The organism is Mesorhizobium sp. M6A.T.Cr.TU.014.01.1.1 (genome assembly GCF_004022765.1).
In the GTDB taxonomy this organism is placed as follows: Bacteria; Pseudomonadota; Alphaproteobacteria; order Rhizobiales; family Rhizobiaceae; genus Mesorhizobium; species Mesorhizobium mediterraneum.
The window spans coordinates 272,914-329,824 of the sequence record NZ_RZPG01000002.1 but is presented as its reverse complement, the minus strand read 5'-3'; the positions used below and the strand labels follow the sequence as shown (position 1 = coordinate 329,824).

52 protein-coding genes and 1 pseudogene (2 of these 53 running past the window's edge) are annotated in these 56,911 nt (G+C 62.0%); 25 read left to right on the top strand and 28 right to left on the bottom strand.

The genetic code is table 11. The features are described from left to right. On the bottom strand, window positions 1–834 hold the 5' portion of the coding sequence (locus EN885_RS04080) for a methylated-DNA--[protein]-cysteine S-methyltransferase (protein WP_095488413.1). Its footprint begins 45 nt before the window's first position; only the first 834 of its 879 coding nucleotides appear in the window; its start codon is at window positions 832–834; the stop codon falls past the left edge of the window. Window positions 835–946: 112 nt separating this feature from the next. Here EN885_RS04080 and EN885_RS04075 point away from each other — a divergent pair, with 112 nt between their 5' ends. Beyond that, window positions 947–1,084, top strand: a complete 138-nt coding sequence (locus EN885_RS04075; protein WP_245492996.1) for a hypothetical protein — start codon at window positions 947–949, stop codon at window positions 1,082–1,084. On the opposite strand, the gene EN885_RS04070 is transcribed toward EN885_RS04075, so the two are convergent. After that, window positions 1,081–1,575 (bottom strand): DUF2244 domain-containing protein, encoded by a 495-nt coding sequence (locus EN885_RS04070; protein WP_128244240.1) that lies wholly within the window; start codon window positions 1,573–1,575, stop codon window positions 1,081–1,083. The two genes, EN885_RS04075 and EN885_RS04070, sit on opposite strands and share 4 nt — an antisense overlap. Window positions 1,576–1,597: 22 nt before the next feature. Between EN885_RS04070 and nth the strand changes: the two genes are divergently transcribed. Beyond that, window positions 1,598–2,401 (top strand): endonuclease III, encoded by an 804-nt coding sequence (gene nth, locus EN885_RS04065; RefSeq protein WP_128244241.1) that lies wholly within the window; start codon window positions 1,598–1,600, stop codon window positions 2,399–2,401. Here the strand turns inward: nth and EN885_RS04060 are convergent. Continuing rightward, on the bottom strand, window positions 2,395–2,850 hold the full coding sequence (locus EN885_RS04060) for a DUF2214 family protein (RefSeq protein ID WP_095488419.1): 456 nt from the start codon (window positions 2,848–2,850) through the stop codon (window positions 2,395–2,397). The two genes, nth and EN885_RS04060, sit on opposite strands and share 7 nt — an antisense overlap. A 231-nt stretch (window positions 2,851–3,081) precedes the next feature. Between EN885_RS04060 and EN885_RS04055 the strand changes: the two genes are divergently transcribed. Then, on the top strand, window positions 3,082–3,621 hold the full coding sequence (locus EN885_RS04055) for a GNAT family N-acetyltransferase (protein ID WP_128244242.1): 540 nt from the start codon (window positions 3,082–3,084) through the stop codon (window positions 3,619–3,621). Between the two features lie 30 nt (window positions 3,622–3,651). Here the strand turns inward: EN885_RS04055 and EN885_RS04050 are convergent, their stop codons facing one another. After that, window positions 3,652–4,425, bottom strand: a complete 774-nt coding sequence (locus EN885_RS04050) for an IclR family transcriptional regulator (RefSeq protein WP_128244243.1) — start codon at window positions 4,423–4,425, stop codon at window positions 3,652–3,654. A 205-nt stretch (window positions 4,426–4,630) separates the two neighbouring features. Here EN885_RS04050 and EN885_RS04045 point away from each other — a divergent pair, with 205 nt between their 5' ends. The 5 genes from EN885_RS04045 to EN885_RS04025 all read left to right on the top strand — a co-directional run bounded on the left by EN885_RS04045 (window position 4,631) and on the right by EN885_RS04025 (window position 9,867). Next, window positions 4,631–5,608, top strand: a complete 978-nt coding sequence (locus tag EN885_RS04045; protein ID WP_128244244.1) for a tripartite tricarboxylate transporter substrate-binding protein — start codon at window positions 4,631–4,633, stop codon at window positions 5,606–5,608. A gap of 129 nt (window positions 5,609–5,737) precedes the next feature. Further along, complete coding sequence (locus tag EN885_RS04040) at window positions 5,738–6,274, top strand: tripartite tricarboxylate transporter TctB family protein (protein ID WP_126104896.1); 537 nt, start codon at window positions 5,738–5,740, stop codon at window positions 6,272–6,274. Between the two features lie 4 nt (window positions 6,275–6,278). Then, window positions 6,279–7,802: a tripartite tricarboxylate transporter permease gene (locus EN885_RS04035; RefSeq protein WP_126104897.1), complete on the top strand. Its 1,524-nt coding sequence runs from the start codon at window positions 6,279–6,281 to the stop codon at window positions 7,800–7,802. Between the two features lie 15 nt (window positions 7,803–7,817). After that, the gene (locus EN885_RS04030; RefSeq protein WP_128244245.1) at window positions 7,818–9,002 is read left to right on the top strand and encodes a CoA transferase; all 1,185 of its coding nucleotides are present in this window, start codon (window positions 7,818–7,820) and stop codon (window positions 9,000–9,002) included. Between the two features lie 13 nt (window positions 9,003–9,015). Further along, on the top strand, window positions 9,016–9,867 hold the full coding sequence (locus EN885_RS04025) for a citryl-CoA lyase (protein WP_127205771.1): 852 nt from the start codon (window positions 9,016–9,018) through the stop codon (window positions 9,865–9,867). Window positions 9,868–9,876: 9 nt separating this feature from the next. Here EN885_RS04025 and EN885_RS04020 read toward each other — a convergent pair whose 3' ends face one another. After that, window positions 9,877–10,344: an NUDIX hydrolase gene (locus EN885_RS04020; RefSeq protein ID WP_126104900.1), complete on the bottom strand. Its 468-nt coding sequence runs from the start codon at window positions 10,342–10,344 to the stop codon at window positions 9,877–9,879. 133 nt (window positions 10,345–10,477) lie between these two features. Next, window positions 10,478–10,891 (bottom strand): hypothetical protein, encoded by a 414-nt coding sequence (locus tag EN885_RS04015; protein WP_337124228.1) that lies wholly within the window; start codon window positions 10,889–10,891, stop codon window positions 10,478–10,480. 320 nt (window positions 10,892–11,211) lie between these two features. Here EN885_RS04015 and EN885_RS34645 point away from each other — a divergent pair, with 320 nt between their 5' ends. Continuing rightward, entirely contained in the window at window positions 11,212–19,383 is an 8,172-nt protein-coding gene (locus tag EN885_RS34645; protein WP_128335159.1) for an autotransporter outer membrane beta-barrel domain-containing protein, read from the top strand. 31 nt (window positions 19,384–19,414) lie between these two features. After that, window positions 19,415–19,996, top strand: a complete 582-nt coding sequence (locus tag EN885_RS04005) for an invasion associated locus B family protein (RefSeq protein ID WP_128244260.1) — start codon at window positions 19,415–19,417, stop codon at window positions 19,994–19,996. Between the two features lie 22 nt (window positions 19,997–20,018). Here EN885_RS04005 and EN885_RS04000 read toward each other — a convergent pair whose 3' ends face one another. The 13 genes from EN885_RS04000 to EN885_RS03940 all read right to left on the bottom strand — a co-directional run bounded on the left by EN885_RS04000 (window position 20,019) and on the right by EN885_RS03940 (window position 32,735). Next, on the bottom strand, window positions 20,019–20,711 hold the full coding sequence (locus tag EN885_RS04000; RefSeq protein WP_128244259.1) for a response regulator transcription factor: 693 nt from the start codon (window positions 20,709–20,711) through the stop codon (window positions 20,019–20,021). Next, a complete protein-coding gene (locus EN885_RS03995; protein WP_128244258.1) occupies window positions 20,708–23,455 on the bottom strand; it encodes a sensor histidine kinase KdpD in 2,748 nt (915 codons plus the stop codon). Before EN885_RS03995 ends, EN885_RS04000 begins: the two co-directional genes overlap by 4 nt. 52 nt (window positions 23,456–23,507) lie before the next feature. Then, window positions 23,508–24,077: a potassium-transporting ATPase subunit KdpC gene (gene kdpC, locus EN885_RS03990; protein ID WP_127206112.1), complete on the bottom strand. Its 570-nt coding sequence runs from the start codon at window positions 24,075–24,077 to the stop codon at window positions 23,508–23,510. A gap of 12 nt (window positions 24,078–24,089) precedes the next feature. Then, window positions 24,090–26,183 (bottom strand): potassium-transporting ATPase subunit KdpB, encoded by a 2,094-nt coding sequence (kdpB, locus tag EN885_RS03985; protein WP_126104904.1) that lies wholly within the window; start codon window positions 26,181–26,183, stop codon window positions 24,090–24,092. Further along, window positions 26,180–26,395 carry a hypothetical protein gene (locus tag EN885_RS03980; protein WP_128244257.1) on the bottom strand — a complete coding sequence of 72 codons (216 nt, stop codon included), beginning with the start codon at window positions 26,393–26,395 and terminating at the stop codon, window positions 26,180–26,182. The genes kdpB and EN885_RS03980 overlap by 4 nt, the downstream gene beginning before the upstream one ends. Window positions 26,396–26,433: 38 nt before the next feature. Beyond that, window positions 26,434–28,137 carry a potassium-transporting ATPase subunit KdpA gene (kdpA, locus tag EN885_RS03975; protein ID WP_128244256.1) on the bottom strand — a complete coding sequence of 568 codons (1,704 nt, stop codon included), beginning with the start codon at window positions 28,135–28,137 and terminating at the stop codon, window positions 26,434–26,436. Window positions 28,138–28,169: 32 nt separating this feature from the next. Beyond that, window positions 28,170–28,259: a K(+)-transporting ATPase subunit F gene (gene kdpF / locus EN885_RS03970; RefSeq protein WP_032918612.1), complete on the bottom strand. Its 90-nt coding sequence runs from the start codon at window positions 28,257–28,259 to the stop codon at window positions 28,170–28,172. Window positions 28,260–28,628: 369 nt separating this feature from the next. Continuing rightward, entirely contained in the window at window positions 28,629–30,119 is a 1,491-nt protein-coding gene (locus tag EN885_RS03965; RefSeq protein WP_128244255.1) for a hypothetical protein, read from the bottom strand. Window positions 30,120–30,163: 44 nt separating this feature from the next. Next, window positions 30,164–30,865: a class I SAM-dependent methyltransferase gene (locus EN885_RS03960; RefSeq protein ID WP_128244254.1), complete on the bottom strand. Its 702-nt coding sequence runs from the start codon at window positions 30,863–30,865 to the stop codon at window positions 30,164–30,166. Continuing rightward, a complete protein-coding gene (locus tag EN885_RS03955) occupies window positions 30,846–31,895 on the bottom strand; it encodes a glycosyltransferase family 2 protein (RefSeq protein ID WP_128244253.1) in 1,050 nt (349 codons plus the stop codon). Before EN885_RS03955 ends, EN885_RS03960 begins: the two co-directional genes overlap by 20 nt. A 153-nt stretch (window positions 31,896–32,048) precedes the next feature. Further along, complete coding sequence (locus tag EN885_RS03950) at window positions 32,049–32,231, bottom strand: hypothetical protein (RefSeq protein WP_164546994.1); 183 nt, start codon at window positions 32,229–32,231, stop codon at window positions 32,049–32,051. Beyond that, window positions 32,231–32,419, bottom strand: coding sequence for a DUF3606 domain-containing protein (locus EN885_RS03945; protein WP_095488451.1), 189 nt, complete (start codon window positions 32,417–32,419; stop codon window positions 32,231–32,233). Before EN885_RS03945 ends, EN885_RS03950 begins: the two co-directional genes overlap by 1 nt. Before the next feature lie 55 nt (window positions 32,420–32,474). After that, window positions 32,475–32,735: a DUF982 domain-containing protein gene (locus EN885_RS03940; protein WP_245493004.1), complete on the bottom strand. Its 261-nt coding sequence runs from the start codon at window positions 32,733–32,735 to the stop codon at window positions 32,475–32,477. Between the two features lie 166 nt (window positions 32,736–32,901). On the opposite strand from EN885_RS03940, the gene EN885_RS33825 reads away from it, so the two are divergent. Next, entirely contained in the window at window positions 32,902–33,054 is a 153-nt protein-coding gene (locus EN885_RS33825) for a hypothetical protein (protein WP_206437551.1), read from the top strand. A 188-nt stretch (window positions 33,055–33,242) separates the two neighbouring features. On the opposite strand, the gene EN885_RS03930 is transcribed toward EN885_RS33825, so the two are convergent. From EN885_RS03930 to EN885_RS03915, 4 genes are all read right to left on the bottom strand, one after another. Next, complete coding sequence (locus EN885_RS03930) at window positions 33,243–34,004, bottom strand: NYN domain-containing protein (protein WP_126104910.1); 762 nt, start codon at window positions 34,002–34,004, stop codon at window positions 33,243–33,245. A gap of 89 nt (window positions 34,005–34,093) precedes the next feature. Then, on the bottom strand, window positions 34,094–34,387 hold the full coding sequence (locus EN885_RS03925) for an Atu4866 domain-containing protein (RefSeq protein ID WP_245493003.1): 294 nt from the start codon (window positions 34,385–34,387) through the stop codon (window positions 34,094–34,096). 71 nt (window positions 34,388–34,458) lie between these two features. Further along, complete coding sequence (locus EN885_RS03920; protein WP_245493002.1) at window positions 34,459–34,848, bottom strand: carboxymuconolactone decarboxylase family protein; 390 nt, start codon at window positions 34,846–34,848, stop codon at window positions 34,459–34,461. Window positions 34,849–34,945: 97 nt separating this feature from the next. After that, entirely contained in the window at window positions 34,946–35,671 is a 726-nt protein-coding gene (locus EN885_RS03915; protein WP_126104913.1) for an SDR family oxidoreductase, read from the bottom strand. A gap of 121 nt (window positions 35,672–35,792) precedes the next feature. Here EN885_RS03915 and EN885_RS03910 point away from each other — a divergent pair, with 121 nt between their 5' ends. The 6 genes from EN885_RS03910 (at window position 35,793) to EN885_RS03885 (ending at window position 41,666) form a co-directional block, all read left to right on the top strand. Continuing rightward, complete coding sequence (locus EN885_RS03910; RefSeq protein WP_128244249.1) at window positions 35,793–36,683, top strand: LysR family transcriptional regulator; 891 nt, start codon at window positions 35,793–35,795, stop codon at window positions 36,681–36,683. 20 nt (window positions 36,684–36,703) lie between these two features. Further along, window positions 36,704–36,850: a hypothetical protein gene (locus EN885_RS33490; RefSeq protein ID WP_164547108.1), complete on the top strand. Its 147-nt coding sequence runs from the start codon at window positions 36,704–36,706 to the stop codon at window positions 36,848–36,850. 571 nt (window positions 36,851–37,421) lie between these two features. Then, window positions 37,422–37,718 carry a hypothetical protein gene (locus EN885_RS03900; protein WP_126104914.1) on the top strand — a complete coding sequence of 99 codons (297 nt, stop codon included), beginning with the start codon at window positions 37,422–37,424 and terminating at the stop codon, window positions 37,716–37,718. Between the two features lie 179 nt (window positions 37,719–37,897). Continuing rightward, complete coding sequence (locus EN885_RS03895) at window positions 37,898–39,331, top strand: DUF1254 domain-containing protein (RefSeq protein ID WP_095488460.1); 1,434 nt, start codon at window positions 37,898–37,900, stop codon at window positions 39,329–39,331. A 55-nt stretch (window positions 39,332–39,386) separates the two neighbouring features. Beyond that, window positions 39,387–40,907: a DUF1254 domain-containing protein gene (locus EN885_RS03890; RefSeq protein ID WP_127294261.1), complete on the top strand. Its 1,521-nt coding sequence runs from the start codon at window positions 39,387–39,389 to the stop codon at window positions 40,905–40,907. Between the two features lie 258 nt (window positions 40,908–41,165). After that, complete coding sequence (locus EN885_RS03885; protein ID WP_128241008.1) at window positions 41,166–41,666, top strand: ion channel; 501 nt, start codon at window positions 41,166–41,168, stop codon at window positions 41,664–41,666. Window positions 41,667–41,758: 92 nt separating this feature from the next. Here the strand turns inward: EN885_RS03885 and EN885_RS03880 are convergent, their stop codons facing one another. From EN885_RS03880 to EN885_RS03855, 5 genes and pseudogenes are all read right to left on the bottom strand, one after another. Continuing rightward, entirely contained in the window at window positions 41,759–42,685 is a 927-nt protein-coding gene (locus EN885_RS03880) for a lipase family protein (protein WP_164897778.1), read from the bottom strand. Window positions 42,686–42,715: 30 nt separating this feature from the next. Further along, window positions 42,716–43,054: a hypothetical protein gene (locus EN885_RS33820; RefSeq protein ID WP_206437552.1), complete on the bottom strand. Its 339-nt coding sequence runs from the start codon at window positions 43,052–43,054 to the stop codon at window positions 42,716–42,718. Next, the gene (locus EN885_RS33815) at window positions 43,054–43,800 is read right to left on the bottom strand and encodes a hypothetical protein (protein ID WP_206616803.1); all 747 of its coding nucleotides are present in this window, start codon (window positions 43,798–43,800) and stop codon (window positions 43,054–43,056) included. The genes EN885_RS33820 and EN885_RS33815 overlap by 1 nt, the downstream gene beginning before the upstream one ends. A gap of 519 nt (window positions 43,801–44,319) precedes the next feature. Next, window positions 44,320–46,395, bottom strand: a complete 2,076-nt coding sequence (locus EN885_RS03860; RefSeq protein ID WP_128241011.1) for a mechanosensitive ion channel family protein — start codon at window positions 46,393–46,395, stop codon at window positions 44,320–44,322. A gap of 144 nt (window positions 46,396–46,539) precedes the next feature. Further along, window positions 46,540–46,777 (bottom strand): annotated as a pseudogene (locus tag EN885_RS03855) (hypothetical protein); the annotation flags it as partial. Between the two features lie 634 nt (window positions 46,778–47,411). On the opposite strand from EN885_RS03855, the gene EN885_RS03850 reads away from it, so the two are divergent. The 8 genes from EN885_RS03850 to EN885_RS03815 form a co-directional block, all read left to right on the top strand. Further along, a complete protein-coding gene (locus EN885_RS03850; protein WP_128241185.1) occupies window positions 47,412–49,076 on the top strand; it encodes an arylsulfatase in 1,665 nt (554 codons plus the stop codon). Window positions 49,077–49,227: 151 nt separating this feature from the next. Continuing rightward, on the top strand, window positions 49,228–49,770 hold the full coding sequence (locus EN885_RS03845) for a hypothetical protein (protein ID WP_128241186.1): 543 nt from the start codon (window positions 49,228–49,230) through the stop codon (window positions 49,768–49,770). Next, a complete protein-coding gene (locus EN885_RS03840) occupies window positions 49,767–50,768 on the top strand; it encodes an HAD family hydrolase (protein ID WP_128241012.1) in 1,002 nt (333 codons plus the stop codon). Before EN885_RS03845 ends, EN885_RS03840 begins: the two co-directional genes overlap by 4 nt. 16 nt (window positions 50,769–50,784) lie before the next feature. Beyond that, window positions 50,785–51,753, top strand: coding sequence for a formylglycine-generating enzyme family protein (locus EN885_RS03835; RefSeq protein WP_128241013.1), 969 nt, complete (start codon window positions 50,785–50,787; stop codon window positions 51,751–51,753). A gap of 57 nt (window positions 51,754–51,810) precedes the next feature. Then, window positions 51,811–53,151: a DUF3300 domain-containing protein gene (locus EN885_RS03830; RefSeq protein ID WP_128241014.1), complete on the top strand. Its 1,341-nt coding sequence runs from the start codon at window positions 51,811–51,813 to the stop codon at window positions 53,149–53,151. A 20-nt stretch (window positions 53,152–53,171) separates the two neighbouring features. Continuing rightward, window positions 53,172–54,158, top strand: a complete 987-nt coding sequence (locus tag EN885_RS03825; RefSeq protein ID WP_245492993.1) for a DUF2950 domain-containing protein — start codon at window positions 53,172–53,174, stop codon at window positions 54,156–54,158. A gap of 254 nt (window positions 54,159–54,412) precedes the next feature. Continuing rightward, on the top strand, window positions 54,413–56,785 hold the full coding sequence (locus EN885_RS03820) for an arylsulfatase (protein WP_128241015.1): 2,373 nt from the start codon (window positions 54,413–54,415) through the stop codon (window positions 56,783–56,785). Between the two features lie 86 nt (window positions 56,786–56,871). After that, window positions 56,872–56,911: the start of a hypothetical protein gene (locus tag EN885_RS03815; RefSeq protein ID WP_128241016.1), read on the top strand. The gene runs 371 nt beyond the window's last position; only the first 40 of its 411 coding nucleotides appear in the window; it begins with the start codon at window positions 56,872–56,874; its stop codon lies off the right edge, out of view.

Genomic DNA, 56,911 nt, shown 5'->3' with positions numbered 1-56,911 from the left:
GCGGGTCAGGCCCCAGTGGTAGCCGGTGAGCGCGCCGGACTTGCCGAGAGCCCGGTGGCACGGCACCACGAACGACATCGGATTGGCACCGACCGCGGCACCCACCGCCCGGCTGGCGCTCGGTGCGCCGATGCGGGCGGCGATCGAGGAATAGGTGCAGGCCTTGCCCATCGGGATGCGCAGCAGGGCTTCCCAGACGCGAACCTGGAAGTCGGTGCCGATCATGACGACGCGCAGCGGCTGGTCGGCGCGCCACAGCGCCGGATCGAAGACGCGCGCGGCATAGGGCGCCGTCGCAGCCATGTCCTCGACATAGTTTGCGTTCGGCCAGCGGCTGGACATGTCGGCGAAGGCCGCACGCTCGCCGCCGGCATCGTTGAAGGCGAGGCCGGCAAGCCCGCGGTCGGTGACCATGATCAGGGCGATGCCGAATGGCGAGATATGATAGCCGTAGCGGATCGTCAGCCCGGCGCCGCGCGTCTTGTAGTCGCCCGGCGACATCGCCTCGTGGGTGACGAAAAGGTCGTGCAACCGTCCGGGACCTGACATGCCGACCTCGAAAGAAGCTTCGAGCAGCGGCATGCCGGAATCGAGCAGTTTGCGCGCGTGGTCGAGCGTGACGGCCTGCAAGAAGGCCTTGGGCGACAGGCCGGCCCAGCGGGTGAACAGCTTCTGCAGCCCGGTCGGCGTCTCGCCAACCTCCTCGGCCAGTATTTCGAGCGACGGCTGGTCACGGTAGTCAAGGCTGATCTTCTCGATCGCGCGCCGAACAACTTCGTAGTCACCGCCTTCGGGCGTGATGTCTTTCTTCAGAATAGCGGTCTGTGCGTTCATAGGACTGTCTCCTTGACGCGAATATCGTCCTTCGCGGCGCCGATCACCACCCGAAACTTGCCTTCTTTCCGCACATCCCCAGATAGAGTTGGCTTCGGGAAAGGAGCCGATGATGGCTGGCGAAAAGGTGCATCTCACCAAGGAGAAGGAGACGCTGCTGATTACCGTGTATGGCAAGGCGTTGGAGAGCCGGTTGCCTCAATCACTGCTGAAAGATCATTTCGCGGACGAGGCGGTTCGCCGCATCTAGCGCGCCTTGGCGGTCGCCAGGGCGCGCGAAAAGGCTGACGCAAAGCTCTCTCGGTCGTCGGGATTGAGGAAGCCGCCGATCGGCACATTCTGGCCTTGTGCTTCCACCGCCATTCTGGTGATGCCGATCTCGGCGTGCCGGGCGACCGAAAAACGCGCCCAGAACGGATTGAAGCGATGCGCTTCCGATTTACCTGACGGCGCCGTCTTTCGGATGTCGAGTCTGGTGCGCGAGACCGAAACCTCCTCGCAGGCGCGGGCGGCACGATAATTGGCGCGAAAGGCGATGTAGACGGCGATGACGTCGAGACCGAGGAAGCCGAACACCGGCCAGGCGCCGCGCGACAGGAAAAACGCTCCGGTGACCAACGAGCCGAACAGCAGAGCGCCCATCAGGATGGCAAAGCCGGTTTTGCCGAGCGACCGATGCGGTATCAGCAACGCCTGGAAGAATGGCTCGTCGGCCTGAAATGAGGCGTTTGTGTCGCTCATGGCGGGATATTATAGGAAGGGGATGACGAACCCCAAGTCCAAAAATTCCTCCACACCCAAAAACGACCTGCCCCGCGGCCGACGCGACGGCCCAACTGCCAAGCCGCGTGCCCGGCCGGTGCGGTCCCATTCGCTCTACAGCCCGGCCGAGGTGCACGAGATTTTCCGACGTTTTTCCGTTCAGCGGCCCGAGCCGAAGGGCGAGCTCGAACATATCAACGCCTTCACGCTGCTGGTGGCAGTGGTGCTTTCGGCACAGGCGACCGATGTCGGCGTCAACAAGGCGACGCGGGCGCTGTTCAAGGTCGCCGACACGCCGCAAAAGATGCTGGCGCTCGGCGAGGCCAAGGTCGGCGATTATATCCGCACCATTGGGCTTTGGCGCAACAAGGCGAAGAACGTCATTGCGCTGTCGGAAGCGCTGATCCGCGACCATCACGGCGAGGTGCCTGACGACCGCGACCAACTGGTCAAGCTGCCGGGCGTCGGCCGCAAGACCGCCAACGTCGTGCTCAACATGGCCTTCGGCCAGCATACGATGGCGGTGGATACGCATATCCTGCGCATCGGCAACCGGCTCGGGCTGGCGCCCGGCAAGACGCCGGAACAGGTCGAGCAGGGGCTGTTGAGGATCATTCCGGACGAATACATGCGCCACGCGCATCACTGGCTGATCCTGCATGGCCGCTATGTCTGCAAGGCGCGCAAGCCGGATTGTCCGGTCTGTGTCATCGCCGACATCTGCAAGGCCGAGGAAAAGACGACCGATGTGCCGGCGCCGCTGGTCGAGATCGCCCCACTCGAACCGGTAGGCGAAATTCAGTAGCCGTAGCCGCGCGCCATCGCCGCCGCGAAGACCGGGATCAGCAGGAAGATGAACGCTTCGGCGCGGACATAAGTTCGAACGGATGCAAGTTGCGCAGCAGGCACCTGGAAGCCGGGGCTGGCCGAGGCCTGCCTGCTCCAGGAGCCGAAGCGGACCGTCGGGACGATCGACAACAGGCCGACGATGACGAAGGTCGCCATCTTTGCCCAGAACACCCAGTTGTAGACGTAAAACTCCCAACCCTTCAGGCCGTAGATGACGCGGGCGATGCCGACGATGATGATCAGCATGGCGATGATGCCATAGTGGCGATCGATGCCGACAAGCCGCCGGAGCGTCGCTGCGGGCAGATCGCCGCGGATCAGGACAAATTCGGCGCCGATGATGCCCGCCAGTGAAAACACCAGCAGATGATGAAAGATGGCAAGCAGAAGGTCGGTGGTATCCATGCCCTTTTCCCTCCGTCGGATGGCACAGCGGACGCTGAATCGGCTGCTGGTGAAAAGTAGCACCGCTGGGCAGGATTCACATTGGGCTGGAAGATGATCTGCACAGGCTTTGGCTCTTGTTTGGTGCAGGCGATTTGGATCTCTGTCGCATGTCGCTGTCCCCAAAACCGCCGAGCAGTCTTGGGCGACATGCACTAAGCACACAGGCAACCGCAACCGAAGGCATGACACATGGGTAATCTACAGGCGCTCGTCGCTCCCGTCATTGAAACCCCGCGCACCGTGCTGCGGCCGCACCGGCTCGATGATTTCGAGGCCTATGTCGCCATGTGGGCCGATCCGGCCGTCACCCGCTTCATCGGCGGCAAGCCGCGCACGCGGGAGGAAAGCTGGATGCGCTTCCTGCGTCATGCCGGCCTGTGGTCGCTGCTGGGCTACGGCTTCTGGGCGATCGAGGACAAGGCGACCGGCCGCTTCATCGGCGAGGCCGGCTTTCACGATCTGAAGCGCGATATCGTGCCGTCGATCGAAGGCGTTCCGGAGGCCGGCTGGGCGCTGGCTTCGAGCGCACATGGCCAAGGGTTCGCCAGCGAAGTCGTCGGACGGGTTCTCGCCTGGGGCGATGAAGCATTCCGGCGCGCAAGGACCGTCTGCATCATCGATCCGGAAAACACCGGTTCGCTGAACGTCGCCGCAAAATGCGGCTACAGGGAAGTTTTGCGGACCACCTATCACGACAATGCGACGATCCTGCTCGAACGGCGGCCGTGAGGGTTGCTGCCTATCATCCTGTGGTTCTGATCAGGCAGAATCGAGGCTTTCTGAGCCCTCCGCTTCGGCCTTGCGGGCCGCCTGTTCGAGCATCGAGGCGTCTTCGCCGAAAGCGCGGGTGGCGCGCGCGGCCGCCTCGAGCAAAGGTTTTTTCATGCGCTGGAGAAAGGCCGCATCGACGCGCGTGCTCGGGCCGGAAAGCGTCAATGCACCGAGCAAGGTATGCCCTGGCCCGAACACCGGTGCCGAGACGCCCGCCGTCTCGGGGTCGCGATCGCCGACCGACAAACAGTGGTAGGTCTTGCGGATCGTCTCGTAAGGCTCGTCCTGCTGACCGGAAAACGCGGCAAGGACACGGCCGCCCGAACCGGCCAGCAAGGGCAGCACGTCGCCCTCCCGTATGGTGTAGCGGATGGGATGCTTGGACTCGACGCGGTAGAGACAGGTCCGCACGTCGCCCGAGCGGACATAGAAAGCGACGCTTTCCCAGCTTCGCTCAGCCAGATCACGCATGATCGGCAGCAGGATGTCGATCGCCACGACCGAACGCTGGTATAGGGCGCCCAGCCGGAAGGCGGCAGGGCCGACGCGGTAGCGGCCGTCGTCGAGACGCTCCAACAACTGCCCGCGCAGCAACGATTTCGCCAACCTCAGGATGGTGCTCTTATAGAGGCCTGTCCGCGCCGCGATTTCGGCTAGGCTGAGCGACCGGTCGGCGGTGGCGAAAGCATCGAGGATGGCAATCGCACGATCGAGCGCGGCAACGCCAGCGGTCGAGGCAGGCTTGGATTGTGTTACGGTCATCTGCTTGACCACGTCGTTCCGTTCCCGTTGGACAGAAGGGGCCGATCGGAGCAACTGTGCCGCACGCAATCAGTTCTGTCTAGTAGAACGTCGTTCCTGTTGACAGAACTAGGCAAAGACTGCATGAATTTTTGTCGAGCGGGTCTGAATTCAGGCTACGTTGCTGGCAGGCACCGGAGGAGGTGTCGTGATTGGAGGAATCCCCATGCTGAACAGACGCAGATTTTTAATGAGCACCGCAGCTGCCGGCGCCGCCGGTTTCGCGGCGTTGCATCTCTCGCCCGTTTTCGCGCAGGATGCACCGCAGATCCAGATATTTGTGCCGGCAGCGCCCGGCGGCGGCTGGGATCAGACGGCGCGCACGATGGACCAGGTGCTGCGCAGTGAGAAGCTGATCTCCGGTTCGCAGATCACCAATGTCGGCGGCGCCGGCGGCACGGTCGGCCTTCCGCAGTTCATCAGCCAGTGGAACGGCAAGGGCAATTCGCTGATGGTTGCCGGCATGGTCATGGTTGGCGCCATCATCGCCAACAAATCGGCCAACAATCTCACCGAAGTCACGCCGATCGCCCGCCTCACCGGCGAGTTCGAGGCGCTTGTGGTGCCGGCGGCCTCGCCGTTCAAGACAGCAGCGGATTTCGTCGCCGCCCTCAAAGCCGATCCGACCAAGGTCCCGGTGGCTGGCGGTTCGGCCGGCGGCTCGGACCACATATTGTTCGGCCTTATCGCGAAGACGGCCGGTGTTCCGGCAGCCAACCTCTCCTATGTGCCGTTCGCCGGCGGCGGCGAGGCGCTGTCGGCGCTTCTCGGCAACCAGGTCGCGGCCGGTATCTCCGGCTATGGTGAGTTCTCCGAACAGGTCAAGGCAGGCGCGCTTCGGCTGCTCGCCATTTCCGCGGACAAGCCACAGGAAGGCATCGACGCACCGACGCTGAAGGAAGCCGGCATCGATGTCGAACTGTTCAACTGGCGCGGCGTCTTCGCACCGCCGGGCGTTTCCGACGCCGACAAGGCGGCGATGATCACGCTGGTCGAGACCATGGCCAAAAGCGATGCCTGGGCCACCGAATGCAAGAACCGCAACTGGACGCAAATCCTGCTCACCGGCGACGACTATGCGAAATTTCTCGCCGAAGACACGACCAGGATCGCGGCCATCCTCAAGGACCTCGGCCTTGCCTGATACCCTCGGAAGGGGGTGGCCTGCGTCGCCCCTTTCCGATGTTCGCCAGCCGCATGGACATACGATCCAGCGCGGGTGAAACTGCGGTGAGGTCGGCTGTGGGAGACCGGCTATCCAGGGAGGACGATCATGAGCACCAGCGACCAGCAGGCGGCGCGGCCGCGCCTTGCCGCGCCCGAATTGCTGATCGGCATCGGGCTTCTCGCTTGCGCCGGCGCGGTAGCCTGGCAGACGCTATCGATTCCTGTGTCGCCGCTCTACTCCAAGGTCGGCCCGACCGTCTTTCCCTACATCACCATGGTTGGCATGACGATCCTCTCCCTCTTGCTGATCGTCGCCGCCCTGCGGGGCGGCTGGCAACCGGACGAAGAAAAGGAAACGCCGACCGACTGGAAGGCGATGGGCATCGTCGCCGTCGGGCTGGTCGCGAACCTTGTGCTGATCCAGCCGCTTGGCTTTACCGCGGCCTCGGTGATCATGTTCGTTCTCATCTGCCATGGGTTCGGCAGCAGACATCCGCTGCGTGATGTGATGCTCGGCCTTATCCTGGCGCTTGCCGCCTATTTCGGCTTCGCCAGGGCTCTCGGCGTCAATATCGGCGCCGGCTTCATCGAGAACCAGCTGAACACGGTTCTCGATTCGGCTATCCGTTTGTTGAGGGCGTGACGCCATGGAAACGCTTGGCCATCTCGCGCATGGATTTTCGGTCGCTTTTACGCCGGTCAATCTCATGTGGTGCCTGCTCGGCACGACGCTGGGGACCGCGATCGGCGTGCTGCCCGGCCTCGGACCGGCGCTGACCATCGCCCTGCTTTTGCCGATCACCTATCAGGTGGCGCCGGAAGCGTCCTTCATCCTGTTTGCCGGCATCTATTACGGCGCCATGTATGGCGGTTCGACGACATCGATCCTGCTCAACACGCCGGGCGAAAGTGCTACCATCGTCACCGCGCTGGAAGGCAACAGGATGGCCCGTTCCGGCCGCGGCGGCGCGGCGCTTGCCACCTCGGCGATCGGCTCCTTCGTCGCCGGCACGCTCGGCACGCTGGGCGTCGCCTTCCTGGCCCCGGTCGTGGTCAAATTCGCGCTGTCTTTCGGCCCGGCCGAATATTTTTCGCTGATGGTGCTGGCGTTCATCACGGTTTCGGCGGTGCTCGGCTCGTCGTCGGTGCGTGGCCTCACGAGCCTGTTCGTCGGCTTCGTCATCGGCCTAGTCGGCGTCGACCTGCAGACCGGCCAGCCGCGCTTCACCTTCGGCATGAGCCAGTTGCTCGACGGCGTCGACGTGATCGTCGTCGCCGTCGGCCTCTTTGCGGTCGGCGAGACGCTCTACATGGCCTCGCGCCGCTATGCCGGCAAGGACGAGATCGTGCCGCTGAGGGGATCGCTCTACATGACCGCCGCCGAATGGGCACGCTCGTGGAAGGCTTGGCTGCGCGGCACCCTGCTCGGCTTCCCGATCGGCGCCCTGCCGGCCGGCGGCGCCGAGATCCCGACGTTCCTGTCCTATGCGATCGAGAAGAAGCTCTCCAAACACAAGGAGGAGTTCGGCACGGTCGGCGCCATCGAAGGCGTTGCCGGACCGGAAGCCGCCAACAACGCATCGGCTGCCGGCGTGCTGGTGCCGATGCTGACGCTCGGCCTGCCGACCTCGGCGACGGCCGCGATCATGCTGTCGGCCTTCCAGAGCTATGGCATCAATCCCGGGCCGATGCTGTTCATGACGCAGGCCAATCTGGTCTGGGGGCTGATCGCCAGCCTGTTCATCGCCAATGTCATCCTCGTCATCCTCAACCTGCCGCTGATCGGTCTGTGGGTGCGGCTGCTGAAAATCCCGGCGCCGCAGCTCTATGCCGGCATCCTGGTGTTCGCCACGGTTGGCACCTACGGCATTTCTCAGTCGCCGACCGACCTCGTCATCCTCTATCTGCTCGGCGGGGCCGGATTCCTGATGCGGCGCTTCGATTTCCCGACGGCGCCGGTCATCATCGGCATGATCCTCTGGCCGCTCGCCGAAGCGCAGTTCCGCCGGGCGATGACCATCTCGAATGGCGACTGGTCGGTGTTCTACAAGCATCCGCTGTCGCTGACACTGCTGACGCTGGCGTTCATCGGGCTGATTGGGCCGCATATCTGGGCCTACGTCGAGCGCAGGCGCACGCGTGGGCCGGAGCATGTGCCGGGCGATGCCTGACCTGTTTGTGACATCATGACCGATCTGCTGTCCGGTGTCCGCGTCCTCGACCTGACCAATGTTCTGGCAGGTCCTTACTGCGCCTATCAGCTCGCGCTGCTCGGGGCGGACGTGATCAAGGTCGAGGCGCCGCAAGGCGGCGATCTGGCGCGCCAGCTCGGCGGCTCGCCGGAGCTCAACAGTGCCGGAATGGGCGCTTCGTTCCTGGCGCAGAACGCGGGCAAACGATCGGTGGTGCTTGATCTCAAAAAAGAGGCCGATCGCGAACGCTTCCTCGATCTGGTCGCCTCCGCCGACGCTCTGGTCGAGAATTTCCGCCCCGGCGTGATGGACCGGCTGGGGCTTGGCTACAAGAAGCTGAAAGAGGTCCGCCCCAGACTGGTATATTGCGCGATTTCGGGTTTTGGACAGACCGGGCCGATGCGCGACAATCCGGCCTACGACCAGATCATACAGGGACTGTCCGGCATCATGAGTATCACCGGCACGCCGGAGACCGCGCCGCTGCGTGTCGGCTATCCCGTTGCCGACACGTTGGGCGGGCTGGTTGGTGCCTTTGCCATCACTGCTGCACTTGTGAAGCAGAAGACGACAGGCGAAGGCGCTTTTCTCGACGTGTCGATGCTCGAATGCACGCTTTCCGCACTGGGCTGGCCGGTCTCCAACTATCTGACGGCTGATGTCGAGCCGCAGCCGATGGGCAATGAGAACATGACGGCGGCACCTTCTGGAACGTTTCGCACCGGCGATGGCTTGCTCAACATCGCTGCCAACAAGCAGGAGCAATTCGTGGCGCTCTGCCGGCTGATCGGGCTGCCCGATCTGGCGTCGGACCCGCGCTTTGCCGAGCGCGAGACGCGCAAGCGCAACCGCATCGCCTTGAAGGCGCTGATCGAGGATGCCCTGGCGAGCGGCTCGGCCGCGGCCTGGGAGGAGACGCTCAATCGCGAAGGCGTGCCGGCGGGCAGGGTGCTGACGATCCCGCAGGTGCTGGCGGAGCAGCAAGTGATCGGGCGCGACATGACCACCCGTTTCGATGGCATGCCGAACATCGACCGGCCGCTGACCGTCGTGCGCGGCGGGTTCATGGTCGATGGCACAGCACCCTTGCCGACCAAGCCGCCGCCAACGCTGGGCGAGCATACGGACGAGGTGTTTGCCGGCTTGCCGCCCCGGGCAAAAACGAGAGCGCGGGCATGAGCGACGCGAGACCATGAGCAACGTTGGGAAAAAAACCGGCCGCGAGCGCGGCGAGGAATGGTGGCAGACCGAAATCATCGAAATGCGCCCCGGCGTGATTCGGCTGCGCGGCTACGAGATCCAGGATCTGATCGGCCGCGTCAGCTTTCCGGCGATGATCTGGCTGATGCTGCGCGGCGAACTGCCTGGTGAGGAGCAGGCGGCGCTGCTCGGCATCGCGCTCGGTGCTGCCGTCGATCACGGGCCGCAGGCGCCGTCGATCGCCATTGCCCGGATGGCGGCTACCTGCGGCGTCGGCATCAATAGCGCCATGGCCTCAGCCATCAACGTCCTTGGCGACGTGCATGGCGGCGCTGGCGAGCAGGCGCTTGCCTTCTACGGCGACATCGCCGCGGCACTGGACGGAGGCATGACGCTTGCCGACGCTGTCACGGCGCGGCTCGATCGCTTCTTTGCCGAGGAAAAATCCTATGTGCCGGGGCTCGGCCATCGCTTCCATCCGGTCGATCCGCGGGCGCCGCGCCTCATCGAGTTGACCCGAGATTTTGCCGCGCGCGGCATCATCAGCGGACGTTTCGCCGACATCGCCGAGGCTGTTGAGGCCGAGGTCGCGCGGCGCAAGGGCAAGAAAATCCCGCTCAACATCGACGGCGCCACCGCCGTCATCTATGGCGAGCTCGGCTTTCCGCCGCCGCTGACGCGCGGCCTTTTCGTGCTGTCGCGCTCGGTCGGCATTCTGGCGCATGCGTGGGAGCAGTCGCAGCAGAGCGACCGCAACAAGGGGCCGCTGCCGCGCGAATGGTTGTGGGCCTATGCCGGCACGCCGGTCCGGCCTTTCCCTCAGGGAGACGACGATTCCAAATGAGGCCCCGGTTCAAGCGGGCGCAGGTTGGGGAACCTTCAAGTTCTTCAGCAGCGTTGAAAGGTCGGGCTCGTCGATAAGCACTGCTGCGTCTTCCGGCGTCAGCCATGCTCGCTGCCGTCTGTTGGCTTCCTGCCAGTTGGGCAGCTCCTCGGTCACCGCCAGCAGATAGACGGTGACGTCGACGCGAACGAAGCGGTTTGTCAGCCGCTTCCAGTAGGAATAGGTGCCGGCCGGCTGCTTCAGCGTCTTGCCGAGGACGCCGGCTTCCTCCTGCGCTTCGATGGTGGCTGCCTTGCGCCCACTCTTGCCCTTCATCGGCCAGCCCTTGGGCACGATAAAGCGCCTTGTCGATATCGAGGTGACCAGCATCACCTCAACGTCCCCGTGTTCGCTCAGCCGAAAAGGAATAGCCGCGACCTGACGGACCCGCTCCCCCTTCCTTGCCTTGCGTACGGCCTTCTTCTTGGTGGCTGCCATTCCCGACGATCCAATCAGGGCAGTGCCCAAGCACAAAGGCACGTTGCGAAATCAAAACCGCCTTCGATGCTACTTCAAGTAGAGCGGTGTTCAAGGCTATAAGTCGGCTAAATAAATGAAAAGTACCGGCTCATCAGCGGCAGGTGCTGATAAAGCGGCTGCCCGACCGTCGCAACTGGCACGTAGGCTGCATCTGCTGCACATCTGGCCGTTGCGGCGCGACCTCGCGATCCTGGGCACGGAACTGCTGTTGCTGCTGCTGATATTGCTGGCGCCGCAGCCTGTTCTCGAGCACCTGCAATTCGTTTTGCCGGACCAGCGCGTTGCGGTCGGCGGGGTTGAGGACCTGTGCCAAGGCGGCCGGACTTGCGCCCGGCAAGATCGCTGTTGCCAGCAATGCCGACGTGAAAATCGTTGAAAGACGAGACTGCGACATCCGTTCATTCCCGCGCGGAGGAGACACCCTCCTAATATAGGATGTCTGCGTGGCGATGCCATCGCCAAGGCCCCGATCGTAGTGGAATCGATGCGCCTGCCGCCAGGACATTATATTCGTAATCTCTAATATTTCGGCAGGCCGATTGAAGCATTGCCGTCATATGACGACTATGAAACGTCAGACGTTTTGGCCAGTGTCCTTCACGCAACACTTCGATTCCATCAAGCGCAAGTTCAACAATTCGAATTCCATTGGGCAGAAGTTAATGTATTCTAATCAAGCCAGCGCTTCACAACGAATTGGGAGCGCTGGCCTTAATGCGTTGAGTTCTATTACGAATATCCAGCATTTTTTACTGCCTGAGTAGATGTGGCGGCAGCGGCGGATCCAAGTAGGGATTGGGAACGTCGCACTCTAGGGGGTAGTGCATGGCTTTGTTCTCAAGCCTCTCCGTGTCGGATTCCGTGCGGCGGACCGTCATCGGCAATAAGGCCGTTTCGACGGAACGCCCTGTCGTTATCAGATCGAGCAAGAAAGCCGGACCCGCGCCGGAAGCCGCGCGCGGCGAGAACCGGCGCATTTTGCCCGGCCGGGCCATTCTGCCAAATCGCCTGGCGCTGCTGCTCGGCGCCACGGCCTTGGCAGGGCTCCTTCCCGTTTCGACAGATGTCGTTCATGCGCAAGTCCTCATCAATCAAAATGGAGGCACGGGAGGCAACGGCAGCGGCTATGACGGCGACGGCGGCAATGGCGGCGCGGGCGGCAACGCAGTGCATGTCAACAACACCGACCAGAGCGTGCCTGCGCCGGCTCTGCCCCATGTTAGCGCCTATGATGTCACGGCGGACGGCGGTAATGGCGGCAATGGCGGATACGGCTTTCTGTTGCTCGTAGGCAATGGTGGCGAGGGCGGCAATGGCGGCAACGCCGGAAGCGCCAGTGCCACCAACACCGCTAGCCTGTTCACGGAGGGCAATTTTCATCACGGCATGGTTGCGACAGCCACCGGCGGTCAGGGCGGTGATGGCGGCGGAAGCGGCGGTCTCGTTTTCGCGGATGAAGGTGACGCTGGCCATGGCGGCGCCGGCGGCAACGCCAGTGCAACCGCCACAGCCTCGAGCATCATCGAAACGACCGGTGAAAACTCGTTCGGCATCATCGTAGACGCCAGCGGTGGCAATGGCGGCACTGGTGGTAACGCCGTCTCCGCCGGTTATGCAAATGCCGGCGAAGGCGGCAATGGCGGCAGTGCCGGCACCGCGAACGGCAGCAACGCCGGGCAGATCACCACAGGCGGTCGATTTTCATATGGCATGATTGTCCGCTCCGCCGGTGGCCGCGGCGGCGACGGAAATCAATCGTCTTCGATTTTTGTCGGATCCGGCAGCAATGGCGGCTCACCCACCAGCGGCGGCAATGCTTCGGGTGAAAATTCCGGTGAGATAACGACCCATGGCGACTTCGCCTCCGGCCTGGTCGTGCAATCCGTCGGCGGCGCCGGCGGCAGTGGCGGCGGTGCTTTCGGTCTGTTCGGCGGCGGTGGAGCCGGCGCCGATGGCAACAACGGTGGAAACGCCACGGCGACCAATACCAACAGGATCACGACCAACGGCATTGGTGCGATCGGCATGTTGGTGGAATCGATCGGGGGTGGTGGCGGTGACGGCGGTGGCGCGGCCGGCATCGTGTCTGTTGGCGGCATTGGCGCTGGTGGCGGCACTGCGGGAACGGTGACCGCCAATGTCGGCGGCGAGATAATCACCGGCTTCGATGGCAGCGGCGACGGCGCGCATGGCGTGCTCGCCCAGTCTGTCGGCGGTGGCGGCGGCAATGGCGGCTTCGCGCTGTCGGCTGGCCCGATCGCGGCGGTTGCCATCGGCGGCGGCGGCGGCACCGGCGGCAATGGCGGCGTCGTCAACGTCAATCAGGCTGGCGCCGGCGCGATAGTCAGCACGCATGGCAGTTCGGCTATCGGTATCCTCGCTCAATCCATCGGCGGCGGCGGCGGCAATGGCGGCGGCAGCTTCGCCGCCGGGGGCATCGCTTCGGTTTCGATCGGCGGCAGCGGCAGCGCCGCGGGCGACGGCGACGAGGTCAACTACAACATCGGCAATTCGCATGTCACGACAAGCGGCGCCGATTCTATCGGCATCCTGGTGCAATCGGTCGGCGGCGGCGGCGGCAATGGCGGATTTGCCCTAGGTGGCGCGGGCGTCGTTGCGGTCGGCGTGGGTGGCAACGCAGGCGCGGGCGGCATCGGCAAGAAAGTCGATATGACGACCGGCGGCACGGTCGAAACCAGCCAGGCACGTTCGGCCGGTATCATCGCGCAATCGCTTGGCGGCGGTGGCGGCAATGGCGGCTTCGTCGTTGCAGGCAGCCTGGGGGTGAGTGTCGGAGTCGGCGGCAAGGGCAGTGGGGGCGGTGACGGCGGCCAGGTGTTCTTCCGCACTGCTGGCGGCGGCCAATCGATCATCACGCATGGCACCGATTCCGCCGGCCTGATCGTGCAGTCGGTGGGCGGCGGCGGCGGCAATGGCGGATTTGTCGGAACGTTTGGCGCCATCGCCAATCTGGGCATCGGCGGCGGCGCCGGTGCGGCAGGCCGGGGCCTCGCGGTCGACGCGACCTATAATGGGTCCGTGGAAACGTGGGAGCAGCGCTCGGCCGGCATCATCGTGCAGTCGATCGGTGGTGGTGGCGGTAATGGCGGCGGCGTCATCGGCGTCGGCCTCGGCCTCACAGTCGGCATCGGCGGCAATGGCGCCGGCGGTGGCGATGCCAATGCTGCGGAATACAGATCCGCGACAACCACGATCACCACTCATCAGGCCGATTCGGCAGGCCTTGTCGTGCAGTCGATCGGCGGCGGCGGCGGCAATGGCGGCTTTTCCTTCAATCTGTCGGCGGGCGCGGCGGTCGGCGTAGGCGGCCAGGGCGGCGCGGCCGGCGAAGCCGGCACGGTCAGGGTCACTGTCGACAGCGGCTCCATCCACACGATCGAGGACCGTTCGACCGGCATCATCGCCCAGTCGGTCGGCGGTGGCGGCGGCACTGGCGGCGGCAGTGTCGCCGGCAGCTTTGCCCTTAATGTCAGCATAGCCGGCAAGGGCGCGGGCGGCGGCGGCGGCAAGACGGTCGATGTGACCAATGGCGCCAGGATCGCCACCGAGGGCGTGCAGTCGCATGCGATCCTGGCGCAGTCGGTCGGCGGCGGCGGTGGATCGGGTGGCTTCTCGATCGCCATTGGTGGTCCGTCGCTGGCCATCGGCGGTGCCGGCGCTGCCGGCGGCTCGAGCCAGAAGGTCACAGTTCGCAACACGGGAGAACTTTCCACCGCAGACGACCTCTCGGTTGGCTTGCTGGCGCAGTCGATCGGCGGCGGCGGCGGCGACGGCGGTTTTGCCGGGGCAGGCGGCCTGTTCACCGCGATTGGTGTCGGCGGCCATGGCGGCGGCGGCGGTAATGGCGGCGAGGTCGAAGTCATCAGCAACGCCAGGATCACCACCACAGGCGACCTGTCGCACGGCATTCTCGCCCAGTCAGTCGGCGGTGGCGGTGGCAATGGCGGCAGCGCTGGAGCGGTGTCCGTCGGCGCCTTTGTCGGCGTCGGCGTGGCGGTCGGCGGCGACGGCGGCGTTGGCAGGGACGCGATGGCGGTCAACGTCACGCATGCCGGCGACATCACGGTCAGCGGCGCGGAATCCAAGGCTATTTTAGCACAGGCAATCGGCGGCGGCGGCGGCAATGGCGGCAAAGCGTTCTCCGGCGCGTTCAGTGCCGGTCTCTATGCATCCGCCGCCGTAGCGGTCAGCGTCGGCGGCGGCGGTGGCAATGGCGGCTCTGGCGGCGCTGTCACGCTTAAGGCGGACGGCAACCTCATTTCACTTACCGATGCCACGGGTTCGGGCGGCATCGTGGCGCAATCGATCGGCGGCGGCGGTGGCAATGGTGGCCGCACGACCTCGATTGCGGGTGCCGTCAGCAACGGCGTGGCGGTCAATCTCGGCGTCGGCGTGGGCGGCGGCGGTGGCGGCGGTGGCGAGGGCAAGACGGTCCGGGTCGAGACCGGGCTTGCCGGCGGCGGCAGGATCGAAACCCAGGGCTTCCAGGCCGTTGGGATCATGGCTCAGTCGATCGGCGGTGGTGGCGGCAACGCCGGTGATACGTTCGGTGGCGCTGGCGGCTACGGCAACAATGTGACGGTCAGCGCCACCGTCAATATCGGCGGCGGCGGCGGCAATGGCGATTTCGCCGGTGACGTCCATGTGACCAATGCGATGTCGGTAACGACTAGTGGCGATTCCAGCAGCGCGATCGTTGCGCAGTCGATCGGTGGCGGCGGCGGCAATGGCGGCACCAGCACTGGCGGGTCCGCCCAAGTTTGTGCCGGCAGCTACGGCAACACAGTCGACGTCATCAATTCGGGCACGCTGACCACGACCGGCGCCTTCTCGTCGGGCATCATCGCCCAGTCGATCGGCGGCGGCGGCGGCATTGGCGGCTCCAGCACCGCCAAGTCCTACAATATCGGCGGCAGCAGCCAGACCAGCGTCAACGTGAATATGGGCTTGGCTGGACATGGCGGCGGCGCCAGCGAAGCCAGAAAGGTGACCGTCATCAATTCCGGCCTCATCACCACGCAGGGCTTCGGTTCGTCCGGTATCATGGCGATGGCGGTCGGCGGCGGCGGCGGCGCGTCTGGCGCGGCTTCAGCTTCCGACGAGGACGTCGGTGGTGGTGCCGGCGACAACGGCGAGACGACCGTTTCGATCGGCGTGGCCCTGTCTCTCCCGGGTGGCACGGCCGGCGACGGCGGCGAAGTGTCGGTCACCAACAGCAACTGGATCATCACCGACGGCGCGTTCTCCTACGGCATCAGCGCCAGCTCCATCGGCGGCGGCGGCGGCGTCGGCGGCTCTGCGTCGGCCGGTGCCAAAGCCGAATACGCGATCGGCGGCGCGATAGCCGGCTTTGGCGGCAGCGCAGGCGACGGCAAGCGGGTCGAGGTTATCAACCAGGCCAGCGGCCTGATCTGGACCAAGCAGGAAAATTCGATCGGCATTTTCGCGCAGTCGATCGGTGGTGGCGGCGGCGCCGGCGGCGCCGGCAAGAGCACGGGCAGCGACGGCGGCACCGTGGACGTCAAGTTCTCGATGGGCGGTCTTGGCGCCGGCGGCGGCGATGGTGGTGAGGTCCATGTCACCAACAGCGGTATCGTCCTGACGGACAAGGCCAATTCGCACGGCATCATGGCGCAGTCGATCGGCGGCAGTGGCGGTGTCGGCGGCGCGGCCGGTTCGACATCCGCCGACGCCTCTGTTTCCATTTCGGCGGCTCTTGGCGGCCTTGGCGGCAATGGCGGCATCGGCAAGTTCGTCCATGTCATCAACAATACGACCGGAACCATCATCACCCAGGGCGACAATTCCTATGGCGTCTTCGCGCAGTCGATCGGCGGTGGCGGCGGTGCGGCCGGCAGCGGCTCGACCGAAACCGGCGAGGCCGAGTCGGTGGCGGTCAATTTGTCGATCGGCGGCATCGGCGGCGCAGGCAGTCGCGGCGGCGACGTGACGGTCGACAATCATGGCCTGATCCAGACCACCGGCTATCTGTCGCACGGCATCTTCGCCCAGTCGGTCGGCGGCGGCGGCGGCGCGTCGGGCGCCGCGGCCAGCGCCTCGACAGCCGACATGTCGATTGGCGGCGCGGTTTCGCTGCCGAGCGGCGACGGCGCTAATGGCGGCCATGTCATCGTCAACAATGACGGCATCATCGAAACCACTAAGGACGGCGCGATCGGTATCTTCGCGCAGTCGATCGGCGGCGGCGGCGGCTATGGCGGCACCGTGTCCGCAGACACGGCCGGAGACAACTCGATTGCGCTGCAACTTGGCGGCTTCGGCGGCAATGGCGGCAATGGCGGCGAAGTCGACGTCACCATCTCCGGTGCGATCATCACCCATGGTGAGCGCGCGCATGGTGTCGTCGCGCAATCGGTCGGCGGCGGTGGCGGCTATGGCGGCGACGCCAAGGGCAAGAGCTCGAATGCGCTCGCCATTGGCGGGCTCGGCGGCAATGGCGGCGATGGTGGCGACGTCACCGTCATCCGCACCGGCACGATCACGACGACGGGCAAGGATTCGATTGCCATCATCGCGCAATCGGTCGGCGGCGGCGGCGGCTTCGGTGGCGCCGGCTTTGGCCGTTTCGGCGCCGACGACGATGGCGGCGGTCCGAACGCCATCGGCTTCAACACGCCCGGAGGCACCAAAGGCACGGGCGGCAAGGTCACCATCATCCAGGACGGTGAGATCGAAACGGATGGCGACCGCGCCCATGGCATAATCGCGCAAGCGGTCGGCGGCGGTGGCGGCGCCGGCGGCATGGCTTCGCTGGCCATGGGCCAGTCGGCTGCCGGTTCGCAAGGCGGCATCGGCGACGCGGCGGCTGCCGAAGCGACAGCGATGAGCCAGGTCTGGGTAAGGGGCGCGAGTTCCTATGCGCTGTTCGGGCAGAGTGCCACGGGACAGGGCAATTCCGGCGCTGTCGATTTGATCGCAGAGGGCAATTTGTTCGCGCAGGGTGCCGACTCGGTCGCGGCCTATGCCGAAAGCACGGCCAGCGGATTGAAGGGCAACATCAGCTTGGACCTGAAAGGCCAGTATGCCATAGGCGGCGGCGGCACCGGCGTGGCGGCGATGCTGGTCGGCGGTCAGAACAACACGCTGAACAACAACAGCCTGACCTTTGCGATGGGGCTGACGGGATCCTTTTCTTTCCAGAATGAGGCAGACCTGGCCGAATACCTCCAGGAGCTTGCGGCCGGTGGACCCGTTGCCCCGAAGAAGGCGATCCTGAAATCGCTGCTGGACGATTTCAGCCCGTTGTCGATCACCGGCACCTCGGGCAACGATCTGGTCAACAATCAAAGGACAGCCAGCACGCTTGGCCGCGTTATCGGCAATATCGATCTCGGCGGCGGCATAAACGGTTTCCACAACTTCGCCAATTCCTCGATGGTCGGCCTCAAGACCATCGACCTCGGCGGCGGCACCTTCCTCAACGACGGCCTGATGACCAACAAGGGTATCGCGGTCGTGGAGACAGTTGATGTGACCGGCGGCTTCACCCAAATGGCCACCGGCGATTTAGTCACCGACGTCGATCTCAACAATCAGATCACCGACGCCCTTGCCTTGACCGGCGCCGGCGACTTCAACGGCGAGGCGCCGCTCAACTTCCTGTCGATCGACAAGCTGTTTACCGAATATCTGCTGGCAAAGGGCTCCTCGATGGTCGATTCCGGCATCACGCCGACGACCTTGCATCCGGCGGTCGGCTTCAATTTCCTGACCAGGGTGGACGACGGCACCGATCTCGTTCTCTACGCCGACAATCCGACCTTCCTGGAACTGGCGCAGGATCCCAACTCCGGCACCAACGACCCGGGCGTGTTCGAGATGGCGCAGTATCTCGACGATGTCGAGGCGTCGTCGAGCCCGGACAATCCGATGGCGCGGCTGATCAATATGCTGCGGTTCCTGCCGGATGAGGCGTCACTCGGCGCAGCGCTGACGCGACTGACGCCGCATTACGCGGTGCATGCGTTCGAGATGGTCAACCGCTCGGCCGACATCATGCTGGAAACGGCGCGCGAATGCACCGGCGTTCCCGCATACAGCAATCCCGACGGGCGCTGCGTCTGGGGCGTGATCAGCCCGCAGGCCGACTACAGCCGGGACGCCGGGGCGGGAACGACCAGCCGCGACGATGTGTTGAAGACGATGTCGTTCGGCGCCATTGGCGAGGTCAACCAGAACTGGTCGCTGGGCGGCACGATCGGGCGGACAGAGTTCGATTCCGAGATCCATTTCAACCAGGATCTGCTGTCGACCACCCAGGGTGAATCCTGGCAGGCCTACGCGTTGGCGAAATACGAGAACAAGAACTATTTCGTCGACTTCGCCGTTGGCGGCGGCACCGGCATGTTCGACGGCCAACGCGACACGCATGTCGACCAGGTCGGCTATATTCCCGGCGAAACGCTCGAAGGCGTCTATCTGCCGGAACTGCTGCTCGAGGGCATCGGCAACAGCGTCACCTATACGCAAAGGACCGCCCAGTTCGGCGGCTCGGCACGGTTCGGCGTGACCCAGCAGATGGGCGCGTTCTACCTGCAGCCGACCTTGCAATTCGATGCACGCTGGCTTCGCGTCTCCGGCAAGGAAGAGGGTTCGGTTGCCGCCTTCAATTTCGACGGCAGTTCCAACACCTATTATTCCGCGACGCCAGGCCTTGAGCTCGGCACCGACATCGCGCTTAGCGACATCGCCAGCCTTCGCGTCTACGGAAAGGCAGGCGTGGAGTTCTCGAACAAGAAGTGGGAGATCGAGGGCCAATTCGCGGCCGCGGAAGATCTGCCCGGCAATCCGGCGCTGCACTTGACACAGGAGGTCGATTCGCCGCTCTATCGCGTCGGCGCCGGCCTCGAACTCAATGGTGTGAACGGCGTCGGCATGGCCGTCAGGTACAATGGCGCCTTCGGGGAAACAGTAAAACAGAACGCGGTCAGCGCGTCCCTCAAGGTCAGCTTCTAGTTGGCTTGAGGTGAAGGGTAAGAGGGGCTTCATGAGAAAGCGGGCGTATTTCGCTGCTGTGCTGGGCATCGCCTTCATCGCTGGCCTCCCGGCGGCAATGGCGCTGGCGCAGACCAAGACCGACAAAGCCGTGCCGGCCGACGTGGCCAAGCCGCCGCAACTGCCCGGTGGCGCGTCGGCCCTGTCCGAGACGCATGGCGACTGGACGGTCAATTGCCAGATCATTGGCAAAACCAAGGCATGCAGCCTGTCGCATCAGCAGTTCAACAAGCAGAACGGCCAGCGCCTTCTGGCGATAGAATTGGCGACCAAGGCCGCAGAGCAAGCCGACGGCACCTTGGCGCTGCCGTTCGGGCTGGCCCTGGCCAAGGGCATCAATCTCGAAGTTGACGACAAGAAGCTGGAGGGCATCCTGCAGTTCAGCACCTGTCAGGCCATCGGTTGCCTGGTTCCCGTGACATTCGACGCGAAAATCACGCCGCTGCTCAAGGCCGCCACCATTTTGAAGATCAACGCGGTCGCGGTCGATACGGGCCAGCCGATCAGCTTTCCCATCTCGTTGGCCGGCTTCAGCGGCGCGCTTGCCCGAACCGCGGAACTCTCGGCAGACTGAGCGTTGTCCACCCGGATTGTATTCAGTCAACTTCTCGCAAGCGGTATCCGACGCCGGTTTCGGTGGTGATGTAGCGCGGCTGGTCGGGCGTTTTCTCGATCTTCTGCCGGAGCTGCCGCACATAAACCCTGAGATACTGCACGTCGGTCGAATCGCCCCAGACCTGGTTCAGCAGAAACCGGTGGGTAAGAACCCTGCCGGCGTGCTGGACGAGGATGCGGAGGATGTCATATTCCTTCGGCGAGAGCTTTATCTCCCTGCCCTCGACGGTGACGATCCGTTTCACCAGATCGACCGTGAGATCGCCAGTGTGGAAAACAGGCTTCTCGCCCTGCTGCTGTAATTTGTGGCGAAGCGCCACGCGAATGCGCGCGACAAGCTCGTTCATGCCGAACGGCTTGGTGACATAGTCGTCGGCGCCCAGTTCAAGTGCCGAGACGATGCCGGCCTCATCGGTGCGGCTGGAGAGGATGACCACGGGGACGTCAAGGCCATCATCTCGCCATTTGCTCAGCAATTCGTGGCCGCCCGTGCCGGGCAGGCCGAGATCGAGCAGGATCAAGTCCGGTTTTTCCGTCTCCATGAGCTCGATCGCCGCCTTGGCGTTCGGCGCCTCGCTGATCGCATAGCCCTGGCTGCCAAGGCCGACGCGAAGCAGCTTGCGGATCGGCGGTTCGTCATCGACGACCAATATCCTGACGTCCAGATTCGTCATGCCAAATCATCCAGATCGGGGCCGCCCACATTTTGGTCATCGCCGTTGGGGTCGTCCACGGCGGGCAATTCCGTCGGCACCGGCATTCTGATGGTGAAAACCGCACCCGAGCGGTCGGTCCTGCTGGCCGCCGAAATTGTCCCGCCCATCGCTTCGATGAAGCCGCGGCAGATCGACAGCCCGAGCCCGGTGCCTGCACGGACCTGATCGCCCTTGCGCACCCGGTAGAATGTGTCGAAAACGCGTTGCAGATCGGCCGGCGGAATGCCCGGCCCCTCGTCCATGATCTGCAGGATGACGAAGCCATTGTCGAGCCAGCCCTGCAAGCGGATCGTCGAACCAGGCGGCGCATATTTTGCGGCATTGTCGAGGAGGTTGAACAGCACCTGCTCGAACAGGACGGGGTCAAGCCTCAGCATCGGCAGGTCAGCGGGAATGTCTATGTCGGCCTTGTGTTCGCCGATGATTTTCCTGGCTCGGTACAGCGCGGAGCCGACAATATCGCCGACATAGTGGAACGCGTAGTTCGGCTCCATCGCTCCGGATTCGATCTTGGTCATGTCGAGCAGATTGGCGATGAAGCGGTTTAGCCTTTCCGATTCGTCGAGCACGGTCGAAAGCAGGTCCGCACGGTCCTGTTCGGGAAGTGCCGGCGCGAATTCCCTTAGCGTGCCGGCCGCGCCCATGATGGCGGCAAGCGGTGTTTTCAAATCATGGGAAATGGAGGTGAGCAGCGCAGAGCGCAGCCTGTCCGCCTCGGCGGCGAGCTTGGCCCGGTCGACGTCGGCGACAAGCTGGATGCGCTCGATGGCGACCGCCGCCTGGTCGGCGAGCGCATCGAGCAGGCGCTGCTGCTCGGGCGTCAGCAGCGGGCCTTGCTTGTCGTTGTCGAGGCCGACGACACCGACGGCGGTGCGCCCCGTCCGCAGCGGGAGATAGAGGCGTTTTGCCCCTGGCAGCGTGTCGGCGCCGCGTCCCGCGGCGCGGTTGTGTTCCCAGGCCCAACGGGCGGCCGCGATGTCGGCCTCGGCCAGCGTGTCGTCGGGCGGATAGCCGGCCTTGACGGTGATCGAGCCGTTTTCGGGCAGAAGCAGCACGACCCGCAGCTTCAGCATGGAGGCGATCTGGAAGGCAGTCGCCCAAAGCACGTCATCGAGCGTGGCAGTTCCCGCTAACTTCTTTGAGAACAGATAAAGGTCCTCGGTGGTGCGAGCGCGAGACTGTGCCGCCACGGCCTGGCGCTGCACTCGTGCCGTCAAATTGCTGGCGATGATCGCGACGCAGAAGAGGAAGCCGAGCGCGACGACACTTTCCGTGTCGCTGATGTTGAAGGTGTAAAGCGGGTCGAGAAAGAAGAAATTGAAGGCCAAGGTGCTGAGAACAGAAGCGAATATCGCAGGCCACAGACCCGCGGTGACCGCAGATACCAGCACCGCCATGAGGAAGACTAGGGCGATGTTTCGCACGTCGAGCACACGCGACAAGAGCAGCCCGAAAAGTAGCCCCGCGACGACGTAGCCGGTAACGATCAAATAGGGCTTGATGTCGAAACGCGCCGGGTGGGCCGGGGTGATACCGCGCGACGGCTGCGCTTGTGCCTGGACGTCGCCGGAGACGACATGGACACTGATCTTTCCCGCGTCGCGTATCAAATCATAGGTGACGGCGCCGTCAAACAATTGCCGCCAGCGCGGCTTGCGCGGCTTGCCAGTGATGATGTGGGTGACGTTGTTCGCGGCCGCGTAGCGCAGAATGTCGGCGGCGACGTCCTGGCCGGGTATGGTGACGGCAGCGCCGCCCAATTGTTCGGCAAGGCGAAGCGTCGATGCTAGCCTGTCGCGATCCTGCTCGGACAGGCCCGTCGAACGCGGCGTCTCGACGTAGAGCGCGAGCCATGGTGCGCGCAGCCGCTCGGCCTGGCGGCGAGCATAGCGCACAAGGGACGCGCTGCGCGGATCCTCGTCGACCCAGACCAGGACACGTTCGCTGGCCGCCCAGGGCCCCGGTATCGCGTGGGCCTGCATGTGGATCAGCAACTGCTCGTCGACGCGCTGGGCGGTGCGGCGGAGCGCCAGTTCCCGAAGCGCCGTCAGATTGCCCGGCGAGAAATAGTTCTCGATGGCACGCTGGGCGGTGCTGGGGATATAGACCTTGCCTTCCTCGAGCCGCTTGATGAGATCGTCGGGAGTGAGATCGATGATCTCGATGTCGTCGGCTTGGTCGATGATGGAGTCTGGAACCGTCTCGCGCACCCTGACGCGGGTGATCTGCGCCACGACATCGTTCAGGCTTTCGACATGCTGGATATTGAGCGTCGTATAGACGTCGATGCCGTGCGTCAGGATTTCCTGAACGTCGAGATAGCGCTTGGGATGGCGGCTGCCCTGCGCGTTGGTATGGGCAAGCTCATCGACGAGGACCAGCGCTGGACGCCGGGCAAGGATGGCATCGAGGTCCATCTCCTCGAGGATGCGCCCCTTGTAGTCGACCTGACGACGGGGAATCAGCTCATAGCCGTCGACCAGCGCCTGGGTTTCTTTGCGACCGTGCGTTTCGACGACGCCGATCACCACGTCGACCCCGTCGGCCAATCTTGCACGGCCCGACATCAGCATTTCATAGGTCTTGCCGACACCGGGCGCTGCGCCCAGGAATATTCGCAGGCGACCGCGCGCCTCCCGCTCCGCATGATCAAGCAGCGCGTCGGGTGAGGGTCTGGTTTCGTTGCGGCTGTCGTCCGGCATCAGAATCGATCATGAATGGCGCCGGGGATGGTGTCGATCCCCGGCCCACCATTCATTGCTTGGTGGCCTCGTCCAGTGCCAGATTGAGCGCCAGCACATTGACCACCGGCTCTCCCATGAAACCGAGCTCGCGGTTCTCGACATGGCTGTCGACGAGGGATTTGATCCCGGCTTCATCCATCCCCCTGGCCTTGGCTACCCTGGCGACCTGGAAATAGGCGGCTTCTGGGCTGATATGCGGATCGAGGCCGCTGCCTGAAGTCGTGACCAGATCTATCGGTACCGGCTGGTCCGGATTTTCTGCCTTCAGCCTGTCGGCGTCGCCCTTGATGCGGTCGATCAGCTTGGGATTGGTCGGACCGAGATTCGAACCGCTCGAAGCGCTGGCATTGTAGCCGTCGCCGGCGGCCGATAGGCGACCGTGGAAATAGCGGTCGCTGGCAAAAGCCTGGCCGATCAGTTCGGAACCGATGACCTTGCCGTCTTTCTCGATCAGACTGCCATTGGCCTGGCGCGGGAACACAGCTTGAGCAATGCCGGTCATGCCGATCGGATAGATCAGGCCGGTTAGCACGGTGAAGAAAACGATCATGACGATCGCGGGTCTGATTTGCTTGAGCATGGACGTAATTCCTTATGCGAGGCCAAGCGCGGTGATGGCCATGTCGATCGCCTTGATGCCGACGAAGGGGACAATGATACCGCCGAGGCCATAGACAAGAAGGTTGCGGCTGAGCAGCGCGCCGGCGCCGATGGCGCGATACTTGACGCCTCTCAGCGACAGCGGGATCAGCGCGATGATGATCAGCGCGTTGAAGATGATGGCCGAGAGAATGGCGCTCTGCGGCGTTGCCAGATGCATGATGTTGAGCGCCTGCAGCGGGCCTGACGTCTGCCCCGGCGCGATGTAGAAGACGGCGAAGATGGCCGGGATGATGGCGAAGTATTTGGCCACGTCGTTGGCGATCGAGAAGGTCGTCAGCGAGCCGCGCGTCATCAGCAGCGCCTTGCCGATTTCGACGATCTCGATCAGCTTGGTCGGATCGCTATCGAGGTCGACCATGTTGCCGGCTTCGCGCGCGGCGACCGTGCCGGTGTTCATGGCAACGCCGACATCGGCCTGGGCAAGGGCGGGCGCATCATTGGTGCCGTCGCCGCACATGGCGACGAGCTTGCCCTTGGCCTGTTCGTCGCGGATCAGCTTCAGCTTATCCTCGGGCGTCGCCTGGGCAAGGAAGTCGTCGACGCCGGCTTCTGCCGCGATCGCCGCCGCCGTCATCGGATTGTCGCCGGTGATCATCACCGTTCGGATGCCCATCTTGCGCAGTTCGGCGAACCGTTCCCTGATGCCGCCCTTGACGATGTCCTTGAGATGGACGACGCCGAGCAGGCGTCCGTCGCGCTCGACCGCCAGCGGCGTGCCACCGGATTTGGCGATGTCGTCGGCGATTGCCTGCAGGTCGCGGACGGTGTCGCTGCTGGGGCGCGTGGCATGGGTGGCGACGGTCGACTGATTGACATGGGCGAGCACGGAATCGACCGCGCCCTTGCGAACCGATGAGCCATCGATGTCGACGCCGCTCATGCGGGTTTGTGCGGTGAAGGGCACGAAGGTGGCATGCAGTGTTGCCATGTCGCGGGCGCGGATGGCGTATTTCTCCTTGGCCAGCACGACGATGGAGCGGCCTTCCGGCGTCTCGTCAGCGAGCGAAGCGAGCTGCGCCGCGTCGGCCAATTCCTGCTCGGTGACGCCTTTGACCGGACGAAATTCCGTCGCCTGGCGATTGCCGAGTGTGATCGTGCCGGTCTTGTCGAGCAGCAGTGTGTCGACATCGCCCGCCGCCTCGACGGCGCGGCCCGACATGGCCAATACATTGAACCGCACCAGGCGATCCATTCCGGCGATGCCGATCGCCGAAAGCAGCGCGCCGATCGTCGTCGGGATCAAGGTCACGAACAGGGCGACGAGCACGGTCACCGAGATGTAGCCGCCCGAATAGGAGGCGAAACTCGGGATCGTCGCCGTCGCCAGCACGAAGATCAGCGTCATGCCGACGAGCAGGATGTTGAGCGCGATCTCGTTGGGCGTCTTCTGGCGCTCGGCGCCTTCGACGAGCGAGATCATGCGATCAAGGAACGTATGGCCGGAGGCCGCGGTGATGCGCACGCGGATCCAGTCGGACAACACCTGAGTGCCGCCGGTCACCGCGGAACGGTCGCCGCCGGATTCTCGAATGACCGGGGCGGATTCGCCGGTGATCGCAGCCTCGTTGACCGAAGCGACGCCTTCGATCACCTCGCCGTCCGACGGAATGATGTCTCCGGCCTCGACGAGCACCGCGTCGCCGACCTTCAGGCTGGTGCCGGGCACCAGCTTGAATTTGGTGCGGTCGTCGCCGGTCAACAGCTTGGCCTGAGTCTCGGTGCGCGCCTTGCGCAGCGAATCGGCCTGCGCCTTGCCTCGGCCTTCGGCGACCGCTTCGGCGAAGTTGGCGAAAAGCACGGTGAACCACAGCCAGATGATGATCTGCAGGGAGAAGCCGAGATCACCGCCGCCGGTGACGAGATCCTTGACGAACAGGACTGACGTGAGCGCCGAGACGACAGCGACGACGAACATCACCGGGTTCCGCATCAAGGTGCGCGGGTTCAGCTTCCTGAAGGCGCCGCCGATAGCGGGCAGCAGGATGCGGGCATCCATGATAACAGCGGATTTGGACTGGCTCATTTGGTGGCTCCAGTGTCGATGTTGTTGGATGGCGCCGACCGATCGGATGCCGAAAGCAGATGCGGAAGCCCGTAAGCCAGCAACCAGATCACGATCATGACTGCCGCGATGCCAAGGAAGGTGGACATGGTCGGGAAAGGAGGAGGGGTTGCCTCCCCCTTCCGATCGGCGCGATGCCGGATCTTGCGACGAATAGTTTCGAACCAGGACATGACATTGATCCAAGGTGGGGATCCAAGGTGGGGCGGTTTCAGAATGTCTGCCCGTGGATGCCAGCCAGGTGCTCGACGATCGGTCCGACCGCCAGCGCCGGGAAAAACGTGAGGCCGCCGACGATCAGGATGACGCCGACCAGCAGCCCGACGAATAGCGGCCCGTCGGTCGGGAAGGTGCCGGCTGAGGCAGGGGCCGTCTTCTTGGCGACCAGCGAACCGGCGATTGCCAGAGCCGGGACGATGACCAGGAAGCGGCCCATCAGCATGCCGATGCCGAGCGTGATGTTGTACCAAGGCGTGTTGCCGGTCAGGCCGCCAAAGGCCGAGCCGTTGTTGGCGGCAGCCGAGGTGTAGGCATAGAGGACCTCGGAGAAACCGTGCGGGCCGGCATTGGCGATGGAAGCGACGCCTGTCGGCAGCACCACCGCAATGGCGGTGAAGATCAGCATCGCCAGCGGCAGGCAGAGAATGGCCAGCATTGCCATCTTGATCTCCTTGGCCTCGATTTTCTTGCCGAGATATTCGGGCGTGCGTCCGACCATCAGCCCGGCAACGAAGACAGCGATCACGATGTACATCAGGATGCCGTAGAGACCGGCGCCGACGCCGCCGACAATGACCTCGCCGAGTTGCATGTTGATGATCGGGATCATGCCGCCAAGCGCGGTGAAGCTGTCAAGCATGGCGTTGACGGCGCCGCAGGACGCGGCCGTGGTGATGACCGCAAACAGCGCCGATAAAGCGATGCCGAAACGTGTTTCCTTGCCTTCCATGTTGCCGCCGTCGATACCGAGCGCATGCACCAGCGGATTGCCTGCGGCTTCCGCCCAGTAGCAGACGGCGACGCCAGCGATGAACAGGACGCCCATCGCGGTCAAGATCGCCCAACCCTGGCGCTGGTTGCCGACCATGCGGCCGAAGACGTTGGTCAGCGCCGCGCCGATGGCGAAGATCGTCACCATCTGGATCAGGTTCGAGATCGCATCGGGATTTTCGAAGGGATGCGCGGCATTGGCGTTGAAGAAGCCGCCGCCATTGGTGCCGAGCATCTTGATGGCGATCTGTGAGGCGACAGGCCCGACTGCGATCGTTTGCTGCGCGCCTTCCAGCGTCGTTGCGTTGACATAGGTGCCGAGCGTCTGCGGCATGCCGAGATAGACATAGATCAGCGACAGCACGATGCAGAGCGGCAACAGCAGGTAAAGGGTGGACCGGGTCATATCGACCCAGAAATTGCCGATCGATTTGCCGGAAGCCTTGGCGAAGCCGCGGATCAGCGCGATCGCGATGGCGATACCGGTCGCCGCTGACAGGAAATTCTGCACGGTGAGGCCGGCCATCTGCACGAGATAGGACATCGTGCTTTCGCCGCCGTAGTTCTGCCAGTTGGTATTGGTTATGAAGCTGGCGGCGGTGTTGAAGGCGAGCCCGGGTTCGACGGCGGTCATGCCAGCCGGGTTATAGGGCAGGCTGCCCTGCAGCCGTTGCAGGAAGTAAAGCACCAGGAAGCCGGCCAGGTTGAAGAACAGCAGGGCCGCCGCATAGGAGGTCCAGTGCTGCTCCTCGCGCTCGCTGGTTCCCGAGATGCGATAAAGGCTCCGTTCGAGAGGCCCCAAAATCGGCGACAGGAATGTGCGTTCGCCGCTGAAAACGCGATACATGTAGCCGCCGAGCGGCTTCACGAGCAAAATGACGATCCCGCAATAAACGAGGATCTGTATCCAGCCGTTGAGAGTCATTGAAATAGCTTTCCGTGCCTGGCCAGTTGCTGTCAGAAGCGTTCTGGCCGAACGAGGGCGTAGGTGAGATAGGCGAGCAGGAACAAAGTCACGCCGCCACCGAGGATGTAGTCGAGAAGCATGTTGCGATCCTCCCGCTTAAAGACTGTCGCAGGCTTTGATGTAGGCAAAAGAAAGGGCGAAGAACAAAACCCCTATCCCGAGAACGACGATGTCCATCGTGCATGTTCCTTATTTTCGTTTGTTTTCGCGTCTCCTGCAGGCGGCAGGCCGAAATCATGCGGAAACGTCCCGCCACAACGGCAGAATGACCGAGATGTGTATTTCCGGTAGAATATGGCTCGAAACACCATAAAGGTTCGAGACGTGGCGAGCGGGAAAGAAATAAAAATCCTATAGGGATTTTGCTGTCGCGATCTCAACAGAGGCACGGCGTTTGAAAACAAGATGGCCCGGACAGGCCGTGCGCCGGCGCGAGACGCTGCTGAAAATCAATGATCGCGCATGTAGATCACAGCATAGTCGTCCGTATATGCCCGCTTCCAGCCCAGCTCGTCGAAGAACGGAATGCGTCTGTCGTCCGCCGTCAGCAAGGCCCAGTCTATCGCATACTTATCGAGCTGGGCTTGGAGGACAGGCTTTCCGCCGCTGCGCCCCATTTGCTCATCTGCTTTCGCGAAGCCATTCAGAAAGAGCTGGTCTGTGCGGCCATCGATGAACGTCTTGATGCCATGGAAAATCAACGTGCCGCCGAAATCGTAGGAATTCAGCAGATTGCCCGATAAATTGTGGGTTTGGGCGAATGCGAGCGCATTCTTGGCCGAGGTCTTCTGGCTCGGCGCGACCGGATAGGTGGCAATGAAGGCCGCCGATGCCAAAACCAGCAAGACGGCAATTCCACCCCAGACTTGGCGGAACCGCCGCACGAAAAATTGTTCAAGCCCGTCGCGCTTTTCCTCCGCCCATTTCCGGGCCGAAAGTGCTGGATATTGCTGCGCAACCTCCACGGCGAGGACGATCGGGACAAGCAGAAAGAACAGGTAAATGAAACGTATGTGGGTGAGATAGATATGCAAGGTGAAGACAAGGAACAACGCCTTGGCCCAGCCGATCTGCAGTCTCGAAACCAGCAGCCCGAAAAAGACAATCAGCAGGGCCATCTCCTGGAAACCATGCTCAGAAGCGTTGAACGGCCGCCACTCCATGATGTAGGGCACCGCTTCATTGCCATAGGCCACCGTGAAGGTAGCCAGTATGGCCTTGACGCCATAGGGATTGAGCAGGCTGACCAGCGGACATAGCAGCCCGAAGGCGACCCATTTGGCAAGGAGCGCGGGGTTGGACAGGCGTATGCGCATGAGAAGATCGAGGCCGGCAAAAGCCGCGATGACGAAGCCGAAGGTGAACGTCGCGTGGAGGTTGGCCCACAGGCAAAGCAGCGGCAGCAGCCATAGAGGCGGGGCCTGCTCGTTGCGCGCGGCGTCGAAAAGATACGCGGTCCAGACGACGATGATGGGCAAGGTGAAGATGTGCGGCCGCGCGATATAGACGGGGTCGATCAGGAGCGCCAGAACGATCGTTAGTCCCGCCGCCAGTGTCGGCTTCAGCCAGACGCTGAGATGCCACGACATCAAGAAGACCGTCAGGACGACCATGGCGATCGTCAGCAGCGCCACACCGCTCCAGTCAGCTGCGTCATAGGCAAGCGCTAGAAGAACCTGCCCGAGCCATTCCTTGGCGATCCATGGATGGCCGGCAAAGGTGTAGGAATAGGTATCGATCGTCGGGAATGCGCGGCTTGCCAGGATATCCTGCCCGACCTTGATATGCCACCAACTGTCGGGGTCCTGGAGCAACGAAGCGGCGAGGGCAAGGAGCGCAGCCGCCATGACACCCGCGGCGACCAGGCAAAACACCAGCCTTGCGCGCCGGGCGTCGTCTATCAACGGCGGTGCTTCACGGGAAGCCTGTATCTGGAGCATAGAATATCCCTGAGCTGCTTGCTGCCGAGCATCTTCATTGATGGTCAGACGGCAGGCTTGATCGCATGCACGAAATACTGGGCTCCAAGGGGAACCGTGGCGAGGAAGCGCTCGAACGGCCGCAATCTTGCGAATAGGCGCGGGAAAAAAATCCGGTAGACGATATCGGCCCTGGAGAAGCCCGCCGCGGCCACTCGCGCACGCATGTCGCGGCCGTTGATCAGAACCGCGTTCTCGTCGAAAGCACAGCTTCGCACTGCGTGCGTCGTCAGCGGATTCAAGGGATTGTGCTCGAACAGAAAGAAGCTGCCGCCACTGGCCAGCACTCTCTCGATCTCCTTGATCAGGCCGACATGGAGGTTTTCAGGGATGTGATGGAACACGCAGGCGGCGAAGGCGAGATCGAAACTCGCGTCCTCATATGGGATCGTTTCGCCGTCGAAGTGCCTGAAATGAGCCTGGCCGGGAAAGCGCTTGTGGGCGATGTCGAGCGACTGCGAGGACGGGTCGAGCAAGGTGATTTCGCTGTCGGGAAAGGCGGCGCGCATGGGTCCCAGGGAGTTTCCGACGCCCGCGCCGAAGTCGAGTATCCGCTGCGGCTTCACGCCTGAGCGGGCGAGCCTTGCCGCGACGTCATCGATTTTGTACTGCGCAAAGAAATCCGGCGTCTCGCCGCTCAGCCGGATGCTTGCGGCATGCTGCTGCTGATATTCCTGCGCGAACTGGTCAAATTCTGCCTGAAGCACGCGCGGCTCCCTTCGTCAGCTCCCCGGCCATCTCCTGCAGGCGATGGACGGGCAGCTTCTCGGAGGCGGGATCGTGGGCGGCAATCTCGTCTACGAGGTAGAGGGGCCGTCGCTTGGTCTCCATATACATGCGCCCGAGATACTCGCCGAAAATCCCGAGGACCAGAAGCTGAACGCTGCCGAGGATCAGGACGATCGCGGCCAGGCTGGTCCACCCCGGCAACACGCTGCCGACGAACCACGAGAGCAGCGTGTAGCCGAGAGCGGCAAGCCCGAGAAAACCGAAGATCATGCCGAGATGCGAGGCAAACCGCAGGGGTACGGTGGAGAAACTCGTCATCGCGTCAATCGCCAGCAACACCATCTTCCTCAGGGGATAGTGCGTGGCGCCGGCGAAACGCTGGTGCCGTTCATAGGGAAAGGCCACCTGTTTCAAGCCGATCCAGCTCACCATGCCGCGAATGAAGCGGTAGCGCTCGGGCATCGCATTGAGATGATCGAGCGCACGGCGGCTCATCAGGCGAAAGTCCCCGGAATCGAGCGCCATGTCGACATCGACCATCTTGCGCAGCAGGCGGTAGAACACGGCCGCGGTCGTGCGCTTGAACCAGCCTTCGCCTTGCCGCTTCAGCCGCTGGCCATAGACGACGTCGAATCCCTCATCCATCTTTGCCATCATGGCTTCGAGCAATTCCGGCGGGTCCTGAAGGTCGGCGTCGAGAATGAGAATGCGCTGGCCGCGACAAAACTCCAGGCCGGCGCTGAGCGCAATCTGGTGGCCGTAGTTGCGGGCAAGATCCAATCCGACGACGTGGCTGTCCTGTCTGGCGAGATCGAAAATGGCCTCTCGGGTACCGTCGGTTGCTCCATCGACGACCAAGATGATCTCGTAGGAATGGCCCGCTTGTTCACGGCAAGCGGCTGTCACGCGCCGGTAAAGCTCGGCGATTCCGTCGATTTCGTTGTAGCACGGCACGACAACAGACAGCGCGATAGCGCGTCGCGTGGCGATTTTCTCTGTTTGCGCCAAAAGCCCAGCTCCCGTTACTAGAACGGGAATAGGCCGAATTTGTTAGAAAACCGATAAACCGCTCAGGCCGGCCCGCGACGTCAGACAAACGACGCGTGACGGACACATGCGACGGAGATACGGAGAGGGCGGACGCTCCGCCAAATCGGCCGTTCAGCCTTCGGCCTTGAAGTTCTTGGCTTCCTTCTCGACCTTGGCGCTGTCCTTGCCGTGCTTGCGCATCAGATCCTTCGCTTGGTTGGGAGAAACGTCGGTGGTCTCGGCCAGGCGCAGGGCCTCCTTGTCGTCCGGCTCGCGTTTCTTCCGGTCGGCCATTGCGGTCTTCTTGTCAGCCATCACAACGCCTTTATGCTCTCGGCGATTTCGTTCAGCACCTTGCGGTCGGTGCCGTGGCGCTTGATCAGCGTGCGTGCCTGGTCGGGAGTGATGCCGGCTTCCTCGGCGAGATGCCTCACCTCATAGTCTTCGTCGCCGGCTACTTGTGAGCGATCGCGGTTGTCGGTCTTGGTCTTGTCGTCGGCCATGGCAGTTCTCCTCGTTTCGACCTTGAGCATAACGACGGAGATTTCGTGAGGTTCCTTAGTGCCGGCCTTCGCGCACGAACACATCGGCTTCCTTGGCGGCGGCCGCGAATGCGCGCCGCGCACTGCCAACCGCCCGCCGCTGCTCCATCGCATCGATCAGGGCTTTCAAGGCCGCGCGATATTTCGGCCCGCGCTTTTCGTCTGGCCACTTGTCGACCAGAAGCGAGGCCGCCTGGACTGTCCTCGTCACAGAGAGGGGGCGGCCGATCCCTTCGCTCTCGATTGTCACGGGAATGTCGAATTGTTTATCACGCATCACCGGCACTCCTTGACTCCGAAGACAGCAACGGCGCAGCGGAGTTATACGTTCCGATGACGAATGGCGTGATCCATCCCGATCACAATTCATGGTTACTGAGTGGCTTACGTCGCCGGTAGTTCAGACAGTGCGCAAGCTAGGGCGGCATGCACTAGCGGGACCGATGGTCGAACACGACCCCCATGGTCCTACCAATTGCGGTCATGACGACAAGCTCGACCAGATGGTCGTCGCTGTCCTCACAAGCTGGGTCTGCTCGGCGGATGGCATCTATTGCGGCTCTGGTCGATATGGTGTCGCCGGCGCGGAATTTTGAAAGCGCAGATGAAACAAGTTCCTGGACGGTCAAGTCAACGGCAGGCGCTCTCGAGACGATGTTCATTGGCCTCCTCCGCCCTGAACCCTCTCCCATGAGAATATTACGCCGAATGGCAGTTTTCGCCAGCGAAATAGTGGTCAGACCAGGGGCCAATCGGGCCGGGGATGCTCACCTTTTTGCAGGGGTCAGCGCGACGCTGCCGATTTCGATTTCTCTCGGCTCCTCGCAGCTGGCTTGATCCTTATGCGCACCGCCCCACCCTCGGGATGATCGATCTCAAAGGCATTGGTTTTCCGCACGAGATCGCTCAGCTTGCGAAAGCCGAAGGTTCTGGGATCGAAGTCCGATGCCAGATTTGCGAGCTGATTGCCGACAATGCCGAGCGGCACCCAGCCGTCCTCGGTTTCCATCTGTGAAATGACCTTGGTGATGATCGGCGTCGCGGCGCTGGGCGGCTGCAAAGATTTCGTCGGCGCCGCATCCTGAGCGTTGGCTGGCGCAGTCGGAAGCAGGTTCTCGGTGTATACGAACCGGCGGCATGCCTGCCGAAAACTCTCCGGTGTCTTCTGCTCGCCAAACCCATAAACGTCGATCCCATGCTCCCGGATGCGAGCGGCAAGGCGGGTGAAATCGCTGTCGGAGGACACCAGGCAGAAGCCTTCGAACCGCCCGCTGTGGAGAAGGTCCATCGCGTCGATGACGAGCGTGATGTCGGATGCGTTCTTGCCGGTGGTGTAGGCGAATTGCTGCTGCGGGATGATCGCGTGCTTCGACAGCACATCGGCCCACGCCTTCGAACGGGTGCTGGAGAAGTCGCCATAGATGCGACGAACGCTTGCCTCGCCGATCTTTGCGATTTCCTCGAACAGCCCGTCGGCAATCTTGGCCGAGGCATTGTCTGCGTCGATCAGCACAGCAAGCCGTGGAGAACGCGGTTCGGTTGGCACGGTGGGCCCCCTGTTCTGGCTTCGCACCAAATGACATAATGCCATATGGTGCAGCGGTAACCTTTTTATCGAGATTCGACGAACGTCACCTACTTCTTCCGGTACAAGATCATACCTGCGTGGTGGAGCACGCCGTCAATAAATTCGCCATCGGCGGTAAAGCCGGTATCGTCCCAGTAGTCGATGTGGTTGCCCCGGATCTCATAGCGCCCCTGGTATGCGCTATCACGGTTTCCGCGCGCTTCGTCATAACGACCGTTTGGAAGCAAGTTGTGACGGATATGGCCATCGGCCGTGACCCACATCCCGACATAGGGGTGGCTTTCCGAAACCTGGGTAGCTGTGTTTTGCTCGATATCCATCTGGGCGAGACCTTTCTGCATGGGTAAGACGGCTGCGCCGGCAAGAAGCATGGCAGCGGCAAGCATCGAAACCTGTTTCATGGGACAGCTCCTCAGGGCTGTTTGCCGGGAGTGGCGCGACGTTCAGCGAACAGCTCGGAGAGCGCTTGCGATGCTGCGATCGCGCGGGGAAATCCGGCCGGAACCGTCACCATGTAGATGACTTCCTTCAGCTCACCCTCGGACACGCCGATATTCAGCGCATAGCCGGCATGAATCCTCATGAAGGCGGCCTCACCCATGGCTGCGAATACCGCGACGGCGGCGAGTTGGCGTGTGCGGCTGTCGAGCCCCGGACGGGACCAGACGTCGCCGAGCGCATAGCCCTGGGTTGCTGTGGCCAGAAACGGAAACTCCTGCCTCATGCGTTCCAGCGTCGGCTGCGGAGCGCCACTGTTCAGGCTTCTGACGACAGCGTCGCCGCGTTGCAGCCGCTCTTCCATCGTCTGCGATTTGGCCGTTTGAGGAACCGCGCCGAGCAGCAACGCTGCGGCAATCACGATGTACGCGCCGTGAAAACGAAAATCCATTTTTGCCTCCCTATTTGTTGGCTGTCGGCCGGATGACGATCTCGTTCACGTCGACATCGTCCGGCTGTTCGATGACAAAGCGCACGGCGCGGCCGATGGCGTCGGGCTGCAGCGCAATGGCGCGATAGGTCTTCATCGCTTCCGCCGCCACCGGATCGGTGATCGTGTCGGCGAGCTCGCTCTCGACCACGCCGGGATGGATGCAGGTGACGCGGATGTTGTCGTGCTCCTGCCGCAAGCCATCGGAGATGGCGCGGACCGCGTATTTGGTTGCGCAATAGACAGCGGCTGTCGGCGATACCGAAAGCGCGCCGATAGAGGCGATGTTGACGACATGGCCGTAGCCTCGGGCCGTCATCTCCGGCAGCACCGCGGCGATGCCGTAGAGCACGCCCTTGATGTTGACGTCGACCATTCGGTCCCACTCGTCGACCTTCATCGAGGCCATCAGCGACAACGGCATGACGCCGGCATTGTTGACGATCACGTCGACGCGTCCCCAGGCCTGGCGCGCCGCCTCGGCAAAGGCGGCGACATCGGCGCGGTTGGTCACGTCGAGGCGGCGTGTCATTGCCTCCCCGCCCTTTGCCCTGATCTCTTCCGCGAGCGCGTCCAGCCGATCGGTGCGGCGCGCACCGAGCATGACCTTTGCTCCGGCAGCACCGAGCTCCCGGCCGATGGCGGCGCCAATGCCGCTCGAAGCCCCGGTGATGAGCACGACTTTGTTGAGGGACATGTTTCGTCTCCATCTGGTTGATCTTGCAAACTGCGATGCAGCGGTTGCCACGAAGATGGATCTGTTTCACTGTTGCGATAAGACGGCCATTCCTTCCCAAGATGGAAAGCACAGCTAACCAATGCAGCCGGACCTCAATGCGCTTGCGGTCTTTGCCCTCGTGGCCGAGGAGCGGAGCTTTCGCGCGGCTGCGGACCGCATGGGCGTCACCCGCTCGGCGGTGAGCCAGACGATGAAGAGGCTGGAAGAGAAGCTCGGTATTGGCCTTGTCCGGCGCACGACGCGAAGCGTCAGCCTGACCGAGGCTGGCGAACGCCTCTACGCCGAGATAGCGCCGGCCATTGCCGACATGCGCGCCGCAATGGAGACCACCGGGGACCTGCGCGGTCGTCCGCGCGGGCAGTTGCGGCTCGCCGTCTCGTCGATCGCCGAGCGCTTTCTTTCAGGGCCGTTCCTGGCGACCTTTGCCGAAGCCAATCCGGAGGTTCAGATCGACATCACGGTGACGGACGAGGAATTCGATATCGTCGCAGAGGGATACGATGCCGGCGTCAGGCTCGGCGAGGTGATAGAGCAGGACATGATCGCGGTGTCTGTCGCCGGTGACGAGCGGCAGCTGGCCGTCTGCGCGCCGGCCTATCGCGATCGGTTTGGGGCGCCTTCGCATCCGAGGGAGCTCGCTGGCCATCGCTGCATTGGCTGGCGCCGCGCACCGAAGGTCGCGCCCTATCGTTGGGAATTCGCGGAGAACAGCAATGAGTTCAGCGTCGCCGTTGCGCCGGAGATCACGACCAACGACATGGCGCTGATGATAAAGCTCGCCATCGCCGGCGCCGGCATCACCTTCGGCATGGAGGAGAGTTTTCGCCCGTGGATCGATCAAGGCGAGCTGGTGCCGGTTCTCGAGGATTATTGCCCGCGCTTTGCCGGCTTCTATCTCTACTATCCGAGCCGTCGCAACGTAGCGCCGAAGCTGCGCGCCCTTGTCGATCACCTGCGGCGTCTCGGTTAGCGTTTTCGGCGCGGACGCTGATGAAGGCATGGCAGGACGCCGTGCTGACGAGCATGTTCTACAAGACCTACGAGGCGGCACCGACCAGCCCACCATCCTTTTGGGGCGGAGCCCAGATCGTCAACCCCGCTGGACGCACCGGCATCTCGATGTTGCAATTACATTAGCGTAAGCGCATGTTTTCATCAGCCGGCGCAAGCCGGTTAGGCCCGGTAGCCGGCCGGTCACCCCCAATAGGCTGCCGGGCCGCCCGCCTGCCGCGTTTTCGCGATATCACGGCTTTTCCGGTTTGCTCGGCAATCCGGTCCGGAAGTGCTTCGCTACCCATCGGCCGCGCAGATGCCGACATCGGCGGCGCGGCAATGCAAGTCGAGCCATGCGTTCAATTTACACACAGCCGAGCAAACATGGCAAAAAGTGCACTGTCACCGTAATTCGCAAACCCTTGCGCTATAGGGGATAGAATCAATTCGCGACGAAATGACGGTCGTTTGCGACCCCGCGACGCAACAGGTCACGCGCAATGGGCGGGATCCCACCACAGGGCGCCGCACAGGGTCAGCGGCACCTCGGTCGGGGGAGCGGCTGCTAGTCCCCATGGACGGCGACGTAACTGGACCCGCAGGATTGATAGCAGGTCCCGCCACATCGCAATTACGTGGCGGCCACGTAACTTACACACTGCTGCTGGAACACCACGAATGCCGAGCCTAGGCTGCTTTGACAGCGGGTGGCGCAATGGCAGCGAGTACCAGACTAAAGGGCAGAGAGAGCGCATTTTCAGCGGCAGCACGACGGTTCCCGCAGTCCGAATTCTTGATCCGTCGGCTGATGGATCGAAGCGAAGCTTTTTGTGACATGTGCGAAGAACTTGCTGAAGCGGAAGACGCATTGTCGAAGGTCTACACCGTTGCGGTGGAATTGCGTGAGACGAGGGGGGCCGAATGGCAAGAATTGATAAGCAGGTTGACCGAGGAAGTCGGAACCGCACTGCAGGACAAGGAGGGGCTCGTGAAGCCGCGCCCGAACGGCTGATTAGTCGGCGCCTGCGAGCGTCATCCATTTTGTCCCAGCCTTGCTATCGCAGCGTCAGCACAGGACGACGCGCAGGAGCTCGCCAAGACCCAAAAAAATGAGAACACCGGCGCCGCCTGCCGGCGCGAACTGACGAAAAGAATTGTGAAATACACGAACTCGATAAAGGAGTACGGCAAATGTTGACAAAGCGAGATTTACTTCGCTCGGTCGCGGCGATTGCCGCTGGCGCCGCGATTGCGAACCCAAGCCTGCTGATGGCGCAGAGCTACCCCGGCATCATCGAGGCAAAGGACATCGCCGAGGAAGGCTTCATCTACGGCCTGCCGCTCGTGATGAACTATGCCGTGATGAATGAATTCGCCGTCGACCCGAAGTCCAGCCAATTCAAGGCGCCGTTCAACGAAATCAACAACATGCATCAAGTCGCCTCACCGGCGGACACGGCAGTCGTCACCCCCAACAGCGACACTCCTTACTCGATCCTATGGCTGGATTTGCGCGCCGAGCCGATGGTGATCTCGGTGCCGGCGGTGGAGAAGGACCGCTACTACTCGGTTCAGTTGATCGACGGCAACACCTACAATTTTGGCTATATCGGCTCGCGCGCCACGGGAAACGAGCCGGGTTCCTATCTCGTTGTCGGACCCGACTGGAAAGGCGAGAAGCCCGTCGGCATCAGCCAAGTCTTTTCCTCGACCACCCCGTTCGTATTTGCCAACTTTCGGACCCAGCTCATCAACGCCGAAGATATGCCGAACGTGGAAAAGGTGCAGGCCGGCTACAAGGCGCAGCCGCTTTCCGCGTTTCTAAAAAAACCCGCCCCGCCCGCCGCACCGACGATCGAGTTCCTTCCTGCCACCAGTGCCGGGATCAAGGAGAACTTCTTCCAATATCTCGATGCGGCGCTGGAATACGTCCCCGAGACGCCAAGGGACAAGGAGATCCGTGCGAAACTAGCGAAGATTGGCATCGGTCCCGGCAAAACCTTCGAGTTGAAGGACCTATCGCTCGAACACAAAGCCGAAATGCTGATCGGCATGAAGCAAGGTGACGATAAAATCAACAAATGGCTGGCCAGCGGAAACAAGCCCATCAACGGCTGGAACGTCAGCTCGCTTCTTGGCGACGAAGCCTTCTACAACGGCGATTGGTTGCTGCGGGCCGGAGCTGCAAAGGCAGGCCTCTATGGCAACGATGCAGCAGAGGCCATGTACCCCTTCACCAGAACGGATGCCACCGGGGAACCGCTCGACGGCAGCAAGCACAACTACACTCTCACCTTTCCCGCCGGGCAACTCCCGCCGGTGAATTCCTTCTGGTCGGTAACGATGTATGACGGCAAGAGCCAGTTCCTGATCAAGAACCCGATCAACCGCTACCTCATCAACTCGCCGATGTTGCCCGGCATGATGAAGAACGAGGATGGCTCGCTCACCCTCTATATCCAGAAAGACAGCCCCGGCGCGGATAAGGAAGCTAACTGGCTGCCTACGCCCAATGGCACGATCTATCTCGTGATGCGCCTGTACTGGCCGAAGACGGAAGCGCCTTCAATTCTGCCGGCCGGCGAAGGCAGCTGGCAGCCGCCCGGTATCAATGTGGCGCAATAATTATCCCGACCGTGAATTATCCCGACCATGCTGAGATGTCGATGAGGAGAGAGTTATGATACGCACGACGAGAATGCTTTGCGCCACCGCCGCGGTGGTCCTGATAGGCTTGGGCACCGCTTCCGCCGAAGCGCCGAAGATGAAAATGACGACGCCGATACCGGATTCGATCGTCACGCCGGAGAGTGTGGACACCAGGCTTGGCAAGTTGAACTTTTTCGATGGCTTCCCGGATGACGCCACCTCGGAGAAGATCTACGACAATCTCGATTTCATGCGCGGCGTCGACGCTTTTCTCAACGCCATGCCCGGCGCATCGGTTGAAGCCCTGCGGGTTGGATTGGCTAGCCAGGGCGCCGACAACAACCAGACTATTCTGATCTTCGAAAACCTGATGGATTCGCATTCGTTGTTCCTCACCGGCAACACCGAAAGCATCTACAATCTGATGTGGCTGGACACCAAGGCCGGTCCGCTGGTCATCGAGACGCCGCCCAATATCCTGGGCATGATCGACAATCACTGGTTCCAATATGTCGGCGATGTCGGCAATGCCGGCCCGGACAAGGGCAAGGGTGGAAAATACCTGCTTTTGCCGCCGGGTTATCAGGGCGAGATACCCGAAGGCTATTTCGTGTTTCGAACCTCGACTTACGGAAACCTGTTCTTCTGGCGCGGCTTCCTCGAAAACGGCAGCACTGCAACCGCGGTCGAAAACACCAAGAAATTCGCCAAGGTTTATCCCCTTTCGGAAGCCGGCAATCCGCCGCCGATGAAGATCATCAACACCTCGGGCAAGGAGTACAACACGATCCATGCCAATGATTTTCACTTCTTCGAGGAAGTTAACGACATCGTCCAGTACGAGCCGAACGAGGCCTATCACCCGGAAGTGCTCGGACAGCTCGCCGCCATCGGCATCGAAAAGGGCAAACCCTTCGCACCCGACGAGCGGATGAAGAAGATCCTCACTGAAGCCGTCGCCGTCGGCAATGCGACGGCGCGCACCATCACATTCAAGACCCGCATGAAGGACGCCTATTATTATCCGGACAGTGCCTGGTTCACCGGCTTTGTCGGCGGCAACTACGAGTTTCTTCTGCAGCCGGGCGTTCGCTATCTGGATGCCCGTGTCCTGTTCCACTACTATGCCACGGGTATCACGCCGGCCATGGCGATAAAGCGCGTCGGCATCGGTTCGCAATACGCCGGCGCCACCACCGACAAGGATGGCAAACCGTTCGATGGCGGCAAGACCTATAAGATCCACCTGCCGCCAAACATTCCGGCAAAAGAATTCTGGTCGTTCGTTGCGTATGACAATCAAACGCGTTCGATGCTGCAGACGGACCAGCAATTCCCCAGCATCGGCAGCGACAAGAAAGACATTGTGATCAACGCGGACTCCTCGGTCGATGTCTGGTTCGGTCCGACAGCGCCGGAAGGCCATGAGGCCAACTGGGTCCAGACAGTTCCCGGCAAGGGCTGGAACGTCCTTCTTCGCCTCTATGGCCCGCTGGAGTCCTGGTTCGACAAGACCTGGAAGCCGGGCGAGTTCGAACTGGTGCAGCAATAGGGAAAACAGTCGAATAGAGCGGATGGTTCTCTATCCGCTCGATCGATCTTCAGGCGAAGACTCAGCTCGCTGTGGCTGACGTCGCCGTGCGCTCGCCAAGGCTGGCTACAGGCTGGGTCGGCATCAACTTACGGGGCTCTGGCAAGAGTACCGGTTCAAACAACGAGCTGTAACCTACCATTCCGCGTACGACGGCACGGTTTTGCTCGCCAACACGAACGCCGGGTAACCGGTACGCGCTAACTATCGGACACCACGATGGACGACCTTTCAGGTCCCACGCCGGTTTTGGAAATTGTCGTCGGCACTCTTTTCATGATCGTGATAATTTTCGTTCACGGCACTGGAATTCGAATAATCAATCAACGCTTCAGCAAATCCTGGATCCGTGTGACTGAAGCCACGCCATATTGGCGGCTCAACCTGTTGCTTGCCATCACAATCGGTTCCCTGGCAGCCCTGCATTTCGCGGAAACCTTTCTTTGGGCGGTCCCTCTATATGTGATGGGATCGATCCCCTCGATGCGTGACAGCTACTATTACGTCTTGGAGAGCTATACGACGCTGGGAGAGGGAAATATCAATCTGCCAGACCGATGGCGTCTGGTCGGTCCGATCATAGCCATGTCCGGCTTGTTCACATTCGGTTGGACGGGAAGCGTTCTGGTAAGCATCATGACCGAATTTGGCAGGCTCGACAGAGTGCGCGCCAAAGGGCCGACCGGTCGCGGGCCTGCCGGGAAAAGTGACTCCGAATGATCATTATGAGTTGGCGCGATACGACACGCGTCGAATGGCGAATAAAGAGCAGCGCTTCAGATAGCGCAGGACGCTGACACGCAGCTCATAAGTTAGTTCGAAGCGTGCTTCTGCTTTGGCGTTATGTACCGTTCGCGATCGTTGTAGGAGACCGCGACGGCGCCAGTGGCCTTTGTCGAGAGCCTGTTCAGATAGTTGTCCATATGGTGATCGGCGAGGTCAGCAAAGCTGATCGAACGCCAGAACTCTCCAACGGAAATGCGGTCGGCATCATGGCTTGGCAGGAACACATAATGAGGACCGTCCAGCAAGATCACTTCCGGCCCGACATGCTCGTAGGATCCGTGCAGGCGGTTGATTAGTGCAGTCACAGGCGGCAACATCGGCACCATATCGTTTTCATCGACGACACGTGTGATCGAAAGGGACCCTATTAGCTCGACGCCGGCCGCCGTGGTGAATTTCGGCTGGCCAAAGGTGACGACCCGAGCAACGTCGTAGCCATCTCGAGCAAGGTATATCGCAAGGATCGCTGCGATCGCGCCGCCAAGCGAGTGTCCTGTTACGAACGTTTTGTAGTTCTGTTTGAGGGAAGGCTTCATGTCGGCGTAGAGGGCGTGCGACGTGGCGTCGAAGCCTGAGTGGATCGGCAGGCCGAGGTCGAGGTCCTGGCGGATCCTGATCTCGATGTCTTCGAAAATATTCTTCCTGTTGGCTGTTCCCCGGACCGCGATATATTGGGTCCGCGTCTTATCGTCCCGCTCCACGAAATACTGGGCATCGGTGGCGCCGGGCGAGCCGACGCGCACCGTGGCCGGATACTTGGCGCGGATGACTGCTTCCGTCGCATAGGCCGTCTTCGCTCTGCCAGCATAAGCGAAAAGCTCTGTGAAATCGACATCGGCGGGCGTCACCGTCGATCCCAGCGCCTGCAATTCTTTCGATGACATGCCGACGCACGCCGTCAGCGCCATCGCGCAAAGGGCGATCACTGCGAGCAGTTCAAAGCGACTTTTCACGCGAACCATCTCCTGGCAATTGCTGTGCGATCATGCTGGAGCCGCCGCATCGCCGGTCAGGGGGCTTGGGCACGGCCCGAATTCCGTTTCGCGGACTGCCTTGTGCACCGGCTTCAGCGCCGCGAGGCGGATCATCGATTGCTTTCCTGGCTCGGCTGTGAATTTCGTCTGGATGATCAGCGTCCCGTACTCGACGTCCCCGATCCTGGCTCTTGAACGGGCGATGAGATCGGGCGCCAGTTCGGGGTCGGCGGCAATCTCCTCACCGATCTTCTTGAACAGCTTGCGGATCGGTTCGACATCCGTGTCGAAGGCGACACGGATGGCGACGGCGCAGGGTTTTATGAGTTGGACCGCTTTCAATTGCATCAGTAGCAGGGCGGGTAGGGATAGTAGCCGCACGCCGGGGGCGGGTAATAGGGCGCAGCAGCAGCGGCTGCGCCAATAGCAGCCCCGGCAACTGCGGCTCCCGCGACAGCGCCAGCACCATACCAAGCTCCATGATAGACGGGAGCATGCCAGTAGGCGCCGCCGCCGTATCCACCACCATGCCAGACCGCACCACCGTAGCCGCCCACATGGGCGAAGCCGCCGCCGCCCGGTCCGCGAAACGCAAAGGCGTCAATGAAAAGTGCTGCCGGACCACTCGCGTTGTTCAGACTACCTTCCAGGACGGCAACGTCGAATGTGAGCGTGGTTCCCTCAAGCTTCGGAGCCTTGAGCGTAACCACGGCATCGTTCACCTCTGAACCGTCTCCCCCAAGGACTGAGAGCGTTGCGTTCGGGGGATCGATAGCGAAACTGTCCTTGCCTTCATCCCATTGCATGATGAATTGCTCGGTGGCGACATGGCCGGCGGCCCGCACCGGCCGATCGGCAAACACAATCGAGTTTTTCGAAACGCCGGTCAGGACGAGCTTGCCGCCGTCAAGCTTGGCACTCTGCGAATTTATGACGGCGAGGGACGGGACGGCGCCGGTCGCCTTGACCTGGCCGATGGTCTTTTCCAGCGGCACGTGAGGCTTCTTGGCGGCTTCTTGCGCTATTGCGCCCGCAGTCGCGAGGGCAAGGCCTCCAGCAAAAAATATTATACTCGTTATGCGATTGGCGTTCATACTGAAAAATCCTCCTTAGAGATGAGAGCAAGCGGCGTCGCAGACTGCAGCGCATCTAGAATGGGCAAATGAAATCCGTGCGGGACGGCCCGTGCCGGGTCAGCTCACCTTCTGGACGGGCGGTACAGTACAGCTTCCGTCGTTGACGAGACTTCCCTTCGGTACATCCGGAGCACGGGATGAACCCGCCCTTCTTGAGAGAAGTTATGCGCATTTGGCTTACGACGTGAAACGTAACTTACAGTATCCTACAGGCAGATTTTTGCGCCTTCCCGTGTGGCCAAGAGCTTGTCCTCGATGGCGAGGGCGACCACCGCACGCTGAGCGCCTGCAAGCTGCTAGCTAAGTACCTGAGCAGGTAGCGCCGTTACGCAGGAACTGGTCCATGCTCTGTGCCGCAGGTCATGATCGGCGAATTTCAGAAGACATGCCTGCCCTTGTCATCATCAGCCCTAATCGATTGGCCCCAATTCGGCTTCCTTTGGTTTTGCTTTCGCAATTGGACCTTCGAGCGCAGCTCTATGGCGTGTCGCTCACCGCCTCCAAGGGGGCCTTGCTCTTTTTCAGGGTTTGGTTTGCCTGATGAGCAGCGGCCGCAGTCTCTCCGCCACTCTCGACGTGAACGGTGGGAACCGCGATCTTGATACCGTTTTCCGCGAATGCCGATTTGATCATCATGTATGCACGGCGCTTGATGCCGAATTGGGTCCCTGGCTTCGTCGTCAACTTTATCCTCAGAACGATCGCATAGTCCCCGAAATTGTCGATGCCCTGCATCTTGAGCGGCTCGATCGTGTCAGCCGCAAATTCAGGATCGGCTGCCAGTTCCTGGCCTATCTTCTTGATGAGCTTGCGCGCCAGGTCCACGTCGGAATCATAGGTCACGCCGATCGTGATCTTGTCGATCACCCAATCCCTGCTCATATTCTGGACCGCCCCCAGCTCACCAAACGGGACGGTGAAGATGGGGCCGCGATGATGACGCAGACGCACCGAACGCAGGCTGAAGGATTCGACCGTGCCTTTGTAGCTGCCGCTCTGGATGTATTCACCGACCCGGAAGGCGTCGTCCATCATGTAGAACACGCCGCTCAGAACGTCCTTGACCAGGGTCTGGGAGCCGAAGCCGATGGCGATGCCGAAGATACCGGCGCCGGCAATCAGCGGGAGTATATGCACGCCGAGCCCAGCGAGGATCGTCAGCACGGTGACCGCGGCTATGAACACGGCAAGGGCGTTGCGAAATATCGGCAACAGCGTGCGCAGCCGGCCGCTACGGGCCAGCTGGTCGGCGCTGCTCCCATCCGCCGGCGCGAGGTTCGTGTGATATTCGATCAAGGCCTTCGACAGTTGCCAGAGCAGGTCGGCGATCAGCAAAATTATGATGCCGTTGAGCAGCCCGGTTATCAGGAAGCCGCCGGTTTCGCTGCCGACGAGGCTCGCGGCCCTGATCCGCCAGATATGGGCGAGCCATGCGACCGCCGCGGCAATGACCGCCGCCCTGGCGCCCCTGACAATGAGCACGTTGAGTACGACGCCCATCGCGCCGCTGCGCTTCGACCTGCCGGCGAAGCCCTGTGCCGCGGCGCCGACGCCGCGCAAGGCTGTCGGCAGCACCAGGGCGAATATCCCAAGCCACAGGACGCCGAGCAGGCCGGCGACCCAAGCCATCCAAAGCACGATCAGGAACAAGGTGAGAAACGATTGCTTGACCAGAGAGCCTCGGCCGTCGAGCCGTTGCCAGACGACCTCGATTGCGGTCGCCAGAATGCCAAGCCCGAACAGGAAGGCGGCGAGCTCTGCAACCTCAGGAGAGAAGCCCAGGCCAGGCATGAGGCTGGCGATCGCCCAGCCGAACAGCAGGAACCCGGCCACAAGGCTGACTCGCCACCGCCAGAAACGGGTCGAAGCTTCGTTTTCGAAAAGCGGAGTCGGCCTGTCCGAGGGGTCGCTCGTCGGACCGCCGAACGCAAACAGCAATCGGGCTGCCGTGCGAACGATACGGAACGCGATGAACGCAAGAAGCAGGGTCAGAATGATCCTGCGGAGTAAAGGTGGCCATCCGAGTGCCAAGAACGAACCGGCGCTGGCGAGCGCAAAACTCAGCAGGGCGACAGTCTCGAAGAGGATCGCTTGTCCGGCGTCTTCCTGAACAACCGCGCTCCTCGTCCTGGCGAGCGCTCGTCGGACCGCCCACTCGGCTCCGAAACCGACCGCGATCAAGACCGCCAGGATGCCCATAACCAGCCCTGGCCTGCCGGTGTTCACGTCACGCGAGACGACGTCGGCGGCGCGCGACAGTTCTTCCGGCAGGCGCGGGATCGCGGCGCCGAGCGCGCCGATACGGGCACGAACACCCGCCTCCAGCCTCAAGATGTCCTCGGAAATGGACAGGCCGGGCTCGTGCGTGGCCGCTGGACTCTTTCCCTCGAGCCATGCCTTTAGTTGCGGATCGGACAAAAGCTCGAGGAACTGCTTTGCCTTTTCGGGCGGAAGGTCGGGGGAAGGCTGTTGAGCTAGCGAAGTTCCCTGCAAGAGCGCTAGCAAAAGCGCGACGACAACTGGCAAGAACCCGAGCCGTAGCTTGTTCTTCATGAGTGCCTCGAGTTTTGAATGCCGCAGCTGCACATGTTGGCTCCTCGCCCTTTTATGGGCAACTGTTCTGCCCGCATGCTACGTCTCCGGGGAGAGTGGCTGCAAGCTAAGGGCGCAGTCAAATTCATCGGACTCTTTGTGCCGCTAAAACCGGACCACGAGCCCCAGAATCGGACCTTGCTGCACGACATCAAGGAAACCGTCGTCGTTGCTGTAGTTGACGCCCAGTGCCCGGTACCGGATGACCGATGAGATGCGGTCGTTGAAACGGTAGCCAATCGCCCCGGCGACATCCCAGTCGATGTCGGCTTCGCCGGCGCCGACGAGCCCCATAGGTCAGATAGACCTTGGGCGTGACTGAATGGTTTCCGCGAAGACCGGCCTGGCATCCACCCAGGTTGCCGTCGCTTCGCGAGACAACCGTTGAGAAGGCTGCCGCTAATTTGCGGATCGCAAATTCGGCATGCGGTAGGCGTCGCTTGCCGCCGAATATCACTGCTCCCCGCCAGGAGGTTTGCCGTTTGCTGCCATAGCGCCATCCCTTATGCGCTAGAATGCGCATAGTCTTTTTGATGGTGCCAGTATCAGTATGTAAGTTACGTAGTCGGACTGTTGCTCGGTGCAGCTGTATCCGGCGATGGCCGAGATTGACACGCTTGTGGCAGCGGTCCTCAAAGAACCCGCAATGTCTTGCCGATCCAACCCAGGGGTACTGCGCGATAAATCGGCGCCAGCAATTTGATCACCGGTCATTTGTCCGTCGAGCTAGACCGTATCCTAGACAACCCCGCTTTCGATGCAACCGAGCGGATTCTGCCTGTAGGTTACCGTTAATTACCTTCCGCCCCGAGCGGCAATAGGCAAACCTCACGAAGGATGATTTTGTCGAAGGCATGGCTGAAGCGTCCTGCCACGAGTTTCGTCTCGTCGACAGAACGCGGAGCATGTTTTTCTCGCCAGGGGACCGAAAACTCGGCTCATCCTGGAAAAGCGGTACAATCAAAGGAGGGCGTCAGATGAGTGACAAGCAAGGGAATCCAGACCGACAACCGAACCGGCGCGACATTTTGCTGACCGGAGGATCTGTGCTCGCCATTTCGGCCGTCGCATCCGGAATAGCCACGAGCGCGAAAGCTCAAGCAGCCGGCGCGAAGCCCAACATCGTCGTCATCATGGGGGATGACATCGGCATCTGGAACATCGGCGCCTATCATCGCGGCATGATGGCAGGACGCACGCCAAACCTGGACAAGCTTGCCGCCGAAGGCATGCTCTTCACCGACTATTATGCCGAAGCGAGCTGCACGGCGGGCCGGGCGGCCTTTGTTACGGGCCAGCTTCCGATCCGTACCGGCATGACCACGGTCGGCCAAGCCGGTTCCCCGGTTGGCCTGCCAGCCGCAGCAATGACGATCGCGACGGCCCTGAAGCAAATGGGCTATGCCACGGGTCAGTTCGGCAAGAACCACCTCGGTGACCTCAACGAGTTCCTGCCGACGGTGCACGGCTTCGACGAATTCTTCGGCTACCTCTATCATCTCGATGCGATGGAGGACCCGGCTCACCCCGGCTATCCGCAGGAGCTGCTGAATACGGTCGGCCCCCGCAACATGGTTCACAGCTGGGCGACCGACACAGACGATGCGACTGTGGATACGCGCTGGGGCAAGGTCGGCAAGCAGAGGATCGAGGACGCCGGGACGCTCTATCCCGACCGGATGGAAACCGTGGACGACGAAATTCGCGACCTCGCCTTCAAGTTCCTGGACAACGCCAAGACCGACAACAAGCCGTTCCTGCTGTGGCTCAACCCGACCCGCATGCACATCGTCACGCACCTATCCCCGAAGTACGAGGCGATGCGCAATTCGGAGAATGGGTGGTCATTGCAAGAAGCGGGCATGGCCCAACTCGATGACATCGTGGGCGCGACCATGCAGAAGCTCGAGGATCTGGGCGTCGGCGACAACACCATCTTCCTGTTCACGACCGACAACGGCACCGAGACGTTCACCTGGCCCGACGGCGGCAACACACCCTTCAAAGGTCAGAAGGGCACCATCTATGAAGGTGGCTTCCGCGCGCCGGCAATAATGCGATGGCCCGGCCAAATCCCTGCCGGAAAGGTGGAGAACGGCATCGTCTCAGGCCTCGACTGGCTACCCACTTTCGTTGCCGCAGCAGGCAATCCGAACATCAAGGATGAATTACTGAAAGGAAAGCAGATCGGCGAGCGGACCTACAAGAACCATCTTGACGGTTACAACCAGTTGGACCTGATTACCGGCAAGGGACCCTCGGCCCGTCACGAAATATTCTATTTCGGCGAAAGCACGCTCGGCGCGGTGCGCATCGATGACTATAAGTATCGCTTCATCGATCAGCCCAGCGGCTGGATTGGCGTCAAGAACAAGCTTAACGCACCGGCCCTGACAAACCTGCGCCTCGATCCGTTCGAGCGTTTTGGCGATCCGGAAAACGGAACATTGGAGGGCGCTCAAGGAAGTTTCATGGGCTGGTTCGTGTACGAGTTCTGGCGTTTCGTGTTCGTCCAGCAGGAAGTGGCCAAGCTCGCCAAGACGGCAATCGAATATCCACCCCTGCAGGCGGGCGCGAGCTTCAACCTCGAAGCGGTGAAAGTACAGATCGAGGACGCCATGAAGCAACGCGCAGGGCAATAGGCGCTCTCTTCAGCGGCGGGGGGCTCGGCCGCCCGCTCGAACCAGCGGAGGCCGGAGCATGCTGTCCGCGAGTATTGGAAAGGCCGCGACACTCCGCTTGCGGCCCTCTCACGAGGCGGCCGGTTCCTTTGAAGGCAGTAGTAACATGCCGATGGCAACAGCGAACCACAGTCCTTCGACGGAGACCCTTGCCCAGAGGGCGAAACAGGAGCTGCGAGAGTATGCGCTGCTATCCGTATATCTATTCGTCTGCTTTGGTGCGCTCATTCTCTACAAGACAGCGATCCTTGGCGACGAAGGCATCAGCTATCTGCCATCAGGGCTTGCGGCCATCAAGGCGCTGATCCTGGCGAAGTTCATGATGCTCGGACACATGATCCGATTGGGCGACCGGCGTCGAAGCAGGGTAGTCTACGTCATAGCCTACAAGGCCCTGTTATACCTGATCCTGCTTCTCGTCCTCTCGGTCGTTGAGGAAGTCATAGTCGGGCGAACAAGCGCCGCCTCCCTCGCTGAATTCGGAGGAGACAAGCTGCCGCAGACGCTCGCGACAAGCCTGATCATGCTGCTGATATTGATCCCCTACCTGGCATCCAGGGAACTCAACGTCGCGCTTGGGGAAGGCAGGCTTTGGACGCTGGTGTTCGAACACCGCCCCGCTCAAGCTACAGAAAGCAAAGGTGTCAAGCCATGACCGTTCTCCCTCGCGCTGCCAGGTGCTATTTGCCGCTCCTTTTTCTGGTGATGACGATTGCGCCTTCCGCGCAAGGCGCGGAAGTACTCGCCTCATGGAACGACGGCGAGGCGAAGCAATCCATCGTGCGGTTCGTCGAAAGCGTGACCAAGGAAGGGTCGGCGGATTTCGTGCCTGTCCCCGAACGCATCGCGGTATTCGACAATGACGGGACGCTGTGGGGCGAACAGCCTATGTATTTTCAGCTTTTGTTCGCGCTCGACCGGGTCAAGGTGCTCGCTCCCCAACATCCCGAATGGAACACGCAGGAGCCCTTTGCCTCGCTGTTGAAGGGCGATGTGAAAGTGGCGCTAGCTGGCGGAGAACACGCGATCCTGGAGATCGTGATGGCCGCGCATTCGGGCATGACCACCGACGAGTTCGAACAGATCGTCCGCGACTGGTTTGCGAGCGCCAAGCATCCGAAGACAGGCAAACCCTACATGGAGATGATCTACCAGCCGATGTTGGAGCTGCTGGACTATTTGCGCGCCAACGGTTTCAAGACATTCATAGCCTCGGGCGGCGGCATCGAGTTCGTGCGAGTATTCAGCGAGCAGGTTTACGGCATTCCCCCCGAGCAGGTGATCGGCAGCAGCGGCAAAATGAAATTCGAGTTGAAAGGGGACCAGATGGTTCTCAACAAGCTGCCGGAAGTTGACTTCATTGACGACAAGGCGGGCAAGCCGGTGGCCATCCAAAAGCATATTGGGCGGCGGCCGATCGCGGCGTTCGGCAATTCCGACGGCGATCTGCAGATGCTGCAATGGACCTGCGCCGGACCAGCCCCGCGCTTCTGCCTCTATGTCCATCATACAGACGCAGAGCGCGAATGGGCCTACGACCGGCAGTCAAGCATCGGCCGTCTGGACAAGGGTCTCGACGCCGCAGCCGATTCTGGTTGGACGGTTGTCGATATGAAGAAGGAATGGAACCGGGTGTTCGCTTTCGAGAATTAAGGCTTCGGAGCAAGAGATGAGTCGAGTTGTGGAACGCCAGGCTCAACCTACTCAGGTCGAAGAGCCATTCCTGGACCCGGTCTGGATCCCTGGCGGTACATTCCTCATGGGATCGGACAAGCACTATTCCGAAGAGGCGCCGGCGCATAGGGTGACGGTAGGCGGCTTCTGGATGGACGTCTGCACCGTCACCAACCGCGAGTTCTCTCGCTTCGTCGATGCTACTGGTTACGTCACCTCGGCCGAACGTCCCGTAAATCCCGACGATTATCCCGGAGCGAAGCCGGACATGCTGGCGCCATCGTCGGTGGTGTTCAGCAAGGCCAAACAGCGTATCGATCTTCGCGATCACTACAATTGGTGGGTCTACGTGCGCGGCGCCAATTGGCGCCATCCGCGCGGGCCGGCGAGTTCGATCAAGCGGCTGGCCGACCATCCGGTCGTGCATGTGAACCTTGAGGATGCCGAAGCCTACGCATCGTGGGCGGGCAAGGAATTGCCCACCGAGGCTGAGTGGGAATTCGCGGCGCGTGGCGGACTCGACGCGGCCGAATTTGTCTGGGGCGATGAAATGGCGCCCGAGGGCCGACACATGGCCAATACTTGGCAAGGCGAGTTCCCATGGCAGAATCTCTGCGAGGACGGCTACGAGGGGACGTCACCCGTCGCCTCTTTTGCCGCCAACGGCTACGGCCTCTACGACATGGCTGGCAATGTCTGGCAGTGGACCACGGACTGGTACCAGGAACACGGCAAGATCGACAGCCCATGCTGCACGGTTGACAACCCCCGCGGTGCCAAACGGGACGACAGCCTCGATCCACGGCAGCCGCAGATCAGAATCCCGCGCAAGGTGATGAAAGGCGGATCGCATCTTTGCGCGCCCAATTATTGCCGGCGCTACCGTCCGGCCGCGCGGATGGCGCAGCCGATCGATACGTCAACGTGCCATCTGGGTTTCCGCTGCATTGCACGCAAAACGTGACAACGGAAAAAAAGCCCGGCCTTAAGGCTTGCCGAGACAGACAGGGAGGATCGAAGCATGACGGGCAAACACTTGTTGAAGGTCGGTGCGGCGGCGCTGACGCTGCTGCTTGCCGGGTTTGGTTCGGCGCACCCTGTCCTTGCACAAGAACAGGTCGCGGCGGCTGACGCTTCGGGCGATGCGGCGACTTCGCCGGAGCCGCTGAGCGCCGACGAGATGGAGGTGCTGGTCGCGCGGATTGCGCTCTACCCGGACGAGCTGATCGCCGTGATCACCGCGGCTGCGCTCTATCCGCTGCAGATCATCGAGGCGGCGCGCTTCCTCGACCGTTACGAGAAGGACAAGAGCCTGAAACCCAAGGAGAGCTGGGACGGTTCCGTGGTGTCGCTGCTCAACTATCCCGACATTGTGAAGATGATGAGCGACGACCTCGAATGGACGCAGACGCTCGGCGATGCCATCGCCTACCAGCAGAAGGACGTGCTGGTTGCCATCCAGCAGCTGCGCGACGAGGCGGTCGCCAAGGGCGTCATCAAGACCGACGACAAGATCCAGGTGGTCAAGGCGAACGACAACATCGTCATCAAGTCGGCGAGCCCCGAAGTGATCTACGTCCCGCAATATCCGCCGCAGATGTTTTATGAGCCGGATTACGTGTGGGAACCGATCCGCTATTATCCCGATCCTTACCCATACTATGTGTACCCGGGGGCGACATTCTTCGCCGGGGCGGTGACCGGCGCCATCTGGGCCGCCGCCGTCGACTGGGATGATTGGGGCGTGTGGGGCGGCCGCTGGAACGGCAACGACATCAACATCGATTGCAACAACTGCTTCAACAACCGCGACTTCAACGGCAATATCAACATCAACGACGTCGACTGGAAGAATGTCGATCGCAGCAAGATCAAGATCGACCGCGATCAGTTGAACAAGTTCGACCAGAACAACATCAAGAACAGGATCGAGAAGAATGGCGACAACGCCATCCGCGACCGCGCCCGCGACATCAAGAAGAACGACAGCCTCGCGAACAGGGCGCCGGGCAAGACGGCGGGAACGAGAGACATCCGCAAGAGCACGCTGGACGGGCTGAAGGCGAAGCCCGCCAACGTCACCCGCCCGGCCAAGCCCGCCAACATCCAGAAACCTGCGGCCAGGCCTACCGCCAATCGCCCGGCGGCGAAGCCGGCCAAGGTGAACCGTCCGGCTGGCAAGCCAAAACCTGCGGCACGGGTCGACAACCGGCCGAAGAAACCGTCGGGTCTTGGCAACGTCGATCGCGGCAAGGCGACCAAGGTCAGCTCCAACCGTGGCCACAAGTCGATGGGCGGCGGCCAGCGCGGCGGTGGCGGCCACAAGCAGATCAAGCGCGGCGGCGGCGGACGCCGGCGTTAACGGAACGGGAGGACAGGATTATGACACAGATGTTCAGCACCACCCGACATACGGGAGTTTTGCATACGATCCTTCTCCGCTCAGTCTGTGCCGTGGTGCTTGCAGCCGGCATCGCTGTCTCGCAGCCGGCATCCGCGCAGGAGGCGCCGCAAGCGCCGGAGATCACTGCGTTTGCGGCCGCCGCCGAGCCGCCCGTCTTCGACACGCCGGAAGCGGCTGTCGAGGCGTTCAAGAAGGCGCTGGACGACGCCGGCAACGGTGCGGTTGCGGCCCTTCTCGGCCTCGATGCGGAAAAGCTGAAGGCCGACGAGAACTCGGACGAGACGCTGGCGACGATCAAGGAAGGTGTGGCCAAGCAGCTTGTCCTCGATGGCGAGGGCGACCGCCGCACGCTGCAGATCGGCGACAAGCTGTGGCCGCTGCCTTTTCCGATCGTCAAGGGCGAGGACGGCAAGTGGGCTTTCGACACTTATGCCGGGCTCGAAGAGATCGTGAACCGGTATGTTGGCGAGAACGAGCTCACCGCGATCGAGACGATGCGCGCCTATGTCGACGCGCAGGAGGACTATGCATCGCAGGACCGCGACGAGGATGGCGTGGAGGAGTTCGCGCAGAAACTGATCAGCTCTGAAGGCGTGACCGACGGGCTCTACTGGCCGACCGACGACATCAACGGCGAGAGTCCGGCCGGTGGCAATATCGATCAGGCCGAGCTCGAGGACGCGGCCAAGGGCGAAGGCTATTTCGGCTACAAGTACAAGATCCTGACCGGCCAGGGCGACCATATCGCCGGCGGCGCCTACGACTACGTCATAAACGGCAACATGATCGCCGGCTTCGGCCTCATCGCCTGGCCGGCCAAATACGGCGAAACCGGCGTGAAAACCTTCGCCGTCAACCAGCACGGCGTCGTCTACGAGACCGACCTCGGCCCGACCACCGAGCAGATCGTCAAATACATCGACCGCTTCAACCCGGACGATACCTGGCAGGTCGTGGCCGACTGAAAGAAAAGCGTTCTAGTGAAGAACACGCAGCAAGAGGTCTCGTTGCGGTTTGCCCGTTCGCAGGATGTGGAGTTCTTCCTTGGCTCATTGAGGAAAGCGGGGCTCACCTCAGAGACTGACTCTTGCGCTGGCCGAGCGGATTCTGCCCGTAGGTTACGGTTAATTACCTTCCGCCCGGAGCGGCAATAGGCAAACCTCATGAAGGGCGCCCGTCAAAGATATGTGGCAAGAGCGCCTCCAAATGGGAGGTCACGATGAGCGAAGACAAGATCAACCGCAGCGTCCTACCGATTCCGTCGCGGCCGCGAACGGGCCTAATCACCTACGACGCCAAGGATCCCGACACCAAATTTCCGCCGATCGAGCAATTGCGGCCGCCCAAGGGCGCGCCCAATATTGTCGTAGTCTTGCTCGATGATGTCGGGTTCGGTGCGTCGAGCGCTTTTGGTGGCCCCTGCAACACACCCAACGCTGAGCGCCTCGCGACGCGTGGCCTCAAATACAATCGCTTTCACACGACGGCGCTGTGCTCGCCGACGCGGCAGGCCCTGCTCACCGGCCGCAACCATCATTCGGTCGGTATGGGCTGCATAACGGAATGCGCTAGCGGCTCTCCGGGTTATTCCTCGGTTCTGCCGAACACCATGGCTCCCGTCGCGAAGACTCTGAAGCTGAACGGCTATGCCACAGCCCAATTCGGTAAATGCCACGAGGTCCCCGTGTGGGAGACCAGCCCGGCCGGTCCGTTCACAGCATGGCCGACCGGCGGCGGCGGCTTTGAGTATTTCTACGGCTTCATCGGCGGCGAGGCGCACCAATGGTATCCCTCGCTCTATGAAGGGACGATGCCTGTCGAAGTGAAGAAGACACCCGAACAGGGCTATCATCTCATGGAGGATATGACCGACAAGGCGATCGGCTGGATCGGCCAGCAGAAGGCGCTGATGGCCGACAAGCCCTTCTTCATCTATTTCGCGCCGGGCGCGGCGCACGCGCCGCACCATGTGCCGAAGGAGTGGGCCGACAAATACAAGGGCAAGTTCGACCAGGGTTGGGACGAACTGCGCAAGGAGACCTTCGCGCGCCAGAAGAAGCTGGGTGTCATCCCCGAGGATTGCGAGCTGACCGCTCGGCACGAGCAGATTCCCTCCTGGGACAGCATGGACGAGAAGATGAAGCCCGTGCTGCGGCGCCAGATGGAAGTCTATGCCGGCTTCCTCGAATACGCCGATCATCATGTCGGACGGCTCTTCGACACGCTCGACCGGCTGAAGCTGGCCGACAACACGCTTATCTACTACATCATCGGCGACAACGGCGCATCGGCGGAAGGCACGCTGATCGGCGCCTACAATGAGATGGCCAACTTCAACGGCCTCGCGGCGCTCGAGACGCCGGAATTCCTGATGGCTCGGCTCGACAAGCTGGGCGGGCCGGAATCCTACAACCACTATGCTGTCGGCTGGGCGCACGCGATGAACACGCCCTATCAATGGACCAAGCAAGTCGCTTCCCACTGGGGCGGCACACGCAACGGCACGATCGTGAGCTGGCCGAACGGCATCAAGGCCAAAGGCGAGATCCGCTCGCAATTCCATCACGTGATCGACATTGCGCCGACCATTCTCGAGGCGGCGGGCCTGCCGCATCCGGTGGCGGTCGAAGGCGTCCAGCAGGCGCCGATCGAGGGCGTCAGCATGGTCTACTCGATGAATGATGCGAAGGCGGCCGAGCGCCGCGAGACTCAATACTTCGAGATGTTCGGCAATCGCGGCATCTACCACAAGGGCTGGACCGCGGTAACGCAGCACAAGACGCCGTGGCTTATGGTCGGCGAGAGCGTCCCTGCCTTCGACGACGATACCTGGGAGCTCTACGACACGAACAAGGACTGGAGCCAGTCGAAAAACCTCGCCAAGGAGATGCCGGACAAGCTGCGCGCCCTGCAGCGGCTCTGGCTGATCGAGGCGACACGCTACAACGTGCTCCCGCTCGACGATCGCCTCGCAGAGCGACTAAACTCCGACTTGGCCGGCCGGCCGGTGCTGATCCGCGGCAACACGCAGCTCCTCTTCGGCGGCATGGGGCGGCTTTCCGAGAATTCCGTCATCAGCATCAAGAACAAGTCGCATTCCGTGACCGCGGAAATCGATGTGCCGGAAGGCGGCGCCGAGGGTGTGATTATTGCCCAAGGTGGCAATATCGGCGGCTGGGCTCTCTACGCCAAGAATGGAAAGCTGAAGTACTGCTACAACCTGGTCGGCGTGAAGCATTTCTACGCCGAGTCCACGGCCAAGATCCCGAGTGGATCTCACCAGGTTCGCATGGAGTTCGCCTATGCAGGCGGCGGGCTTGGCAAGGGCGGTGTGGCCACTCTCTTCGTCGACGGCAAGAAGGTCGGAGAAGGCAAGGTCGAAGCCACGGCTGCCATGGTGTTCTCGGCTGACGACGGTCTTGATGTCGGCTGTGACACCGGCGCTTCGGTGTCGCCTGATTACGGTCCACACGACAACGAATTCAACGGCAGCATCAGGGGTGTGCAACTCGCTATTGCCGAGGCTGCCGACAGCGCAGACCACATGATCTCGCCGGAAGAAGCTATCCGCGTCGCGATGGCGCGGCAGTAAGGGGGCGTCGTCTTACGGACGGGCGGCGCCAGCAACGGCGTCGCCTGATCCTCGGCAACCGTCTTCGCAAAGAGGGATGAGCACGAATGGCGATCGAAGACATTCTGCAGCGCTTTTGGGAAGACC

What these genes read in the sequence shown, in the direction of transcription:
- EN885_RS04075 (WP_245492996.1), top strand. Translation starts at nt 947, where the DNA reads ATGGCTGGCGAAAAGGTGCATCTCACCAAGGAGAAGGAGACGCTGCTG.
- EN885_RS04070 (WP_128244240.1), bottom strand. Translation starts at nt 1,575, where the DNA reads ATGAGCGACACAAACGCCTCATTTCAGGCCGACGAGCCATTCTTCCAG.
- nth (WP_128244241.1), top strand. Translation starts at nt 1,598, where the DNA reads ATGACGAACCCCAAGTCCAAAAATTCCTCCACACCCAAAAACGACCTG.
- EN885_RS04060 (WP_095488419.1), bottom strand. Translation starts at nt 2,850, where the DNA reads ATGGATACCACCGACCTTCTGCTTGCCATCTTTCATCATCTGCTGGTG.
- EN885_RS04055 (WP_128244242.1), top strand. Translation starts at nt 3,082, where the DNA reads ATGGGTAATCTACAGGCGCTCGTCGCTCCCGTCATTGAAACCCCGCGC.
- EN885_RS04050 (WP_128244243.1), bottom strand. Translation starts at nt 4,425, where the DNA reads ATGACCGTAACACAATCCAAGCCTGCCTCGACCGCTGGCGTTGCCGCG.
- EN885_RS04045 (WP_128244244.1), top strand. Translation starts at nt 4,631, where the DNA reads ATGCTGAACAGACGCAGATTTTTAATGAGCACCGCAGCTGCCGGCGCC.
- EN885_RS04040 (WP_126104896.1), top strand. Translation starts at nt 5,738, where the DNA reads ATGAGCACCAGCGACCAGCAGGCGGCGCGGCCGCGCCTTGCCGCGCCC.
- EN885_RS04035 (WP_126104897.1), top strand. Translation starts at nt 6,279, where the DNA reads ATGGAAACGCTTGGCCATCTCGCGCATGGATTTTCGGTCGCTTTTACG.
- EN885_RS04030 (WP_128244245.1), top strand. Translation starts at nt 7,818, where the DNA reads ATGACCGATCTGCTGTCCGGTGTCCGCGTCCTCGACCTGACCAATGTT.
- EN885_RS04025 (WP_127205771.1), top strand. Translation starts at nt 9,016, where the DNA reads ATGAGCAACGTTGGGAAAAAAACCGGCCGCGAGCGCGGCGAGGAATGG.
- EN885_RS04020 (WP_126104900.1), bottom strand. Translation starts at nt 10,344, where the DNA reads ATGGCAGCCACCAAGAAGAAGGCCGTACGCAAGGCAAGGAAGGGGGAG.
- EN885_RS04015 (WP_337124228.1), bottom strand. Translation starts at nt 10,891, where the DNA reads ATGTCCTGGCGGCAGGCGCATCGATTCCACTACGATCGGGGCCTTGGC.
- EN885_RS34645 (WP_128335159.1), top strand. Translation starts at nt 11,212, where the DNA reads ATGGCTTTGTTCTCAAGCCTCTCCGTGTCGGATTCCGTGCGGCGGACC.
- EN885_RS04005 (WP_128244260.1), top strand. Translation starts at nt 19,415, where the DNA reads ATGAGAAAGCGGGCGTATTTCGCTGCTGTGCTGGGCATCGCCTTCATC.
- EN885_RS04000 (WP_128244259.1), bottom strand. Translation starts at nt 20,711, where the DNA reads ATGACGAATCTGGACGTCAGGATATTGGTCGTCGATGACGAACCGCCG.
- EN885_RS03995 (WP_128244258.1), bottom strand. Translation starts at nt 23,455, where the DNA reads ATGCCGGACGACAGCCGCAACGAAACCAGACCCTCACCCGACGCGCTG.
- kdpC (WP_127206112.1), bottom strand. Translation starts at nt 24,077, where the DNA reads ATGCTCAAGCAAATCAGACCCGCGATCGTCATGATCGTTTTCTTCACC.
- kdpB (WP_126104904.1), bottom strand. Translation starts at nt 26,183, where the DNA reads ATGAGCCAGTCCAAATCCGCTGTTATCATGGATGCCCGCATCCTGCTG.
- EN885_RS03980 (WP_128244257.1), bottom strand. Translation starts at nt 26,395, where the DNA reads ATGTCCTGGTTCGAAACTATTCGTCGCAAGATCCGGCATCGCGCCGAT.
- kdpA (WP_128244256.1), bottom strand. Translation starts at nt 28,137, where the DNA reads ATGACTCTCAACGGCTGGATACAGATCCTCGTTTATTGCGGGATCGTC.
- kdpF (WP_032918612.1), bottom strand. Translation starts at nt 28,259, where the DNA reads ATGCTTCTCGACTACATCCTCGGTGGCGGCGTGACTTTGTTCCTGCTC.
- EN885_RS03965 (WP_128244255.1), bottom strand. Translation starts at nt 30,119, where the DNA reads ATGCTCCAGATACAGGCTTCCCGTGAAGCACCGCCGTTGATAGACGAC.
- EN885_RS03950 (WP_164546994.1), bottom strand. Translation starts at nt 32,231, where the DNA reads ATGGCTGACAAGAAGACCGCAATGGCCGACCGGAAGAAACGCGAGCCG.
- EN885_RS03945 (WP_095488451.1), bottom strand. Translation starts at nt 32,419, where the DNA reads ATGGCCGACGACAAGACCAAGACCGACAACCGCGATCGCTCACAAGTA.
- EN885_RS03940 (WP_245493004.1), bottom strand. Translation starts at nt 32,735, where the DNA reads ATGCGTGATAAACAATTCGACATTCCCGTGACAATCGAGAGCGAAGGG.
- EN885_RS33825 (WP_206437551.1), top strand. Translation starts at nt 32,902, where the DNA reads ATGGTCGAACACGACCCCCATGGTCCTACCAATTGCGGTCATGACGAC.
- EN885_RS03925 (WP_245493003.1), bottom strand. Translation starts at nt 34,387, where the DNA reads ATGCAGAAAGGTCTCGCCCAGATGGATATCGAGCAAAACACAGCTACC.
- EN885_RS03920 (WP_245493002.1), bottom strand. Translation starts at nt 34,848, where the DNA reads ATGGAAGAGCGGCTGCAACGCGGCGACGCTGTCGTCAGAAGCCTGAAC.
- EN885_RS03915 (WP_126104913.1), bottom strand. Translation starts at nt 35,671, where the DNA reads ATGTCCCTCAACAAAGTCGTGCTCATCACCGGGGCTTCGAGCGGCATT.
- EN885_RS03910 (WP_128244249.1), top strand. Translation starts at nt 35,793, where the DNA reads ATGCAGCCGGACCTCAATGCGCTTGCGGTCTTTGCCCTCGTGGCCGAG.
- EN885_RS33490 (WP_164547108.1), top strand. Translation starts at nt 36,704, where the DNA reads ATGAAGGCATGGCAGGACGCCGTGCTGACGAGCATGTTCTACAAGACC.
- EN885_RS03900 (WP_126104914.1), top strand. Translation starts at nt 37,422, where the DNA reads ATGGCAGCGAGTACCAGACTAAAGGGCAGAGAGAGCGCATTTTCAGCG.
- EN885_RS03895 (WP_095488460.1), top strand. Translation starts at nt 37,898, where the DNA reads ATGTTGACAAAGCGAGATTTACTTCGCTCGGTCGCGGCGATTGCCGCT.
- EN885_RS03890 (WP_127294261.1), top strand. Translation starts at nt 39,387, where the DNA reads ATGATACGCACGACGAGAATGCTTTGCGCCACCGCCGCGGTGGTCCTG.
- EN885_RS03885 (WP_128241008.1), top strand. Translation starts at nt 41,166, where the DNA reads ATGGACGACCTTTCAGGTCCCACGCCGGTTTTGGAAATTGTCGTCGGC.
- EN885_RS33820 (WP_206437552.1), bottom strand. Translation starts at nt 43,054, where the DNA reads ATGCAATTGAAAGCGGTCCAACTCATAAAACCCTGCGCCGTCGCCATC.
- EN885_RS33815 (WP_206616803.1), bottom strand. Translation starts at nt 43,800, where the DNA reads ATGAACGCCAATCGCATAACGAGTATAATATTTTTTGCTGGAGGCCTT.
- EN885_RS03860 (WP_128241011.1), bottom strand. Translation starts at nt 46,395, where the DNA reads ATGAAGAACAAGCTACGGCTCGGGTTCTTGCCAGTTGTCGTCGCGCTT.
- EN885_RS03850 (WP_128241185.1), top strand. Translation starts at nt 47,412, where the DNA reads ATGAGTGACAAGCAAGGGAATCCAGACCGACAACCGAACCGGCGCGAC.
- EN885_RS03845 (WP_128241186.1), top strand. Translation starts at nt 49,228, where the DNA reads ATGGCAACAGCGAACCACAGTCCTTCGACGGAGACCCTTGCCCAGAGG.
- EN885_RS03840 (WP_128241012.1), top strand. Translation starts at nt 49,767, where the DNA reads ATGACCGTTCTCCCTCGCGCTGCCAGGTGCTATTTGCCGCTCCTTTTT.
- EN885_RS03835 (WP_128241013.1), top strand. Translation starts at nt 50,785, where the DNA reads ATGAGTCGAGTTGTGGAACGCCAGGCTCAACCTACTCAGGTCGAAGAG.
- EN885_RS03830 (WP_128241014.1), top strand. Translation starts at nt 51,811, where the DNA reads ATGACGGGCAAACACTTGTTGAAGGTCGGTGCGGCGGCGCTGACGCTG.
- EN885_RS03825 (WP_245492993.1), top strand. Translation starts at nt 53,172, where the DNA reads ATGACACAGATGTTCAGCACCACCCGACATACGGGAGTTTTGCATACG.
- EN885_RS03820 (WP_128241015.1), top strand. Translation starts at nt 54,413, where the DNA reads ATGAGCGAAGACAAGATCAACCGCAGCGTCCTACCGATTCCGTCGCGG.